The 57,671-nt window shown below is 45.8% G+C and carries 50 protein-coding genes, 1 tRNA gene, 1 other RNA gene and 2 pseudogenes (2 of these 54 cut by a window edge); 45 read left to right on the top strand and 9 right to left on the bottom strand.

All coding sequences use genetic code 11. The annotated features are described in order from the left end of the window. On the top strand, nt 1-800 hold the 3' portion of the coding sequence (locus MHI15_RS27740) for an acyltransferase (protein WP_341165146.1). Its footprint begins 358 nt before the window's first position; only the last 800 of its 1,158 coding nucleotides appear in the window; its start codon lies off the left edge, out of view; the stop codon is at nt 798-800. A gap of 70 nt (nt 801-870) precedes the next feature. Here the strand turns inward: MHI15_RS27740 and gntK are convergent, their stop codons facing one another. Next, entirely contained in the window at nt 871-2,400 is a 1,530-nt protein-coding gene (gene gntK / locus MHI15_RS27745) for a gluconokinase (protein WP_341165180.1), read from the bottom strand. 280 nt (nt 2,401-2,680) lie between these two features. Between gntK and MHI15_RS27750 the strand changes: the two genes are divergently transcribed. The 27 genes from MHI15_RS27750 (at nt 2,681) to MHI15_RS27880 (ending at nt 30,451) form a co-directional block, all read left to right on the top strand. Beyond that, a complete protein-coding gene (locus MHI15_RS27750; protein ID WP_341165147.1) occupies nt 2,681-3,898 on the top strand; it encodes an ATP phosphoribosyltransferase regulatory subunit in 1,218 nt (405 codons plus the stop codon). 69 nt (nt 3,899-3,967) lie between these two features. Further along, nucleotides 3,968-4,606 carry an ATP phosphoribosyltransferase gene (gene hisG / locus MHI15_RS27755; protein WP_036687062.1) on the top strand — a complete coding sequence of 213 codons (639 nt, stop codon included), beginning with the start codon at nt 3,968-3,970 and terminating at the stop codon, nt 4,604-4,606. Between the two features lie 38 nt (nt 4,607-4,644). Beyond that, nucleotides 4,645-5,955 (top strand): histidinol dehydrogenase, encoded by a 1,311-nt coding sequence (gene hisD / locus MHI15_RS27760; RefSeq protein WP_076219569.1) that lies wholly within the window; start codon nt 4,645-4,647, stop codon nt 5,953-5,955. Then, nucleotides 5,942-6,550 carry an imidazoleglycerol-phosphate dehydratase HisB gene (hisB, locus tag MHI15_RS27765; protein WP_036687073.1) on the top strand — a complete coding sequence of 203 codons (609 nt, stop codon included), beginning with the start codon at nt 5,942-5,944 and terminating at the stop codon, nt 6,548-6,550. Before hisD ends, hisB begins: the two co-directional genes overlap by 14 nt. Before the next feature lies 1 nt (nt 6,551). Beyond that, nucleotides 6,552-7,175: an imidazole glycerol phosphate synthase subunit HisH gene (gene hisH, locus MHI15_RS27770; RefSeq protein WP_076126837.1), complete on the top strand. Its 624-nt coding sequence runs from the start codon at nt 6,552-6,554 to the stop codon at nt 7,173-7,175. Between the two features lie 42 nt (nt 7,176-7,217). Continuing rightward, nucleotides 7,218-7,955, top strand: a complete 738-nt coding sequence (hisA, locus tag MHI15_RS27775) for a 1-(5-phosphoribosyl)-5-[(5-phosphoribosylamino)methylideneamino]imidazole-4-carboxamide isomerase (RefSeq protein ID WP_076126839.1) — start codon at nt 7,218-7,220, stop codon at nt 7,953-7,955. 776 nt (nt 7,956-8,731) lie between these two features. Beyond that, nucleotides 8,732-8,902, top strand: a complete 171-nt coding sequence (locus MHI15_RS27780) for a hypothetical protein (protein ID WP_341165148.1) — start codon at nt 8,732-8,734, stop codon at nt 8,900-8,902. 130 nt (nt 8,903-9,032) lie between these two features. Next, nucleotides 9,033-9,791, top strand: coding sequence for an imidazole glycerol phosphate synthase subunit HisF (gene hisF, locus MHI15_RS27785; RefSeq protein ID WP_036687077.1), 759 nt, complete (start codon nt 9,033-9,035; stop codon nt 9,789-9,791). After that, nucleotides 9,788-10,501, top strand: a complete 714-nt coding sequence (hisIE, locus tag MHI15_RS27790; protein WP_076307320.1) for a bifunctional phosphoribosyl-AMP cyclohydrolase/phosphoribosyl-ATP diphosphatase HisIE — start codon at nt 9,788-9,790, stop codon at nt 10,499-10,501. Before hisF ends, hisIE begins: the two co-directional genes overlap by 4 nt. Nucleotides 10,502-10,515: 14 nt before the next feature. Next, nucleotides 10,516-11,343: a histidinol-phosphatase HisJ gene (gene hisJ / locus MHI15_RS27795; RefSeq protein ID WP_076307319.1), complete on the top strand. Its 828-nt coding sequence runs from the start codon at nt 10,516-10,518 to the stop codon at nt 11,341-11,343. A gap of 26 nt (nt 11,344-11,369) precedes the next feature. Next, complete coding sequence (locus tag MHI15_RS27800; protein ID WP_036687083.1) at nt 11,370-12,320, top strand: ribose-phosphate diphosphokinase; 951 nt, start codon at nt 11,370-11,372, stop codon at nt 12,318-12,320. A 232-nt stretch (nt 12,321-12,552) separates the two neighbouring features. Next, nucleotides 12,553-14,292, top strand: coding sequence for a tetratricopeptide repeat protein (locus MHI15_RS27805; RefSeq protein WP_076277720.1), 1,740 nt, complete (start codon nt 12,553-12,555; stop codon nt 14,290-14,292). Nucleotides 14,293-14,442: 150 nt separating this feature from the next. Continuing rightward, complete coding sequence (trxB, locus tag MHI15_RS27810) at nt 14,443-15,396, top strand: thioredoxin-disulfide reductase (protein ID WP_036687084.1); 954 nt, start codon at nt 14,443-14,445, stop codon at nt 15,394-15,396. Nucleotides 15,397-15,747: 351 nt separating this feature from the next. Next, nucleotides 15,748-17,175: a glucuronate isomerase gene (gene uxaC, locus MHI15_RS27815; RefSeq protein ID WP_076192647.1), complete on the top strand. Its 1,428-nt coding sequence runs from the start codon at nt 15,748-15,750 to the stop codon at nt 17,173-17,175. Nucleotides 17,176-17,232: 57 nt separating this feature from the next. Beyond that, the gene (locus MHI15_RS27820) at nt 17,233-18,237 is read left to right on the top strand and encodes a LacI family DNA-binding transcriptional regulator (protein ID WP_076105201.1); all 1,005 of its coding nucleotides are present in this window, start codon (nt 17,233-17,235) and stop codon (nt 18,235-18,237) included. Nucleotides 18,238-18,394: 157 nt separating this feature from the next. Further along, entirely contained in the window at nt 18,395-19,864 is a 1,470-nt protein-coding gene (locus MHI15_RS27825) for a tagaturonate reductase (protein WP_076303373.1), read from the top strand. Nucleotides 19,865-19,897: 33 nt separating this feature from the next. After that, on the top strand, nt 19,898-21,388 hold the full coding sequence (locus MHI15_RS27830) for a UxaA family hydrolase (protein ID WP_076192672.1): 1,491 nt from the start codon (nt 19,898-19,900) through the stop codon (nt 21,386-21,388). Between the two features lie 207 nt (nt 21,389-21,595). Next, a complete protein-coding gene (locus tag MHI15_RS27835) occupies nt 21,596-21,820 on the top strand; it encodes a DUF1858 domain-containing protein (protein ID WP_076280344.1) in 225 nt (74 codons plus the stop codon). 15 nt (nt 21,821-21,835) lie between these two features. Beyond that, entirely contained in the window at nt 21,836-23,095 is a 1,260-nt protein-coding gene (locus MHI15_RS27840; protein WP_076186864.1) for a DUF438 domain-containing protein, read from the top strand. Between the two features lie 209 nt (nt 23,096-23,304). Next, nucleotides 23,305-24,255 (top strand): ROK family glucokinase, encoded by a 951-nt coding sequence (locus tag MHI15_RS27845; protein ID WP_036687097.1) that lies wholly within the window; start codon nt 23,305-23,307, stop codon nt 24,253-24,255. A 46-nt stretch (nt 24,256-24,301) separates the two neighbouring features. Next, complete coding sequence (rapZ, locus tag MHI15_RS27850) at nt 24,302-25,201, top strand: RNase adapter RapZ (RefSeq protein WP_076126855.1); 900 nt, start codon at nt 24,302-24,304, stop codon at nt 25,199-25,201. A 54-nt stretch (nt 25,202-25,255) separates the two neighbouring features. Next, on the top strand, nt 25,256-26,203 hold the full coding sequence (locus MHI15_RS27855; RefSeq protein WP_169744815.1) for a gluconeogenesis factor YvcK family protein: 948 nt from the start codon (nt 25,256-25,258) through the stop codon (nt 26,201-26,203). Nucleotides 26,204-26,248: 45 nt separating this feature from the next. Continuing rightward, nucleotides 26,249-27,178, top strand: a complete 930-nt coding sequence (gene whiA, locus MHI15_RS27860; protein WP_036687104.1) for a DNA-binding protein WhiA — start codon at nt 26,249-26,251, stop codon at nt 27,176-27,178. Between the two features lie 97 nt (nt 27,179-27,275). Further along, nucleotides 27,276-27,545, top strand: coding sequence for an HPr family phosphocarrier protein (locus MHI15_RS27865; protein ID WP_036687106.1), 270 nt, complete (start codon nt 27,276-27,278; stop codon nt 27,543-27,545). Nucleotides 27,546-27,715: 170 nt separating this feature from the next. Beyond that, nucleotides 27,716-28,471, top strand: a complete 756-nt coding sequence (locus tag MHI15_RS27870; protein WP_076126857.1) for an SIMPL domain-containing protein — start codon at nt 27,716-27,718, stop codon at nt 28,469-28,471. Between the two features lie 126 nt (nt 28,472-28,597). Further along, complete coding sequence (locus MHI15_RS27875) at nt 28,598-29,701, top strand: PdaC/SigV domain-containing protein (RefSeq protein ID WP_341165149.1); 1,104 nt, start codon at nt 28,598-28,600, stop codon at nt 29,699-29,701. A 111-nt stretch (nt 29,702-29,812) separates the two neighbouring features. After that, nucleotides 29,813-30,451, top strand: coding sequence for a GDSL-type esterase/lipase family protein (locus MHI15_RS27880; RefSeq protein WP_341165150.1), 639 nt, complete (start codon nt 29,813-29,815; stop codon nt 30,449-30,451). Nucleotides 30,452-30,540: 89 nt separating this feature from the next. On the opposite strand, the gene clpP is transcribed toward MHI15_RS27880, so the two are convergent. Further along, nucleotides 30,541-31,137: an ATP-dependent Clp endopeptidase proteolytic subunit ClpP gene (gene clpP, locus MHI15_RS27885; RefSeq protein ID WP_036687113.1), complete on the bottom strand. Its 597-nt coding sequence runs from the start codon at nt 31,135-31,137 to the stop codon at nt 30,541-30,543. A gap of 193 nt (nt 31,138-31,330) precedes the next feature. Further along, nucleotides 31,331-31,405 (bottom strand) — tRNA-Arg (locus MHI15_RS27890). Nucleotides 31,406-31,673: 268 nt separating this feature from the next. Between MHI15_RS27890 and MHI15_RS27895 the strand changes: the two genes are divergently transcribed. The 14 genes and pseudogenes from MHI15_RS27895 (at nt 31,674) to MHI15_RS27965 (ending at nt 50,043) form a co-directional block, all read left to right on the top strand. Next, on the top strand, nt 31,674-32,726 hold the full coding sequence (locus MHI15_RS27895; RefSeq protein WP_076126862.1) for a sugar-binding transcriptional regulator: 1,053 nt from the start codon (nt 31,674-31,676) through the stop codon (nt 32,724-32,726). A gap of 113 nt (nt 32,727-32,839) precedes the next feature. Continuing rightward, nucleotides 32,840-33,850, top strand: coding sequence for a type I glyceraldehyde-3-phosphate dehydrogenase (gene gap / locus MHI15_RS27900; RefSeq protein WP_036687120.1), 1,011 nt, complete (start codon nt 32,840-32,842; stop codon nt 33,848-33,850). A gap of 116 nt (nt 33,851-33,966) precedes the next feature. Continuing rightward, on the top strand, nt 33,967-35,148 hold the full coding sequence (locus MHI15_RS27905; protein ID WP_036687122.1) for a phosphoglycerate kinase: 1,182 nt from the start codon (nt 33,967-33,969) through the stop codon (nt 35,146-35,148). Between the two features lie 26 nt (nt 35,149-35,174). Then, nucleotides 35,175-35,927, top strand: coding sequence for a triose-phosphate isomerase (gene tpiA, locus MHI15_RS27910; RefSeq protein WP_036687124.1), 753 nt, complete (start codon nt 35,175-35,177; stop codon nt 35,925-35,927). Between the two features lies 1 nt (nt 35,928). After that, a complete protein-coding gene (gpmI, locus tag MHI15_RS27915; RefSeq protein WP_076305439.1) occupies nt 35,929-37,473 on the top strand; it encodes a 2,3-bisphosphoglycerate-independent phosphoglycerate mutase in 1,545 nt (514 codons plus the stop codon). Between the two features lie 73 nt (nt 37,474-37,546). Further along, on the top strand, nt 37,547-38,833 hold the full coding sequence (gene eno / locus MHI15_RS27920) for a phosphopyruvate hydratase (RefSeq protein WP_036687130.1): 1,287 nt from the start codon (nt 37,547-37,549) through the stop codon (nt 38,831-38,833). Between the two features lie 231 nt (nt 38,834-39,064). Next, a complete protein-coding gene (gene secG, locus MHI15_RS27925) occupies nt 39,065-39,298 on the top strand; it encodes a preprotein translocase subunit SecG (protein ID WP_076126868.1) in 234 nt (77 codons plus the stop codon). A 354-nt stretch (nt 39,299-39,652) separates the two neighbouring features. Next, nucleotides 39,653-42,363: pseudogene (gene rnr, locus MHI15_RS27930) on the top strand (ribonuclease R). A gap of 906 nt (nt 42,364-43,269) precedes the next feature. Continuing rightward, nucleotides 43,270-43,734: pseudogene (gene smpB, locus MHI15_RS27940) on the top strand (SsrA-binding protein SmpB). A gap of 200 nt (nt 43,735-43,934) precedes the next feature. Continuing rightward, nucleotides 43,935-44,295: a transfer-messenger RNA gene (gene ssrA, locus MHI15_RS27945) on the top strand. 614 nt (nt 44,296-44,909) lie between these two features. Then, complete coding sequence (locus tag MHI15_RS27950) at nt 44,910-46,547, top strand: S-layer homology domain-containing protein (RefSeq protein ID WP_341165152.1); 1,638 nt, start codon at nt 44,910-44,912, stop codon at nt 46,545-46,547. Nucleotides 46,548-46,920: 373 nt separating this feature from the next. Continuing rightward, entirely contained in the window at nt 46,921-47,103 is a 183-nt protein-coding gene (locus MHI15_RS27955) for a hypothetical protein (RefSeq protein WP_139329976.1), read from the top strand. Between the two features lie 284 nt (nt 47,104-47,387). Beyond that, nucleotides 47,388-48,695 carry an aminoacetone oxidase family FAD-binding enzyme gene (locus MHI15_RS27960; protein WP_081387271.1) on the top strand — a complete coding sequence of 436 codons (1,308 nt, stop codon included), beginning with the start codon at nt 47,388-47,390 and terminating at the stop codon, nt 48,693-48,695. A gap of 31 nt (nt 48,696-48,726) precedes the next feature. Further along, nucleotides 48,727-50,043, top strand: a complete 1,317-nt coding sequence (locus MHI15_RS27965) for a BaiN/RdsA family NAD(P)/FAD-dependent oxidoreductase (protein ID WP_076279924.1) — start codon at nt 48,727-48,729, stop codon at nt 50,041-50,043. A 204-nt stretch (nt 50,044-50,247) separates the two neighbouring features. On the opposite strand, the gene MHI15_RS27970 is transcribed toward MHI15_RS27965, so the two are convergent. Together MHI15_RS27970 and MHI15_RS27975 are read right to left on the bottom strand one after the other, a co-directional pair. Continuing rightward, nucleotides 50,248-50,694, bottom strand: coding sequence for a YdeI/OmpD-associated family protein (locus MHI15_RS27970; RefSeq protein ID WP_076279925.1), 447 nt, complete (start codon nt 50,692-50,694; stop codon nt 50,248-50,250). A gap of 51 nt (nt 50,695-50,745) precedes the next feature. Then, nucleotides 50,746-51,216: a DinB family protein gene (locus MHI15_RS27975; protein ID WP_175620008.1), complete on the bottom strand. Its 471-nt coding sequence runs from the start codon at nt 51,214-51,216 to the stop codon at nt 50,746-50,748. A gap of 283 nt (nt 51,217-51,499) precedes the next feature. Here MHI15_RS27975 and MHI15_RS27980 point away from each other — a divergent pair, with 283 nt between their 5' ends. Next, nucleotides 51,500-51,697, top strand: coding sequence for a helix-turn-helix domain-containing protein (locus MHI15_RS27980; RefSeq protein WP_076126901.1), 198 nt, complete (start codon nt 51,500-51,502; stop codon nt 51,695-51,697). Nucleotides 51,698-51,779: 82 nt separating this feature from the next. Here MHI15_RS27980 and MHI15_RS27985 read toward each other — a convergent pair whose 3' ends face one another. Further along, complete coding sequence (locus MHI15_RS27985; protein WP_175617392.1) at nt 51,780-51,956, bottom strand: hypothetical protein; 177 nt, start codon at nt 51,954-51,956, stop codon at nt 51,780-51,782. A gap of 344 nt (nt 51,957-52,300) precedes the next feature. On the opposite strand from MHI15_RS27985, the gene MHI15_RS27990 reads away from it, so the two are divergent. Further along, nucleotides 52,301-54,454 (top strand): pectate lyase family protein, encoded by a 2,154-nt coding sequence (locus MHI15_RS27990; protein WP_076279927.1) that lies wholly within the window; start codon nt 52,301-52,303, stop codon nt 54,452-54,454. A 143-nt stretch (nt 54,455-54,597) separates the two neighbouring features. On the opposite strand, the gene MHI15_RS27995 is transcribed toward MHI15_RS27990, so the two are convergent. The 3 genes from MHI15_RS27995 to MHI15_RS28005 all read right to left on the bottom strand — a co-directional run bounded on the left by MHI15_RS27995 (nt 54,598) and on the right by MHI15_RS28005 (nt 57,059). Further along, nucleotides 54,598-54,819, bottom strand: coding sequence for a helix-turn-helix domain-containing protein (locus MHI15_RS27995; protein ID WP_076126905.1), 222 nt, complete (start codon nt 54,817-54,819; stop codon nt 54,598-54,600). A 142-nt stretch (nt 54,820-54,961) separates the two neighbouring features. Then, the gene (locus MHI15_RS28000; protein WP_076279928.1) at nt 54,962-55,759 is read right to left on the bottom strand and encodes a WYL domain-containing protein; all 798 of its coding nucleotides are present in this window, start codon (nt 55,757-55,759) and stop codon (nt 54,962-54,964) included. Further along, nucleotides 55,746-57,059, bottom strand: a complete 1,314-nt coding sequence (locus tag MHI15_RS28005) for a helix-turn-helix transcriptional regulator (RefSeq protein WP_076279929.1) — start codon at nt 57,057-57,059, stop codon at nt 55,746-55,748. The genes MHI15_RS28000 and MHI15_RS28005 overlap by 14 nt, the downstream gene beginning before the upstream one ends. A 229-nt stretch (nt 57,060-57,288) precedes the next feature. Between MHI15_RS28005 and MHI15_RS28010 the strand changes: the two genes are divergently transcribed. After that, on the top strand, nt 57,289-57,671 hold the 5' portion of the coding sequence (locus MHI15_RS28010; RefSeq protein ID WP_076126909.1) for a nucleotidyltransferase domain-containing protein. The gene runs 409 nt beyond the window's last position; only the first 383 of its 792 coding nucleotides appear in the window; its start codon is at nt 57,289-57,291; the stop codon falls past the right edge of the window.

Genomic DNA, 57,671 nt, shown 5'->3' on the forward strand with positions numbered 1-57,671 from the left:
CTTCTAAGCTATGGAAGTATTTATGGACAGGAACGGCATATACGCATCTGTATTATATTATTATCATTATTCAGTTTTACGTGTTATTTCCGCTCATTTTGTGGTGTTTGCAAAAGGTTCGTCATCTGGCGGCTTGGGCGCCGCTGATCGGGTTATTACTACAGTGGGGTTTTGTGTTGCTGAATAAATACATGACCAATCACGGGTATTGGCAGTTATCCAAGGGGAGTCTGGCGATCACTTATTTCTCGTATTTCCTGCTGGGTGCTGGGATTGCAGTGTATTACTCTTCTTTGAAAAAATGGTTAGTGCCTTCACGTGAAGGCTGGCGCGCCGGTAAAGGTCCGGTTTGGATTACGTTGTGGTTGTTATGGATTGTAGCAGGGGGTGTTCATGTTGAGCTATGGTTTAATAATTACACGAAAAAAACTGTCATCAACAGCTTATGGTATGAGGGTTTCTCTAATCTACATGCGCTGCTCTCTTGTGTGGTGCTGTTGCAAATCTCCTTCTTGCTCTATGGAGCGGGTCGTAGCTTGCTGACAAGACTTTTGGTATCCGTAGGAGCATGCTCCTTCGGGATTTATTTATTGCACCCTATGCTGCTGTATTTCTATAGAAAATTACCGTTTCACGGGGGTTCTCTTGCGTACATCGCAGCGATTGTAGGAGGATGGCTTGTTGCGCTGCTGGTTTCATGGCTGGCAGTGGCTCTCGTCTTCCGGTATGTGCCTGCGTCTTGGATTATTTTCGGATCAGGCGCACAAAAGAAAGCAAAAACAGGCTCCATAAGCGCATAGTCTACTGCTAGGTAATATAAAAGCGCCGGTCTCCCGTATATGCGGGTTGACCGGCGCTTTTATTTTTTGTCTATTCTCCAGCTTGTTCCCGCTGAAACTCCGCAATAGCTTGATACTGGCTTTCCAGACTACGGTAGACGGAAATATAAATCGGCAGCAGCTGCTTGTACACTTTGGTATGTTCATCAATCGGATCATGCTGGTAAGTTGAACCGATCATGTCGAATACAACATCGAAGGAGTCCACGCGGCCCGTTGCGTAAAGACCAAGCACTACTGCTCCGAGGCAGGAGCTTTCAATACTCTCCGGAATGATGACCTCTTGATCAAAAATATCAGACATCATCTGCCGCCAGACTGAGGAACGGGCGAAGCCGCCTGTAGCCAGAATTTTGCTAGGACGCCCGATTTGCTCTTCCATAGCCAGCAGAACCATATACATATTGAAGATTACGCCTTCTAGTACCGAGCGAATCATATGCTCCTTATGGTGATTCATAGAAAGGCCGAAGAAGGAGCCACGAGCATCAGGATTCCACAGCGGTGCCCGTTCACCAGTTAAGTAAGGATGGAATAGAAGACCACCGCTACCTGCCGGAACTTGTTCCGCGATGCGCGTTAGAACCTCGTAAGGGTCAATGCCAAGACGTTTGGCGGTTTCGACTTCAGAAGCAGCGAACTCATCCCGTACCCAGCGGAACAGCATACCGCCGTTATTAACGGGCCCTCCGATCACCCAATGTTTTGGGGTTAAGTTATAACAGAAGGTCCGTCCTTTAGGGTCGGTAAGCGGGTGATCCACTACGGTGCGAATCGCTCCGCTTGTTCCAATCGTTGCGGCCACTACACCGGGTTTAATCGCGCCTACGCCAAGGTTGGACAAGACGCCATCACTGGCTCCTACGACAAAAGGTGTAGTCGGGAGCAGTAACAGCTCCTCTGCTAGACCGGGAAGCAGGCCTTGCATGATCTCTGTGGTGGGAACAAGCCGTGAGAGTTGATCTGGTGAAATATGGGCTATCTCCAGGGCCTCTTTATCCCACTCCAAAAGTTCAAGGTTGAGCATGCCTGTAGAAGAGGCAATGGAATGATCGATGATGTATTCGCCGAACAGCCGAGCGAATATATATTCTTTTATAGAAATGAATTTATAGGTTTGTTGAAACAACTGAGGCTGCTCTTCCCGAAGCCACATTAGCTTGGTAATCGGTGACATAGGATGAATAGGCGTTCCTGTGCGCAAATACAACTCATGTCCGTTGAACTCGTTCTTCAGGCGAAGTGCAGATCCGGCACTACGGTTGTCAGCCCAAGTGATGCAGGCAGTAAGTGGTTTACCCAGCTGATCAATTGCAATGACACTGTGCATGGCTGAACTGAAGGAGACGAATAGGATCTTATCTGGAGATACGGCGCTTTGCCGCATGACATTAGAGAGGGTATGAAACACTGCACGTAGGATTTGCTCTGGGTCCTGCTCCGCTATAGAAGGGGAGGGTTGATGCAAGGGATAACCCATATTCGCTTGTGCAACTATGGCTCCATTCTCCTCGAAGAGAACTGCCTTTGTACTTGTAGTACCAATATCAACGCCAATCATATAGGATTTAGTCAAGCGTTAGCCCTTCTTTCTAGTTGAAAGTATATTTTTAGAACACCAATTACAAAATTATGAAGTACAATCGTATTAGCTCATTATAGTATTCGATAAGCGGGGAGGCAAAAATAAAGAAAATGCCAAACGCTCGACTAAGGGTTTGATTGACGAAAAAGCAGTGAACATGATACGATATTGAAAATACTTTAATTTGCTACCACTTTACCATAGTAAAGTAAACATAAACAGTATCTAATGATAACTGACGAGGTGAACAATGAAGATGTCCAAACCAAAGGGATTTGAGAAGCCGTCTGGCGTTCGGGACTATCTGCCCCATGCCGTAACGAAATTGCGCAAAATTGAGAATGATGTACTGCATTGCATGAGTCGCTGGGGATATCAGCAAATGATGACTCCAACGTTGGAATATTACGATACAGTTGGCGTGGCTAGCTCTACGTCGGACCAGAAGCTCTATAAATTACTTAACAATCGTGGTCAGGCTTTGGTGCTTCGATCAGAAATGACTGCCCCGGTTGCCCGTGTTGTTGCCTCTCTATTGAAGGATGAGCCACTGCCATTGCGTCTGTCATATCACGCGAATGTATTCCGTGCCATTGAGGAAGAAGCGGGGCGGGAAGCGGAGTTCTTCCAGACAGGTGTAGAGCTGGTAGGTGATGATTCACCTGAGGCCGATGCGGAGGTAGTGGCGCTTGCTATTTCTTCGCTGCAAGCCGCGGGTGTGAAGTCTTTTAAGATCGCTATGGGGCATGTAGGCTTTCTGAATGGGTTATTTCAAGAGGTACTTCCTGAACTGCCCGAGGCTCAAGAGGAGCTGAAAAGTCATTTGCTGGGCCGTGACTATGTTTCTTTCCGGGAGACTTTACAGCGGCTGGATCTTACAGAAGCGCAGAAGAACGAACTGGATGGGCTGCTGCGTCTGCGCGGAGGCAAGGAGATTTGTGGACAGGCGCTAGAGCTGAGCAATCATCCGCTCGCGCGTCATTCGATTGATCATTTGTGCAAGGTGTGGGAGGTGCTGGTCTCTTACGGCGTATCACAGCATGTACTGATTGATCTGACGATGATCGGGGACTTTTCCTATTATACAGGCATGACTTTTGAAGGTTATGCAGCGGAGTTAGGATTTCCGGTATGCAGTGGTGGTAGATACGACAATCTGCTGCAACAGTTTGGGCGTCCGATCCCATCCACAGGATTTTCCTTAAAAACGAATCGCATCCTGGATGGTGTAACTGGAGTGGTCGAAGAGGAAGAGCTGCCTATTTTGATCCAATATGATGCGATTCGCAGAAAAGAAGGCTTGGAAGAGGCAACACGCCTGCGGTCAGAGGGTCATGCAGTCGTTACTAGACTTGCTGCAGGTCCAGAAGAGCTTGAAACGGTGAAGCGTTTGGATACGGACACGGTTGAAGCAGAGGGTGTACGGTACGGTGAGATCTATACATTCGTATCTTTTGTAAGTGAGCATGGCTGAGGATATCGTTAGTACAAAAAGCGATTAACATAAATTTTGCATGGAGATGGAAAAGGAGGCAACTTAACAATGGCACAGATATTGAAGGTGGCTATGCCAAAAGGCCGGATTTACGAAAAGGCTGCTGAGCTGTTCCGCCAGGCAGGTCTTCCGATTCCACCGGACGGTGAGGCATCACGCAAGCTTGTTATTCCGCTGCCTGAGGCAGGGATGGAGTTTATATTGGCGAAACCAGTAGATGTACCTACATATGTAGAATATGGCGTGGCGGATATTGGGATCGTGGGCAAGGATGTTTTGCTGGAGGAAGATCGTGATGTATACGAGCTGCTTGATCTTGGCATTGCCCGCTGCCGGATGTCGATCATCGGATTGCCGAACTGGCAGCCGGGAATTCAGCAGCGTGTAGCGACGAAATATCCGAATGTAGCTTCAAGGTATTTTAGGGAGCAGGGGCAACAGGTCGAGGTAGTGAAGCTAAATGGATCCATCGAGCTTGCACCACTGATTGGTCTGGCCGATCGTATTGTGGATATGGTAGAGACCGGGCAAACGCTGCGGGACAACGGATTAATCGAAATGAAGAGTATATTCGAAATTACAAGCCGCCTGGTGGCAAATCGTGTGAGCTATCGGATGAAAAATGAAGAGATACAGCAACTGTGTGACCGACTACAGGCAGTTATAGGGCAACCTAATTTGCGGTAGGCGGCAACAGATGTTAGGGGTAAAGGGAGGAACCAGCGATGAAGGTTGTGTCGAGCAAGGACTTTAAGCTAGAGCGGGAAGTGGAGTATGGTACGCCAGAGCAAAATCAGGCGGTAAAGGAAATTGTGGCCGCCATTAAAAAAGAAGGAGACACAGCGCTTCTTCGCTATACGGAGCAATTTGACCGGGTTGCACTTACGCCGAATCAACTGCGGGTAACGCCGGAAGAGCTTCAGGCAGCGTATGGCCGAGTAGAGCAATCTTTCGTATCTGCTATTCAAGCAGCTGCAGCCAATATCCGGGCGTTCCATGCCAGACAGAAACGGAATTCATGGATGGATTTGCAGCCGGATGGCACGATTCTGGGGCAGATTATTCGTCCGCTGAAGCGGGTAGGGGTATATGTACCTGGTGGCAAAGCAGCTTATCCCTCCTCGGTGCTGATGAACGTGATCCCAGCACAGATCGCGGGTGTGCCGGAGATCGTCATGGTGACTCCGCCATCCACCGGCGGCAAGGAAGGGATTGACCCTTATATCCTGGTTGCTGCCGCAGAAGCAGGTGTGAATGAAATCTACCGTGTGGGCGGAGCACAGGCGGTAGCTGCTTTGGCTTTTGGTACGGAGAGCATAGCGCCGGTAGATAAAATATGTGGGCCTGGCAACATATACGTTGCGCTGGCTAAACGCGAGGTATATGGCGCCGTGGATATCGACAGTATCGCGGGTCCAAGCGAAATTGTCGTGCTGGCAGATGAGACCGCTGAGCCGGCTTATGTCGCAGCGGATCTGCTCTCGCAGGCCGAGCATGACGAGATGGCCTCGGCGATTCTGGTCACGCCATCGCAGAGCCTGGCGGATAACGTGGCGGCCGAAGTGGAGCGTCAGCTGCAAGAGCTGCCGCGTCAGGCGATCGCCCGTTCTTCGGTAGAGAATTACGGCGCGATCATTGTTGTGGAATCTATGGAGGAAGGGATCTCCGTAGTGAATAGACTGGCACCAGAGCATCTGGAGATTGTTGTCGAAGATCCTATGGGCCTCGTAGGCAGCATTGAGAATGCTGGAGCCATCTTCCTGGGAGCGTATAGCTCCGAGCCCGTGGGTGATTATTTTGCCGGGCCAAATCATATTATCCCAACCAATGGGACCGCACGTTTCTCGTCACCAGTGGATGTGGATGATTTTATTAAAAAATCAAGTCTGATCTATTACAGTAAGGAAGCACTCTTGCGTGATGGGAAGACCATTATAGAGCTGGCACGTCGCGAAGGCTTAGAAGGCCACGCACGAGCCATTGAGATTCGAATCAAGAACGAAGGAAAAGGTGGAGACGGATATGGAGAACAATAATGAACAAGCCCTGCGCCAAGCTGGATTAAGCCGTAAAACAAACGAGACGGATATAAAGTTGTCTCTTAATGTAGATGGAAGTGGAGTTTCAGAGCTGGAGACGGATGTTCCTTTTCTGAATCATATGTTGGATCTGTTCACGAAGCACGGCCAGTTTGACCTGTCTGTACAGGCGCGTGGAGACATCGAGATTGATGACCACCACACGGTTGAAGACATTGGGATCTGCCTAGGGCAGGCACTGCACGAAGCACTGGGTGATAAAAAAGGAATCAAACGTTATGCGAGTGTTTTTGTACCGATGGATGAGGCGTTGGCGCAGGTTGTGATCGATATCAGCAATCGCCCGCACTTTGAATATCGTGCAACCTATCCTTCACAGCAGGTGGGCAGCTTTTCGACGGAGCTTGTTCAGGAGTTCCTGTGGAAGTTTGCGCTCGAAGCACGGATTACGTTACATGTTATCGTACACTACGGTTCTAACACTCATCACATGATTGAGGCTGTATTCAAAGCGCTTGGACGGGCGCTGGATGAGGCAACTTTGATTGATCCCCGTGTGAAGGGTGTGCCTTCTACGAAGGGAGTGCTGTAGGATGACTGTTGCAATCGTCGATTATGGCATGGGCAACCTGCACAGTGTGAGTAAGGCGGTAGAACGTCTCGGTTATGAGTGTGTAGTGACGGGTGATGCCGAGCAAATTCTCGCTGCTGATAGTGTCATTCTGCCAGGTGTCGGTGCATTTGGCGATGCGATGGGGCATTTGCGGGAGAATGGTTTGGATCTTGTCGTCAAACAGGTAGCCGCTGGAGAGCAGCCTCTGCTTGGGATCTGTCTTGGCATGCAGCTGTTGTTTAGCACCGGTGAAGAGCATGGCAGCCATGAGGGGCTAGATATTCTCTCGGGTTCAGTGGTGCGGTTCGCTCCTAGAGATGGCTATAAGGTGCCGCATATGGGGTGGAACAAGCTCAGCTTTAGACAGCCGGAGAATCCGCTTTTTGTTGGCCTTGAGGAGGGGCATGTGTATTTTGTCCACTCTTATCACGCGCTTGTAGCAAAAGAGAGTGATCTGCTGGCTGTCACGGATTATGGTTACCCAGTCACGGCTATTGTCGGGCAAGATAATGTGTTCGGTATGCAGTTCCATCCGGAAAAAAGCGGAGAGCTGGGAATCAAGCTGTTGGGTAATTTTTTGAAGATTAAGAGAGAGCGGGCGTAAGCCACGCTATAAATATAACGGAACGAAAGTGGGGAGCGCCAAATGTCTTCTTTTATTGTATATCCGGCGATTGATATTCGGGATGGAAAATGCGTCAGGCTGCAGCAGGGGGATTACAATCAGGAAACGATATACAATGATAGTCCACTAAAGGTGGCAAAATCATGGGAAGAGCAAGGTGGAAAGTTCATTCATTTGGTGGACTTAGATGGTGCGAAAGCGGGTCATCCTGTGAACGATGCGATTATCGGTGCTATTGCTGCTAATGCTAACGTTCCTGTGCAGGTGGGCGGTGGTCTTCGCAATCTTGCGGACGTAGAGAAATTGCTCGGACTTGGCGTTAGCCGCGTCATTATCGGTACTGCTGCGATTAATGATCATGCTTTTACCGAAGAGGTACTGGCAAAATACGGCGATAAAGTCGCGATCGGCATTGATGCACGTAACGGTTATGTTGCGACACACGGCTGGCTGAACACCTCTGAAGTACGTGCTGAAGCTCTTGCCAAGGAATTGGCGGCAAAAGGAGCCGAGACATTCATTTACACCGACATCTCCCGCGACGGGATGATGCAGGGACCGAACGTGGACGGTATCCTGTCCATGGCGCAGGCCAGCGGTAAAACTGTGATCGCGTCCGGCGGAGTCACCAGTCTTGATGATCTGTTGCGTCTGAACGTGCACAGCGGCAGCGGTGTAGGCGGAGCTATTGTTGGCAAGGCGTTATATACGGGCAATATTGATCTTTCTGGAGCTTTGCGAGCGCTTGGGCAGAAATAGCGTTGGGCGAGCGCGCTAATTGATGAGCGGATGAACAAAAAGACGACATGAGCTAGCCAAGGAATAGTGGATCAATGAAACAGACAGAACCAACAGTGGGTTAAAGAAATAGACTTAACAGTAACGTAGTGAACACAAATCACTAAATCACCAAACTAATTAATAAACGAGCGAATGAACAAAAAGACAATAGATGAACTAGTAAATGAGCAGTGGGTTAAAGAAATAGACGTGACAGTAAATGAGTAACTAATGATAATTAAATGAACGCCCAGAGAAGCAAACTAGCAAAAGTTAAACGAACAAACCAGCAAACCAGCAAAAGGGCTTAATAACAAAGCAACAAACCAACAAAAGAGCTAAAACAAACCAGCTGGCCAATAAAGCAACAAACCCAACTAGCTAATGTGTTTTCACTTTGCAAAAATCTCATCTCATTACGAATGGCGTAACGACTTGAGCGCTGTTTCAACGAGGGATCCGGTGAAATTTTAATACCTGTGAAAATGGAGGTTACCCGCTAGCTAAAACCCGCTGCACAATCTGCTACAATAGGCGTAATGAGGCGGCGGGAAGGGTATTTTTCCTCGGATGATGATTTAAGTGTACTTTATACAGCTATTTTTCACATTTAGAGCTGATTAGCTAATTTAGTTGTATTTCGTGCAGCTATAACTCAGAGATGAGTTGCTTTATAAGCTTATCCCCAGATTTAGTTGTACGAAATGCAGTTAAAAGAGTAGCTTGCAAAAAGGTTGATAAAATAACTGCACGTTGTGCAACTAAATACTCGTGGGCTTGCAGGTGGCGTGAGCCCTTCCGACCACATAAGGGCCAAAACCGCGGAACATGAAGGTGTTATGGGTCAAGGAAGCGGCTACGAAGGGGTTAGCGATCATAGCACATGTTCAGCCGTGTGGGCTATGGTTCAGCCGGATGGACTATGATCCGCCATGCCTTCAATCGAGGTTTCCAAAGGGCAGGGGCCTTTGGGCTCCCCCTGGGCTAAGAGGGCTTTAGGGGGACGGACACACTTTAGGTGCTTGAAACGCTTTTTAAAGAAAGGGGGATTTCATAATGTTAGCAAAACGTATCATCCCCTGTCTTGACGTTAAGGATGGACGGGTAGTCAAAGGCGTTAACTTTGTGAATCTGCGTGATGCTGGAGATCCGGTAGAGCTAGCGGCGCTGTATGACCGCGAGGGCGCAGATGAGCTTGTGTTTCTCGATATATCGGCTTCCGTAGAAGGTAGAGCAACGATGATCGAGGTTGTGCGGCAGACCGCTGGTGAGATTGCCATTCCTTTTACAGTGGGTGGAGGGATCTCTACAACTGATGATATGAAAAGGATTCTTCGTGCAGGCGCAGACAAAATCGGCATTAATACGGCAGCCATCACTAATCCTCAGTTAATTTTGGACGGTGCTCGCCGATTTGGCTCCCAGTGTATTGTAGTAGCGATAGATGCTAAATATAATGAGGCTTTTGGTGAATGGGAAGTGTACACTCATGGCGGGCGTAAGCCCACCGGCATCCGTGCTCTGGCTTGGGCTAAAGAAGCTGAGAAGCTGGGCGCAGGTGAGATTTTGCTCACTAGCATGGATGCAGATGGCACAAAAGACGGCTTCGACCTGAAGCTAACCTCGGCAGTATGCGATTTGCTCAGTATTCCTGTGATTGCTTCTGGCGGCGCTGGGAAGAAGGAGCATTTTTACGATGTATTTACGGAAGGGAAAGCCGATGCGGGACTTGCGGCGACCATTTTTCACTATAAAGAGATTGCAATTAATGATTTAAAGGCAGATTTGAAGCAAAAAGGGGTAGAAATCCGATGAGCGAAACACAAAACAATACCACATTAAGCCAAAAAGAAGCTCTGGCAGGCATTCTCTGGAATGAAGCGGGTCTGGTGCCTGCCGTTGTTCAGGATGCTAGCAGTTTAGAGGTACTGATGGTTGCTTATATGAACTCCGAATCGTTACAGCTCTCACTGGAGAGTGGCCAGACTTGGTTTTGGAGCCGCTCGCGCAGCGAACTTTGGCATAAAGGCGGAACCTCAGGCAACACACAAGCTATTACCTCCATATCCTATGATTGTGATAGCGACACACTACTCGTGAAGGTTGTTCCTGAAGGACCAGCTTGCCATACTGGAGCTACGTCATGCTTTTTCCGTGAGATTCCTTTGAATAACCCAACAACGGATGCTTCGAAATCAGTGTCTAGTCTGACGGATGGTGAGCGTTTTGCTGTTCTTGGTGAGCTGGAGCGTGTGATTGCTGAACGGGAAGTGGAACGCCCGGAAGGCGCGTATACCACTTATCTGTTTGATAAAGGCGTGGATAAGATCCTCAAAAAGGTAGGCGAGGAAGCTTCCGAGACCATAATTGCCGCCAAAAATAAAGATAACGCCGAGCTGCGCCTTGAGGTCAGTGATCTGATCTATCATCTGTTGGTATTGCTGCAAGAGCGCAAGCTTCCACTGGATGAGATTATGGAAGAGTTGAGTACCCGTCACGAACGCCCACGCCGGGATCAGTACTAAGGGAGGACTGAGTGATGCATATTGATTACCACACGCATCATGAACGCTGTGGCCATGCCGTGGGTAAGCTTGAGGAGTATGTACAGCGCGGGATAGAGCTTGGACTTCAGCAGCTGGGATTATCCGACCACTTGCCGCTCATCCACGTAGATCCCGCCAGCTATTATCCAGAAATGGCTATGCCAATGGCTGAGCTGCCTCGTTATGTGGAGGAATGTCTAACCTTAAAGGAGCGTTACCGTGGAGTCATAGATCTGCGGGTGGGGCTGGAAGCCGATTATATCGAAGGCTATGAAGAGCAAATTCGCGAGATTTTGTCGCCGTATCCATGGGATTATCTTATAGGTTCTGTACATTTTCTTGGGGAGTGGGATATTACGGATCACCGCCAGGTTCATGGTTGGGAAAGCAGAGATGCGCTAGAGGTGTATCGTCTTTATTACGATGCGGTAAAGAAGTCGGCGTTATCGGGATTATATGATATTATAGGACATATGGATGTTATTAAACGGTTCGGTTATGGTCCACAAACACCGGAGGGCAAGGCTGAGGTGAGGGCGCTAGAGCTAGAGACCTTAAAGGTTATAGCGGATAGCGGAATCGCCATGGAGCTGAATGCTTCCGGACTTACGAAGCCTTGCGCTGAGATGTTCCCGGCGGAGCATCTGCTACAGGAGGCCCTAAAGCTCGGCATACCGCTGACATTAGGCTCTGATGCACATGATCCTACCAAGCTGGGGGACGGGCTGCAAGAGGCGCGTAGTATGCTTTGGCACACTGGTTTTCGTGAGCTGGCTATATTTGAGGGACGCCGCCGTACCACTGTTCAGTTCAAACTATAATAATTTATAATCCGCAGGAGGGTATTATGCATCATCAACAATTACGTATTTTTTCCGGTTCGTCGAATCCAAAGTTAGCGGCTGATATTGCGGAGCGACTTGGTGTTGAATTGGGGCAGATAAAGCTGACCCGCTTCATGAGCGGCGAGATTTACGTGCATTACGAAGAAAGCATCCGGAACTGCGACGTATTTTTGGTGCAATCCCTTTCGCATCCCATTAATGAGATGTTCGTGGAGCTGCTGGTGATGATAGATGCTGCCAAACGGGCTTCAGCTCGTACAGTGAACATTATTGTGCCGTATTATGGATATGCTCGGCAGGAGCGGAAGTCCGCACCCCGTGAGCCGATCTCGGCTAAGATGGTGGCTGATGTGCTGACGACCGCTGGAGCAACCCGCGTAATCACCATCGATTTGCACGCAGCGGCGATTCAAGGCTTTTTCAACATTCCGGTCGATCATCTGACTGCACTCGATTTGATCAGCAGCCATTTGAAAGCCAAGGCAATGTCTGATCTGGTCATTGTTTCCCCGGATGCAGGGCGTGCGTCTATGGCTGAGAAGCTGGCGAATAAGCTGGATTCACCTTTTGCCATTATGATCAAGAAGCGCCCAGCCCATAATGAATCGGTAATCACTCATGTCATTGGTGATGTCGAGGGACGGACACCTATCATTATTGAGGATCTGATCGATACTGGGACGACCATTGTGAATGTGGTAGAAGGTCTGAAGGAGAGAGGTGCGAAGGACAGTATTGTCTGCGCGACGCACGGATTATTCTCAGGGCCCGCGCTACAGCGGCTTGACCATCCTTCTATTCAGGAAGTGGTTACGACAGATTCTATTGCACTACCTGATGACCATTCAAGTCGGTTTACAGTATTATCTGTTGCACCGATGCTTGCTCAGGCCACACACATCATCCTCGAGGGTGGTTCGATCGATAAGCTATTTAGAGACGCGGGAATTTAATTCCCCGTCTTTTTTATTTTTTGTCAAAAAAGATGTTGTAAGCAGAGTGGTAGAGTCTTTCTCAACTTGAGATTCTCGCTGTCACATGTGGTATACTGTGTGGAGATACCCGCGCCCAATAAGGGAACGGAATAGCGATTAAGGATGGAGCTCCGGCATACCCCATAGGGCGCCGCCCTCCTATTTTTCGTTAGTATAAGGAAGCTTCTTATAAGGGAGGTGCCTTGCTTCCATGATTGAGAGAACTTCAGAGTATGAACTGGGGAATGATAATGTGATTCCTGTAACTCTGAATGCCAATTTTTTCTTTGAAAGAGCCGTTCGGTCCTTGGATCGCTTTCAATATGATAAGGCATTAAAGAATTTTCGCAAAGCTGTAGAGTACGAGCCGGAGAATCCGGTCAATCATTGCAACGTGGCTGGCGTATTATCAGAAATGGGTAATTATGAAGCGTCCAACGACATTTTAACCCATGTACTGGAGAATATTGATCCGGCAATGACGGAATGTTATTTCTATATGGCTAACAACTTCGCCAATATGGAAAGCTATGAGGAGGCAGAACGCTCACTCGTCACTTATCTCGAAGAAGATGTGAACGGTGAATTTCTGGCCGAATCGGAAGAATTGATGGAGCTGCTGCAATATGAGCTGGACCGTCCTGCTCCACTTATCCGGATTAGAAGCCGGGAAGGTGTAATAGAGCATGAGCGAGCCCGAGCACTGTTGGAGGAGGGCAAGTTTACACAAGCCGTCACTTTGCTTGAAGAGATTGTGAGCAATACGCCTGACTTCCTGGCGGCACATAACAACCTAGCCCTAGCGTATTTTTATATGGGTCGTTTTACCAAAGCTAAGGAATGTATTATGCGGGTGCTGGAGCTGGATTCCGGGAATTTGCATGCACTCTGTAACTTAGCGATCTTCCTTCAGTATGAAGGTGACCGCGGGCAACTGGATGGATTGTTACACCTTCTGGAGACCACCATTCCGTTTCATCAGGAGCATCTGTTCAAAATGGCCACCACCATGGGGATTCTGGGACGCCATAGAACCGCCTATGGCCATTTTAGACGTCTGTTGAAGGATGAAGAGGTCGGTGGCGACGCCAGTCTCTATCATTACTGTGCGGCAGCTGCCAGCAATAGTGGCCTGTATACAGAAGCCCAACGCTGCTGGCAGAAGGCGGCTAAGCTCGATCCGGAATCGGCTGTGCCGAGATTTTTTCTGGCTCAGCTGCAGCAGGCGCAGGGGGAAGGTAAAACGCTGTCGCTGGTCAGCTACAACTATCAGCTTCCTTTTCAGGAGCAGCTGAAGCTGTGGAAGGACAACAAGGGCAGCTTTACCGAAGAGGTGCGGAACAATCCGCTGCTTCGCTCTTCCTTCTTCTGGGCGCTCCGCTACGGGGATGCCAATACGAAGCTTCAGGTTACAGAAGCTCTGCGGTGGATCGAAGATGAAGAGATGTCCGAAATTCTGCAAGGACTTCTAAAGCAGCAGCCCTTGCAGGAAGAAAAGCTGCAAGAAGCGGCACTTCTTAGTCTGCAGCGGCTGATTGGAAGTGTTCCTGAAGAGAATGTGCTTCAGGAAGTCAAAGAAACCTCTTCCCCGCGTCTGAAGGGACTGCCGGAATGGAGAGAGGATTGGCAGAAAGTTATCGACCAGACCCTTAGTATGATGGATCGAAGATATGATGCAATCCACAAAAAAGATGCTGAATTACTGTGGAAGCAATTTCTGAGCAGCCTTTATCCGGATGTTCCGTTTATCCGTCATGCGAATGGCTGGTGTGCTGCCTTAGAATATCTAATTGCTAAAACGCATAACCTGCCGGTCACCTACCGTGAAGTAGCCCAGCGTTACAATGTTTCCGTTTCTATGGTCAGTCGTTATGCTCGGCGCATAGATGAGGAATGTAGTTTCGAGGGAAGTGTGAGCGACAGCCTTCCGCCATTTACCGAGAATATCTAAATCGATCATGTAGTATTTCGTAGAAACGGAGCCCTTTTTATATGTCTTGCGTAACGCTAATGTTCCTTATAGGGGCACCGAAGGCGGCTATGCTTGCCAAAAAAGGGCCCGTTTCTTCTAAATAAACCCTATTGTGAGGAGGCCACTGTTATGTACAAAACGATTGTAATCGGAACAGGCCCAGCCGGGCTTACTGCTGCAATTTATTTGGCACGTGCCAACCTAAACCCACTTGTGATTGAAGGTATGCAACCAGGTGGACAACTGACAACGACAACAGAAGTCGAGAACTTCCCAGGCTTTCCTGAAGGAATTCTAGGCCCGGATTTAATGGACAACATGCGCAAGCAGGCTGAACGTTTTGGGGCTGAATTTAAGAATGGTTGGGTGGATTCAGTTGATTTTTCACAGCGTCCATTTAAAGTGACTGTAGATGGATTGGGAGTATTAGAGGCGGAGTCAGTGATCATCTCAACCGGTGCATCTGCCAGATATTTAGGAATCCCCGGGGAGCAGGAGAATGTGGGCCGTGGGGTCAGCACTTGTGCTACTTGTGACGGATTCTTTTTCCGTGGCAAAAAGATTATTGTCGTCGGTGGTGGAGATTCTGCGATGGAAGAAGCCAGCTTTTTAACCCGATTCGCTTCCAATGTAACATTGGTTCACCGTCGTGATGAGCTTAGGGCTTCGAAGATTATGCAGGCTCGCGCACGGGATAACAGTAAGGTATCGTGGGCTCTTAACCGTACACCGCTTGAGGTTACAACCGACGAGTCTGGCGTTAAGGGGCTGACGGTTCGCAACAATGAGACGGGAATTGATGAACTCATCGAAGCGGACGGAGTGTTTGTCGCGATCGGGCACACGCCGAACACCGGATTTTTAGGGGGGCAAATTACGACCGATACCAACGGCTACATTGTGGTCAACCCTGGAACGACAGAAACGAACATCCCGGGCGTATTCGCTTGTGGCGACGTGCAGGATACCCGTTATCGTCAGGCAATTTCTGCAGCGGGATCCGGCTGTATGGCAGCAATGGATGCTGAGAAGTACCTAGAGGGTACGATGGTGCATGACTGGAGCGAAACACTGGATAGTTAATTTTGCGAGAAATCTTAGTCCGATGACATATAAGCAGGTAATCCTTTTTCTAAAGGGTTGCCTGCTTTTTTCAATATTGGCAGGGCCGTGTCCAGATATTAAATATGTTGTTTATTTATTACCGCTCGGAAGTTAAAATAACTGTAACAATGTCTTTATAAAAAGACTTGCGCATTTTAAAAATACGTTTACAATGAAGATATAATGTTAACGTGAACAATTTACACAAACCCTATTATAAGCAATAATTTTAAGTTTAAAATATTTATTAAGAAATCGACCGATTGAATAAATGTTCACGTTAAACTTTGTGTAACTCCCATTCGAACTTAAAGGAGAGCAGCAAACCTCATGAGTAAAAAATTCATGGATGAGAACTTCCTATTGTCGAGCGAGACCGCAATTAAGCTGTTTCATCATCATGCGAAAGACATGCCCATTATCGATTATCATTGCCACCTCAGCCCAAAAGAAATTTATGAGAACAAAACGTTCAACAATATCACCGAAGCTTGGCTGTATGGCGACCATTATAAATGGAGAGTGATGCGCGCTAACGGTATAGAAGAGAAATTCATTACTGGCGATGCCAGTGATTATGATAAATTTTTAGCCTGGGCTAGAACGGTTCCGATGATTATCGGGAATCCGCTATACCATTGGACGCATCTGGAGCTGCAACGTTTCTTCGGTGTATATGAGTTGCTGAATGAAGCTAACGCACCAAAAATTTGGGATGAAGTGAATAGACAGTTACAGGGTGAAGGATACGGAGCAAGAGATTTGATCATTAAATCGAAGGTGACTACGGTTTGTACTACCGATGATCCTGTAGATAATCTGGAATATCATGAGAAAATCAGTAATCTGAGTGGGTTCAATGCTAGCGTTGTGCCGGGATTCAGACCAGACAAAGCGCTTGAAATCAACCGTCCTACCTTCCAGCCTTGGGTAGCTCAGCTAAGCGAAGTTTCGGGAATGGCTGTTAAGAATTACGGACAGTTTCTTGCAGCATTGGAGAGCAGAGTGAGATTCTTCCACGCCAGAGCCGGCCGTGTATCTGACCATGCTTTGGATGCGGTAATGTTTGAGCCTACTACCTTGGAGGAAGCTACAGCTATATTCGCTAAAGCACTTTATGAAGGCACTGTAAGTGAGAGTGAAGAAAAGAAATATAAAGGATTCACGCTAGTATTCCTCGGCAAATTGTATAACGAGCTGGATTGGGCGATGCAATTCCATATTCATGCGCTACGGAATAACAACAGCGTAATGTTCGGACGTCTCGGACCTGATACGGGTTATGATTCTATCAATGACGGCGTGATTGCTAAGCCTTTGGCGGGTCTGCTCGATGCGCTGGATCGTGAGAATGCGCTGCCTAAGACCATTTTGTACTCATTGAACCCTAATGACAATCATGTTATTGCCAGTCTAATGGGTAGCTTCCAGGGCGGCGGTATTCCAGGGAAGATTCAATTCGGAACCGCATGGTGGTACAACGATAATAAAGACGGCATGCTGGAACAGATGAAGACACTTGCTAATCTAGGCGTACTTAGCCAATTTGTTGGGATGTTAACAGACTCCAGAAGCTTTTTATCGTATACCAGACATGAGTACTTTAGAAGAATCTTGTGTGATCTAGTAGGCTCTTGGGTAGAAGCTGGAGAAGCCCCGGATGATATGGAGTTACTGGGCAGTATGATTGAGAACATCTGTTACAATAACGCTGATCATTATTTTAATTTCTCGAAACAGGCATTGGTGACTAGGTAATCGTTATGATATCCTTACATGGAAGAGCCAAACCCGTTTAATAAGGAAGGTTGACCCATGGCACCTACAATCAAGGATATCGCCAAATTGGCGAATGTATCGCATACAACTGTATCGAGAGCACTTAACAATAGTCCACTAATTAAAGAGGTCACACGTAAAAAAATTGCCGAGATCGCTGCGCAAGTGGGTTACGTCCCTAATTACAATGCCAAAAGCCTTGTGATGCAGCGATCCTATACCATTGGTCTGTTCTTCACGAGTATTGCCAACGGCACAACTTCTGGTTTCTTCTCTGATACGATTCGTGGTGTAAATAGGGTCATAGATGTAGAGTACAATCTGTTCATCCGTGGGATCGACGATTATGCGGATTACTCCTCTATTCATCGCAAACGTTTTGATGGAATTATTCTAATGAGCCAGAGTGAAGCAGATAATAAATTCATTTACCATGTTGTCCAGCAAGGCATTCCAATCGTTGTGCTGAACCGGGAAATTGATGACCGTTCCATTATCAACATCATCTCGAACGACCGGGAAGGTGCTTATAATGCAGGCAAATACCTGATCGAAAACGGGCATCAAGACATTGCAATTATTGAAGGTGTCGAGGGCTTTAAATCCACACAGGAACGCAGAGATGGCTTTATAAAAGCTTTGATTGACCATAATATCCCTGTTCGTAATGACTACATGATAAGCGGTAGTTATGATATGCAAAGTGGATATGAGGCGATGGGCAAGCTGCTGGATCTCGAGAAGCCACCGACTGCTGTATTTTGCTCCAATGATGATATGGCGATCGGGGCTATGAAAGGCGTGTTTGAGCGAGGGCTGCAGGTGCCAAATGATATCTCTGTTGTTGGTTTTGACGACATTGGGTTTTCACTTTTTGCCAATCCTTCACTCACCACGGTCAAACGTCCTATTGAGAAGATTAGTGAGCAAGGCGCTCGCCAGCTGTTAAGCTTGGTCAAGGAACCCTCAGAAAAAGACGGGCGGATCTCGATCGAGACAGAGCTTATTGCCAGAGAATCAGTCAGGAAGTTGCAGAAGTAGAGGCTGCGCATAGCAGCCTGATCCTTTACCTTCGTAAAGGATTGCTATCTAAAATTTTCACGTGTTCATATATTTAATGAATTAGTAATATAAATATGATTTTATATAGTTTATTTAATAAGTTTATCGTGTGCATTTACTATTAGGAGGCGTTAATATGAAAAGATTAAATAGTGATAATTGGACAGCTTACAAGCAGTATCCTGAGAAGGTTCTACAATTTGGCGAAGGCAATTTCATGCGCGCCTTTGTAGATTGGCAGATTCATACCATGAATCAAAAAACGGATTTCAATGGTGGAGTGGTTGTTGTACAGCCATTGGCTAACGGACTGGCAGAAATGCTGAATGATCAGGATGGGCTGTATACCCTTTATCTGCAAGGCATTAAAGACGGAGCGGCTGTAAAAGAACACGAGGTAATTAATTGTATTACGCGGACGCTTAATCCCTATTCACAGCATGAGGAGTATATGAAGCTGGCTGAGAACCCTGAGCTGCGCTTTATCGTGTCTAATACTACTGAAGCGGGAATTGCTTTTGAAGCTGGCGACAAGTTAACCGATACGCCGCAGAGTAGTTTCCCAGGCAAGCTGACGGCCTTATTGTACAAACGTTATCAAACTTTTAATGGGGAGGCTTCTAAAGGTTTTATCATCATTCCATGCGAGCTGATTGACCGGAATGGTGATGAACTCAAAAAGGTTATTTTGAAATATGCTGAGCTGTGGAATCTTGGAGAAGGTTTTGTGAACTGGTTGAATGAAGCTAATACCTTCTGCTGCAGTCTGGTGGACCGCATTGTTCCCGGTTATCCAAGAGACAGCATTGCCGAGATTACAGAAGAGCTGGGTTATGAGGATAAGCTGGTCGTTGTCGGCGAGCAATTCCATCTTTGGGTGATTGAAGGGCCACAGTGGATTAAAAAGGAGTTCCCGGCTGAACTAGCAGGTCTTAATGTGCTGGTGGTGGATGACATGGCCCCTTATCGCACTCGTAAAGTGAGAATTTTAAACGGAGCTCATACAGCTATGACACCAGTAGCGTATTTGTACGGTATTGATACGGTTGCTGAAGCCATTGAGCACGAAGAGGTTGGGGCGTACGTGAAGTCCTTAATCTATGATGAGATTATTCCAACGCTGGATCTGCCGGCAGAGGAATTGAATTCTTTTGCAGACGCGGTATTAGAAAGATTCCTGAACCCTTATGTGCAGCATTACTTGATGAGCATTTCCCTTAATTCTATATCGAAGTTTAAGACAAGAGATCTGCCTTCTTTACTGCAATATGTAGAGGCCAAAGGACAATTGCCTGAAAAGCTTGTCTTCTCATTGAGCGCATTAATTGCCTTCTATAGAGGACGCAGAGGGGAAGAAAACATTCAACTGGCTGATGATGCGGATATTTTGGAATGGTTCGCCTCCTTATGGGGAGGATGGGATGGCACAGACACCGGGCTGCGCGCACTGGCCGTCGAAGTACTTGCCGCAACCAATCGCTGGGGCTGTGACCTGAATGAAGTGTCTGGACTTACTGACAAGGTGACAGAAGGACTGATTGCGATTGAGAAAAATGGCATGAAGCAAGCCTTAAAAGCGTTCGTGAAGAGACCGGCACACAACTAATACCCTGGAGGTGACAATGATATGATCAAGACGATGAAAGAAGTATTGCAGATTAATGAGGCTGATAATGTCGCTGTTGCACTAAAAGACTATAAAGCAGGCGACACCATTGTGATTGGTTCAAAAGAGATTAAAATTACTGAAGATATCGCTAGAGGCCATAAAATTGCACTATCCAGCATTAGCGAAGGTGAAAATGTATTGAAATATGGTTATCCCATTGGTCATGCTATAGCGTCTATCGCGCCGGGGCAGTGGGTGCATACCCATAACACTAAGACAAACCTAACAGGGGTAGAGGAATATACCTTTGAGCAGAAGCTGACGCCGAATCCTTTTGCAGCGGAGAATTTGACCTTTAAGGGCTATCGCCGCTTTGATGGATCTGTAGGTATCCGCAATGAGCTGTGGATCGTCCCTACTGTTGGTTGTGTGAATGGAGTGGCGGAGCAGATCATCAATATTTTCAAAGCAGAGGTTGGAGATATCGCACCTTTCGATAACGTGCTCGTGCTTAAGCATAACTACGGTTGCTCCCAGCTGGGCGATGATCATGACAATACACGTACGATTCTGGCTAACGCGGTTAAACACCCGAATGCGGGCGGCGTGCTTGTGCTCGGATTGGGCTGTGAGAATAACAATTTGCATATTTTTAAAGACATGCTGGGCAGCTATGATGAGGATCGTGTGCGTTTCCTTGTCTCCCAGGAGGTTGGGAATGAGATTGAAGAAGGCGTGAAGCTGCTGAAGGAAATCTACAATAATGTACAAGGTGATCAACGGGAAGAGGTATCACTCTCCGAGCTGAAGATCGGTCTGAAATGTGGAGGCTCCGACGGGTTATCCGGTATTACTGCGAATCCGCTCCTTGGACGTCTGTCTGATTATATGGCTGCTCAAGGCGGGACCACTGTACTGACAGAAGTGCCTGAAATGTTTGGCGCCGAAAAAATTCTAATGGAACGTGCTGCGGACGAAAATATTTTCAACAAAATTGTCGATCTCATTAATGACTTTAAGCAGTATTTTATGGACTATAAACAGCCGGTATATGAAAATCCTTCTCCAGGGAATAAAGCCGGAGGAATTACTACGCTTGAGGATAAATCATTGGGTTGTACTCAAAAATCCGGGAACGCTACAGTTATGGATGTCCTCAAGTACGGGGAGCTTATCACTAATAAAGGCTTAAATCTCCTTAACGCACCTGGCAATGATCTTGTGGCTTCCTCTGCACTGGCTGCTGCTGGCTGCCAATTGGTGATCTTTACGACCGGGCGGGGAACACCATTTGGTACATTCGTGCCTACGATGAAAGTATCTACCAATACCCCATTGTATGAAGGCAAACGTCATTGGATCGATTTTAATGCAGGTGTGTTGGTGGAAGATGGTTCTCCAGATGAGGTCCTGCGCAGCTTCATAAACTATATTATTGCGGTGGCCAGCGGTGAATGGGTTAATAATGAAAAGAATAATTTCCGTGAGATCTCCATATTCAAAACAGGAGTAACGCTATAATAAATCATTAATTAATGACAAATCAGGCTGTCTCTTATGCTTTTTAAGCGTAGGGGGCAGTTTTTTTAGGTTCACAGCAGACATAATCCGTCTTAAAAAGAACGATAATTGCTTTCTTTTGAATTAGTGATTGCAATCACAATGGTCCTGTATGGCCTGTGATAATCTTTTATTGAGAATAGTTCTCACATAAAGGAGAAGAGTCAAATGGAAAAAGTGCTGAGTTTGGATGAATCTATATTCGAGATGGTATCACGGCATCCGGAGGTCATCGAGATTATGGTAGAGCTGGGCTTTAAGGATATTGCCAAGCCTGGCATGCTGCAGACTGCTGGCCGTTTCATGACCTTATCCAAAGGAATTAAGCTGAAAAAAATGGATCTCGAGCACGTGAAGCAAACTTTTGAACGTCATGGTTTCGAGATTATTTAATAAAGGAGTGTTAATATGAGCGAACTGATTAACAACCGTGAAGTTGATGTGCCGGAACAGACTCGTCGCCAGGCTATGCTTAAGGAGATTATTAAAGAGCTGCATGCAGGCAAAAGTGTAGAAGAGGTTAAGGCGCGATTCGCCGAAGCTGTGGGTGATGTTACCGTAGCGGAGATTTCCGCGATGGAGCATTCATTAATGACCGAAGAAGGAATTCCGGTATCCGAGGTCCAACGTCTTTGTTCGGTGCATACAGCCATCTTTAAAGGCTCTATTGAGCAGATTCACCGCTCGTCCCAGCCCGAGGAGCAGCCAGGCCATCCAGTACACACCTTCAAATTGGAGAATCGTGAGATCGAAAGACTTGTTAACTTCCGCATGGATCTGCACGCAACAAAGTTTCAAAAGAATGATAGTGAGGAACTGATCTTCAAATTGTTGGAGGATCTTAGCTTGCTGCTGGATCTTGATAAACACTATAGCCGAAAAGAAAATCTGCTGTTCCCATACCTCGAAAAATACGGCATTTATGGCCCAACCAAGGTAATGTGGGGAGTGGATGATAATATCCGCCGTATGATTAAAGAGGCAAAAGCAGCGCTCAGCACTTATAGCGGAAACGCAGCAGAAATAGGCGTTCAGCTTGAGGAGATCATCAAGGAAGTTAATGAAATGATCTTTAAGGAAGAAAATATTCTATTGCCTATGGCCCTGGACAAACTGACGGAAGATGAATGGGTCAAAATCGCCCGGGAGAGCGATGAGATCGGGTTCTGCCTAACCGCACCGGAGCAGGAGTGGATCCCTGAGCGGGCCGCTGAGCCGGACGGCGCAGTGCTGGAAGAAACAGAAGGAGCTACGCCGCAAGGCGGGTTCATCCGTTTTGAGACAGGGTTGTTGTCACTTCATCAGCTGGAGACCGTACTCAACCATCTTCCTGTAGATCTAACCTTCATTGATGAGAATGATGTTGTCCGATATTTTTCACATGGGAAGGAACGTATCTTTGCCCGAACTAAAGCGGTTATCGGCCGTACAGTACAGAACTGTCATCCCCCGCAAAGTGTTCATGTGGTAGAGAAGCTTTTGGAAGACTTTAAGGCAGGCCGTAAGGATGCTGAAGACTTCTGGATCAATATCAAGGATAAGTTTATCTACATCCGTTACTTCGCTGTACGAGACGAGTCAGGCCAATATATGGGCACGCTAGAGTTCACACAGAATATCGCTCCAATCCGAGCATTAGAGGGCCAAAAGCGCATTTTATCAGAATAAATCGGTGCGTTGGGTTATTTTCCAGATAATAATATAGGTACAAGACTCTCTTACTTAGGCGTAAGGGGGTCTTTTTAGAATATAATAGAGTATACTCTTAAAATAAGGAATTCCCGGGTGTGTTGTCTTTCCTTGACCACAGAGAGGGCTTCTATTATAGTTGGTACTTAGGATTAACTATTTTAGTATAAAAAAAGGTGGCTTGTTACATGTCTGAGAATATCTACGTTGGCGTGGATTTGGGTGGAACTGCAATTAAGGTTGGAATCTGTAATGCTGAAGGTACCCTGCTACATACTTATGAGGGACCTACAGGAACTGCAGAGGGTGTCGATACTGTTATCGATAATATCGAGAAGTATGTACGCCAAATTGTGGAGGATTCCCCGTACTCTTGGGATCAGCTTGCAGGTGTAGGAGCGGGTGTAGCCGGGTTCACAAATATTCGTGAAGGAATCATCATCCTTGCGCCTAACATAGGATTTAGAGATGTGCCGATCCGTTCCATTTTGGAAGATCGTTGGAACAAGCCTGTCAAAATAGACAATGATGCGAATGTGGCTGCACTGGGCGAAGCTTGGAGCGGTGCGGGACGTGGCGTTGATAACTGTGTCTGCTATACGCTTGGAACAGGTGTCGGTGGCGGAATCATTATTAATGGAAAGATTTATCAAGGCTTTGCGGGATTAGCTGGTGAGCTTGGTCATATCACAGTAGTGCCGGATCTGGAAGCTATTCAATGCGGCTGTGGCAACATGGGCTGTCTGGAAACCGTTTCCTCCGCTACAGGTATTATCCGCATGGCTAATGATGCAGTAGCTCGTGGCGATCGTACTTCCCTCTCTATGGTAGAGAAGATTGCTGCGAAAGAAGTCTTTGATGCGGCTAAGGCTGGCGATGAAGTAGCTATCCGTATAGTGAATCGTGCAGCGTACTATCTGGGTAAATCCATGGCTTCTGTTGCGGCTGTGCTTAACCCTGAAGTATTTATCGTTGGCGGCGGTGTGTCTAAGGCTGGAGATATTCTATTTGATGAGGTTCGTCGTGTGTTTGCGAAATTGACACCGGCTCCGCTTCAAACTGGTGTTTCGATTATTCCAGCTGAGCTAGGCAATGACGCAGGTATTGTTGGGGCTGCCGGCCTTTTGCTGCGTTCTTAAAAGACGGGAAGTATTCATATACTAAATCTAGGGAGGGGACGCTTTTATGACCGAATTGGACAATACCCCAACGGCTGGAGCCACCCTGATTATTATTACGGGAATGTCAGGTGCGGGGAAGACAATTGCTGTACAGAGTCTGGAAGACCTAGGGTTCTTCTGTGTCGATAATTTACCACCGGTGCTGATTCCCAAGTTCGCAGAGCTAATTGAACAGTCGAAGGGTAAGATTGCCAAGGTAGCCCTTGTAATTGACCTGCGTGGTCGAGAATTCTTCACTGCTTTGTCTGAGTCTCTTGCCTATATCAAGGATGAGTCAACCATTGGCTGTGAGATCTTGTTTTTGGATGCTACAGATTCAGTACTTGTTCAGCGTTACAAGGAAAGTCGACGTCATCATCCATTAGCACCTAAGGGGCTGCCGCTTGATGGTATCAAGCTAGAACGTAAAATGCTTGAAGAATTGAAAAATTCAGCTACGTTATGTTTAGATACCAGCAGTATGAAGCCCGTGCAGCTTAAGGAGAAGATCGTTTCACGGTTTTCGCATCTAGGAAAAAGTACGCTTTCCGTCAATATTACATCCTTCGGATTTAAGTACGGTATCCCTATTGATGCAGATCTTGTCTTCGATGTCCGCTTCTTGCCTAACCCACATTATGTGGACCATCTGCGGCCTAAAACCGGCCAGGACAGTGAAGTCTACGATTATGTAATGAAGTGGCCTGAAACACAGGTGTTCCTGACCAAACTGCTCGATATGCTTCATTTTCTAATTCCGCAATATCGTAAGGAAGGTAAGTCCCAGATTATCATTGGCATTGGCTGTACGGGAGGTAAACACCGTTCCGTAGCCATATCCGAGTATTTGGGTAAAATGCTGGGCGTTAGCGAGACGGAATCCGTAACCGTTAGTCATCGGGATTCCGAGCGTGATCGGCACTAGAGAGAAGGGGTCATAGTGGCTGAAGAACAAAGACAGCGTCCACGTATCGTCGTTATGGGCGGTGGCACGGGGTTATCTGTTATGCTTCGTGGTTTAAAAGAGAAGCCATTAGATATTACTGCTATTGTTACCGTTGCCGATGATGGGGGAAGCTCAGGTATTTTGCGCAGTGAACTGCAAATGCCTCCTCCTGGGGACATCCGCAACGTATTGACAGCTATGGCTGATGTTGAGCCGCTCATGGCAGAGATTATGAGATACCGTTTCAACACGGGTGAGGGACTAGCTGGTCATAGTCTCGGCAACTTGATTCTTGCTGCGCTCACGGATATATCCGGCGATTTCGTTACAGCTGTACGGGAGCTCAGTCGATTATTCGCTGTTCGCGGCCGGGTATTGCCTGCGGCCGGTGAGGCTGTAATCCTGCATGCAGAAATGTCGGACGGCACGATTATCACGGGGGAGTCCAAAATCCCTGAAGCTGGCGGGATCATCAGACGAGTGTCCTTGGAGCCGCCAGATGTAGAACCGTTGCCCGAAGCGCTTGAGGCGATTCGGAATGCAGATGCGATCCTGCTGGGTCCTGGCAGTCTGTATACGAGCATTCTTCCCAACCTGCTTGTTCCGAAACTGGCAGAAGCGGTTGTATCTTCGAATGCTATCAAAATTTTCGTCTGCAACGTAATGACTCAGCCGGGTGAAACGGATAACTATACCGTCAGCGATCATCTTCAAGCTGTATATGATCATATCGGGATCGATTTATTCGATTATGTTATTGTTAATGACGGTGAGATTCCGGAACAGGTCCAGACGAAGTACGCCGAGAAGGGCGCGCGCCCGGTGCAGCTTGATAAAGAAGCGCTGGATGGCAATGGATACAAGGTTATAGCCGATAAACTGGTTTTATTCCGAACTTATTTGAGACATGATACCGATAAGCTTAGTCATCACATTTATCAGCTTGTGCAGGATTGGATAAACAGAAACCCTAGGGTATAACTTATAGATGAGAACGAAGTACTTATCAAGAAAGAGGTGAGACCCTTGTCTTTTGCGGCCCTTACCAAAAAAGAGCTGACGATGGTGGAGAGTGAACCCTGCTGCGAGAAGGCGGAAATGTCAGCGCTTATCCGTATGAATGGATCTGTGCAGCTTTCAAGCAAAAAGGTTATTCTCGACATTTCGACGGAGAACGCCGCGATTGCAAGGCGGGTATATTCTTTACTTAAGAAATATTACCAGGTCCATATTGAGCTACTCGTGCGTAAAAAAATGCGTTTGAAGAAAAATAACGTCTATATCGTCAGAATCCCAAACCGTGTACAAGAGATCCTAAAGGATCTTAGAATTGTGTCGGAAGGATTTATTTTTACCGATGGTATTGATGATGAGATTGTTGGGAATAACTGCTGCAAGCGTGCTTATTTGCGCGGTGCCTTTCTGGCTGGCGGATCGGTTAATAATCCGGAAGGCTCCTCCTACCATTTGGAGATTTCCTCGATGTATGAGGAACATTGTAAAGCATTAGTGGATCTGGCTGGGGAATTCCACCTAAACGCACGCTGTATTGAACGTAAAAAAGGGTTCATTCTTTACATTAAAGAAGGCGAGAAGATCATTGAATTCTTAAGTTTGATTGGAGCGCATCAGGCGCTGTTCAAATTTGAGGATGTAAGAATTATGCGCGATATGCGTAATTCCGTGAATCGGATCGTGAACTGCGAGACCGCAAATCTCAACAAAACAATAAGTGCTGCGGTGCGGCAGATTGAGAATATCAAGCTGTTGCAGCGAGAAATGGGACTGGAGAATTTGCCGGATAAACTGCGTGAAGTAGCAGAAATTCGAATGGCGCATCCAGATATCAACCTCAAGGAGGTTGGTGAAATGCTCAAAGGTACAGTCAGTAAGTCGGGAGTAAATCATCGGCTTCGTAAGATTGATGAGCTGGCGGACAAGGTTCGAGGCGGCTAATTACTTTTTTTCTAGTGTGGTTTACGTTATAATGATATAATAATATAAAATTAATGTGAAACTTTTGGGGAGAACTCAATTAGGGGGTAAGCGTTTCATGACAAAGCACCCGGTAGTTGTTCGGTTGAAGACAGGGCTTCATGCCCGACCGGCAGCATTGTTTGTGCAAGAAGCTAACAAGTTTTCGTCGGAGATTTTCGTGGAAAAAGATGATAAAAAAGTAAATGCTAAAAGTATTATGGGGATTATGAGCCTCGCTATCAGTTCCGGCACGGAGATTTACATTAGCGCGGACGGTGCGGATGCCGATCAAGCTGTAAACGCTTTGACAAGTCTGGTCAGCAAAGAAGAGCTTGAGAACCAATAATAGGAAGACAACATCGTTTCTGCTAGGAAGACTTTATTTATCGCATGACCAAAAGCCCTTCGGGGCTTTTTTTTAATACCAAAAAATAGATGGAGAACGTGCAACATTTACCAAAATGACTCGTCTAGAGGATAATAACAAAACACAAGAAATGAAAGGGGCTGGCAAATATGAAAGGTTTATTGAAGAAAATTGGTTCAGTGATGATCGTAGGGAGTTTGTTAATTGGAGGGATCAGCATGAGTGGTGTTTTCCAAGGTCCTGCAAAGGCTTATGCAGATGAAGTGCAGAAAAATGTCGTTAGTGTAGTAGGTAAAGGCGAATTGTCCCTCAAGCCGGATATTGTATACTTGTCCATCGGTGTGGATACTACGGCCACAACTGCGCAAGAAGCGCAGAAGACCAATGCCGCTAAAATTCAGAAGATTATGACTTTACTGAAGAATACTTGGAAAATTGCAGATAAAGATATTCAAAGCACGCAGTTTTATGTGCAACCCAATTATAGTTACAGCGAAAAAGAAGGACAGCAAGTGAAGGGGTACAACGCTAATCATACGCTGTTAGTGTCTTATAGAGATCTGACCAAGGTTGGTGAATTGCTGGACGCTGCATCTGCGGCAGGGGCGAATAATATCGGAAATGCACGTTTTTCTGTGGAAGATACTTCTGCATTTGAAGCTCAGGTGATTGAAAAAGCGATGGCGAATGCAGATGTTAAAGCAGGGGCTATTGCTAAGGCAGCTAAACGCAGCTTGGGTCAAGTGATCACGGTCAGCCAAAATGATGGCGATATCACTCCGGTTTATTTTGAACAGAATCTAAAAATGAATATGGCTGCAGCAGATGCTGGTGCAAGCACATCCGTGCAACCCGGAGTAGTTAAAGTTACAACTCAGCTGAGCGTAATGTATGAATTGAAATAGTATCAGAACAAGGTGAATGCAGAGAGGAGAGGTGATCTTCCACTAGTAATAGTGGGGGGCGCCTCTTTTTTTGTGTAAGTTCTCTACGATTCTGTTTAATAAATTGGAAAGGAGAGGAAAAATAAGATGATGAATATTATTTCAAAAGAATCAGCACGCAAATGGGGCATAGGTCTGATGTCAGCAGGTTTATTGTTTGGTGGAGGTCTGCTGCCCAGCGAAACGGGTTATGCAGCAGTTAGTAAAACGGAGAATAAAACTATTGAATCGCGTATCGTTTTAAAGGCAAACGGGATAAATTCGTTACAGGAAGGTATTTTGAAGGAAGGACAGGCCTGGATTCCCCTAACTTTTATGCGAGATGTGTTGGGATTACCGCTTGTGTATGATAAGAAGGAAAATGCGTACATGATTGGAAAAGGATCGGCCAAGGCCAAGTTGATGTTATCCAGCTACGGTACTTCTGTGTGGGTGAACAACTATTTCATTCGAGAGTATGAAGGAAAGTTAATTAATAATCGCCTCTATGTTCCATCAGGATTGTTAAATGATTATATGGGTTATAAGGTAGATTGGAGTCGGGCCGCCAGTAGGCTGAATGTGGTGAACAGACCGCAGAACGCGCTGACGGTAACCACGGAAACTTATGCTAAAGATCGGGCAGAAGCTTTTATTCAGCTTGATTATCCGAAGATCAGTGGATTGGGCAACTCCAGTGCGCAACAAGCTATTAATAATACTTTGAAGGAAAGTGTTATGAAATTCGCGGCGGGTGCAGAACAGGATATCTCCGATCGAGATGGAGCAGAGCCCAAATACACCTATGATTCAGGTTATGTAGTGACCTACAATCAGAATGGTGTGATCAGCATAGTGATGCATCAGTATAGTGATACGGGCGGCGCCCATGGAATGACTAACCGTGAAGCCTTCACCTTCTCGCTTAAGGATGGTAAACGTCTACTGTTGGGCGACCTGTTTGGAGCTAATCCAAACTACAAAAAACAGCTGAATGCAAAGCTGAGCAGGCTACTGAAGGCAGAGGATAGTTATTTGGGAGGATTCAACGGATTGAATACGGAGAAATATTTCTATCTGAAGGACGACAAGGTTGTTCTGTTCTTCCAATTATATGAGTACACAGCGTATGCTGCAGGCTTCCCTGAGTATACTTTTAGTTTCAAAGAGCTTTTGCCGGATGGCAGTAGCCCGTTTGCTGGCATAAAATAAATGGAAATGCTTCGTCTCCGCTAATGTCGGCACAAGACATCTCCCCCTTACCAGAGTTATCTCTTGTTCATATGCTAAAGGGAGTAACTAGTTTATGAACGGGGGAGAGCTATGGGCTACCAATATACTGCAATTGGCGATTCCTTGACGACTGGATTTGGTGCTCTGCCAGGTAACGGTTTTGTTCCGGTGTACCGTAGAATGGCAGAAGGGAGACTGCGGACTACTGTAGCCTCTACGAATTTAGGCGTGAACGGAATGACTACTTCAGAGCTGGAGCAGCGGCTGCGCGGAAATTCCATGATGCGTGAGGCCGTTCGAGAAGCCGATATCATCACTGTGTCTATCGGTGGTAATGATTTGATTCACGCGGCCAAATCAGCAGCAAGACAGCAAGGCAACTTATCCGCAGAGCTGCGCAGATCGCTTCAGGAATGCAAACAAAATTTCTCTGCAATTATGAATATCCTTATACAATTGAAGGCGAGGACGCGTAGACCTTTTATCATTAGAATTGTGGGATTATATAACCCCTATCCTCAGGTGGTTGGTGCGACAGAGTGGGTCAGGCAGTTTAATCAATACGCAGTACAGTACAGTAGCCGAGTATGTGGATTTGCTTCGATTTACAGTGAGTTCGCAGGAAATGAGAGAGGGCTGTTATCCATTGATCATTTGCATCCGAATGGCCGGGGTTATCGCGTAATTGCCGAGAAACTGGATGCGCTAGGTTATGGCGGGCTGGCTTAATTGGATTTAGGTCTTCTATAAAATATAAAGAGGCTGTGCTCTAACCATAACGGATAGAGCACAGCCTCTTTATATTTTTACTTTATAGCTTACACACCGCTAGGCAATGTCTTCTCGATTACTTTATCTACGATACCGTATTCAGCCGCGTCTGCAGCAGTCATGAAGTAGTCGCGATCTGTATCCTTCTCAATACGTTCTAGAGGTTGACCCGTACGTTCTGCTAGAATACGGTTCAGCTTATCGCGCAATTTGAGGATGCGGCGGGCACGGATTTCAATGTCCGTTGCTTGACCTTGAGCACCACCCAGAGGCTGGTGGATCATGATCTCGCTGTTAGGCAGTGCAAAGCGTTTGCCTTTGGCGCCAGCGTTTAGCAGGAAAGCTCCCATGGAAGCTGCCATACCCACACAGATGGTGGAAACGTCTGGTTTAATGTACTGCATTGTATCAAAAATAGCCATACCTGCAGTAATGGAACCGCCTGGGCTATTCACGTAAAGGTGAATGTCCTTGTCAGGATCTTCGGCAGCCAAGAACAGCATTTGTGCGATGATAGAATTGGCTACCACGTCATTAACCTCCGTTCCAAGGAAAATGATGCGGTCCTTCAGCAGGCGGGAATAGATGTCATAAGCGCGCTCGCCGCGGTTGCTCTGTTCTACTACCATAGGAATATAACTCACGTGGAAAACCTCCTTGATATTGGTTCTTTAAATGTATTCATTTTTACTCTTGCCGTATTACCCACATGATAAACAAATTCAAACAAAAAGTCAAAGAAAGTCAAACTTATATTCAAAAAAAAGAGCCGACAAGCGGCTCTTTGGTTAAGTAGTAGTATAGGCACTACTAAATTATGTGCAAAAATGAAATTAATGGCGCGCCCGCCAAGAATCGAACTTGGATCTCAGGCTTCGGAGGCCTACGTCATATCCATTGGACCACGGGCGCAACAAAAATGATTATAATACAATTTTTACACAATTGCAATGTAATATTAATACTGGACAAGCGCTCTAGGGACAGGCATCGGGCGCTATATCTTTTTCTGACCTTATTAATGTATAAGAAGACAAGCGCTTGAGAATTCTACTCTCGGAAGACTTGCGCTTCGAGCAATATTTGGTTAGAATATGGGTGGGACTTAAAAAGTTTACCCGGGACGTTTTGAGACCATGAACAAGGGAATAGAGGAAGACGAAGTTGCAGGAGTGAAAGTATGCGTAATTTATTAGATATCCAAAAGCAGCTTCTGCCTGATCTCATGGAAACCCTTAAGAGACGGTACACGATTCTTCATCAGATCATGCTGTCCGATATTATTGGGCGCAGAACGCTAGCCGCTTCGCTAGATATGACTGAGCGGGTACTGCGTGCCGAGACGGATCTTCTGAAATCGCAAGGGCTTATTGAGATCGAGAGTGTTGGCATGCGCATTAGCGCTGCTGGACGTAGACTGCTTGATTTGCTAGAGCCGGTTGTTAAGAGCCTATTTGGTCTGGATGAGCTGGAAGAGAAAATTCGAGCAACGTATGGTCTGGATAAAGTTATTGTAGTACCGGGTGATTGTGAGTCATCGCCGTTCACCAAACGAGAGCTTGGCCGAGCGGGTGCGAAAGCGCTGCTGAGTATACTTCGCGCAGATGATACAGTTGCCGTCACAGGTGGATCGACGCTTGCCGATATGGCTGATCAACTGGCACCGCCGTTGTCCCTTTCCTATAAGAACGCTTGGTTTGTTCCGGCGCGTGGAGGATTAGGAGAGAGTATGGAGATTCAAGCCAACACGATTGCCTCAACAATGGCAAAGCGGGTTGGAGCCAACTACCGGTTGTTGCATGTCCCTGATTTGCTTAGCGGGGATGCATACCAATCGCTGGCACTTGACTCTAATATTGGAGAGATTGTACAAACCATCCGTAGTTCGCGTATTATTGTACATGGGATTGGGGATGCCATTGAAATGACCCGCCGCCGCAAACTGGACGAGGCTACAGTCTCGGAAATCCAGGGTGAAGGGGCAGTGGCCGAATCTTTTGGCTATTATTTCAATGAAGAGGGTCAGGTTGTCCATACCATGCTTACGATGGGTCTACGTCTAGAAGATATTATTCGGACAGAGAAAGTCATCGGTATTGCAGGAGGCAAACCCAAGGCCAAAGCCATTCATGCCATGCTGCGTTTCGGGCAGGAGAATATTCTCGTCACGGACGAGGCTGCTGCAGTAGAAATAGGCAAGGAAATTGACAATCAACTACAGCTATCTTCGTAGTTTTTAGATTGCAGGCAATAACATACTTCTTGCATCATACTTAACATTGTTGTCATGACAGACCTCACCGTCTGTTTTGAATAAATAAAACGAATTCTAGGAGGAACTATTCAATGAGTGTAAAAGTTGGAATTAACGGTTTTGGACGTATTGGACGCCTTGCTTTCCGCCGTATTCAAAATGTAGAAGGTATCGAAGTGGTAGCAATCAACGACTTGACTGACGCTAAGATGCTTGCTCATTTGCTTAAATATGATACAACTCAAGGTAAATTCCAAGGTGATGTTGAAGTGCATGATGGCTTCTTCAAAGTCAATGGTAAAGAAGTTAAGGTTCTTGCTAACCGCAACCCTGAAGAATTGCCATGGGGCGACCTAGGCGTTGATATCGTACTTGAGTGCACAGGTTTCTTCACAACTAAAGAAGCAGCTGAAAAACACTTGAAAGGTGGAGCTAAGAAAGTAGTTATCTCCGCTCCAGCTACTGGCGACATGAAAACGGTCGTTTACAACGTTAACGATGACATTCTTGATGGTACTGAGACTGTTATTTCCGGCGCATCTTGCACAACTAACTGCCTAGCTCCTATGGCAAAAGTACTGAACGACAAGTTCGGTATCGTTGAAGGCTTGATGACTACAATTCATGCTTACACTGGCGACCAAAACACTTTGGATGCTCCACATGCTAAAGGTGACTTCAGACGCGCTCGTGCAGCAGCTGAGAACATCATTCCTAACACTACTGGTGCTGCTAAAGCAATCGGTCTGGTTATTCCAGAACTTAAAGGTAAATTGGATGGTGCAGCTCAACGTGTTCCAGTTGCAACTGGTTCCCTGACTGAACTTGTAACTGTTCTTGATAAGAGCGTTACTGTTGAAGAAATCAACGCAGCAATGAAAGCAGCTTCCGATCCAGACACTTATGGTTACACTGAAGATGAAATCGTATCTTCCGACATCAAAGGTATGACTTTCGGATCCCTGTTCGATGCTACACAAACTAAAGTATTGACTGTTGGCGACAAACAACTGGTTAAAACTGTTGCTTGGTATGACAATGAAATGTCCTACACTGCACAATTGGTTCGTACTTTGGAGAAATTCGCTAAAATCGCTAAGTAATTGACTTGATATAAGCAACATCTATAGAGCGGAAACAGAAATTCCTTGTTTCCGCTCTTTCTAAATGTATTTCTTGTTTCCTGCTAGAAACAATTTTGGGTGTGGAGGAATTAATCATGAACAAAAAAAGCGTCCGTGATGTAGAAGTAAAGGGTAAGCGCGTATTTGTACGCGTGGATTTCAACGTACCTGTAGAAGACGGTAAAATTACTGATGATACTCGTATTCGCGAAACACTTCCAACCATTAAATATTTGATCGAGAACGGTGCAAAGATCATTCTTGCGAGTCATATGGGTCGTCCTAAAGGCGAATTCGTAGATTCCATGCGTTTGACTACTGCTGCTGAACGTCTGTCCGAGCTCCTTGGCAAACCAGTAGCTAAAGCTGACGAAGCAATTGGCGAAGCTGTAAAAGCAAAAATCGCTGAGCTAGGCGAAGGCGACGTACTTGTACTTGAGAATGTTCGCTTCTACCCAGGTGAAGAGAAAAACGATCCTGAACTGGCTAAACAATTCGCTGAATTGGCTGATTTGTTTGTTAATGATGCGTTTGGTGCGGCTCACCGTGCACATGCATCGACAGAAGGTATCGCTCATTTCTTACCAGCTGTATCCGGTCTTTTGATGGAGAAAGAATTGTCCGTTCTTGGTAAAGCTCTTTCTAACCCAGAACGTCCTTTCACTGCGATCATCGGTGGTTCGAAAGTTAAAGACAAGATTGATGTTATTGATAACTTGTTGTCTTTGGCTGATAACGTCCTGATCGGCGGTGGATTGTCTTATACATTCACTAAAGCACAAGGCTTTGAAATCGGTAAATCACTAGTAGACAACGACAAACTTGACGTTGCTCTTGGATTCATCGAAAAAGCAAAAGCACTTGGTAAAAACTTCATGCTTCCTGTTGATGTTGTTGTTGCTGATAAATTTGGTGCTGACGCTAACACTAAGATCGTTGATTACAATGAAATCCCAGAAGGTTGGGAAGGACTTGATATCGGACCTAAGACTCGTGAACTTTATGCCGATATTATCAAGAACTCCAAGCTGGTTGTCTGGAATGGACCTATGGGCGTATTCGAAATCGATAAATTCGCTGAAGGTACACTTGCAGTAGCAAAAGCTTGTGCAACTACTGAAGGTTACACTGTTATTGGTGGCGGAGATTCCGCAGCAGCAGCAGAGAAATTCCACCTGGCTGATCAAATGGATCATATCTCCACTGGTGGCGGTGCATCCCTTGAGTTCATGGAAGGCAAGGCGCTTCCTGGCGTAGAAGCACTGAACGATAAGTAAGACCTAAGAAGGAGGCAACATAAGTCATGAGAACACCTATTATTGCAGGTAACTGGAAAATGTTCAAAACAGTTCCTGAAGCAGAAAGCTTTATTGCTGAAATTAAAGGCAAAGCAGAAGTAGAAGGCGTTGAGACTGTAATCTGCGCTCCATTTACTAACCTGCCTGCACTTGTAGCAGCTGCAAAAGGTACTAACATCAAGATTGGTGCACAAAACCTACACTTTGAAGATAACGGTGCTTACACAGGCGAGATCAGTGGTGTAATGCTAAGTGATCTTGGTGTGGACTATGTTATCATTGGCCACTCTGAGCGTCGTGCTTATTTTGGCGAAACGGATGAAATCGTGAATAAGAAAATGCATGCTGCATTCCGTCACGGAATTACTCCTATCGTATGTGTTGGCGAAAAGCTCGAAGAGCGTGAAGCTGATCAAACTAAAGCAGTATGTAAAGTACAAACTGAAGCTGCATTCCAAGGTCTTAGTGCCGAGCAAGCAGCAAAAGTTGTTATTGCATACGAACCTATCTGGGCTATTGGCACAGGTAAATCTTCCACTTCCCAAGATGCTAATGAAGTTATTGCTTACATCCGCAGTCTTGTAAAAGATCTGTATGATGCAGCAACAGCTGAAGCTGTTCGTATTCAATACGGCGGCAGCGTGAAGCCTGAGAATGTAACTGAGTACATGGGCCAAAGCGACATCGATGGTGCGCTTGTTGGCGGTGCCAGCTTACAACCGGATTCCTTCGTTCAATTGGTTGAGGGGGCGAAGTAAGATGTCAGCTCCAAAACCCGTAGCTTTGATCATCATGGATGGTTTTGGTTTGCGTGGAACGACAGAAGGTAATGCCGTTGCTCAAGCCAACAAACCTAACTATGACCGTTACCTGAAACAATATCCTAACACTACACTCACTGCTTGCGGTGAAGCTGTAGGCCTTCCGGAAGGGCAAATGGGCAACTCCGAAGTAGGGCATTTGAATATTGGTGCAGGCCGGATCGTTTATCAGGATTTGACTCGTATCGATAAATCGATTCGCGAGGGTGAGTTCTTCGATAACGAAACCCTGGTTAGCGCAGTTAGAAATGCTAAGAACACTGGCAAAAAGCTTCACCTTTATGCGCTTGTATCCGACGGAGGGGTACATAGCCATATTAACCACCTGTTTGCTATGCTTGACCTGGCTAAAAAAGAAGATATGCATGAAGTGTATATCCATGCTTTTATGGACGGTCGTGACGTAGCTCCTGATAGTGGGAAGAAGTTTGTCCAAGATCTAGTAGCTAAAATCGAAGAGGTTGGCGTGGGTACAATTGCAACGGTGTCCGGACGTTATTACGCAATGGATCGTGATAAACGTTGGGAACGTGTAGAGAAAGCCTACCGTGCTATGGTTTATGGTGAAGGCCCTAAATACACGGATGCTGTGCAAGCCATCACTTCATCTTATGAAAACTCGGTATTTGATGAATTCGTTGAACCTAGTGTAATTGTAAACAGTGAAGGCAAACCTGTAACGGCAGTAGAGAGCGGCGATTCCGTCGTATTCCTCAACTTCCGTCCTGACCGTGCTATTCAATTGTCACAAGTGTTCACGAATCAAGATTTCCGCGGTTTCGATCGTGGTCCTTTGTTCCCGCAAAACCTGCACTTCGTATGCCTAACTACTTTCAGCGAAACGGTACAAGGTTATGTAGCCTATTCACCGAAGAACCTGGATAACACATTGGGTGAAGTGCTTGTTCAACAAAACAAGAAGCAACTGCGCATCGCGGAAACTGAGAAATATCCGCATGTAACCTTCTTCTTCAGCGGTGGACGTGACGAGGAGCTTCCTGGTGAAACTCGGATCTTAATCAACTCTCCTAAAGTGGCAACCTATGATCTTCAACCTGAGATGAGCGCATACGAAGTGGCTGCAGCCTGCGTAGCGGAAATCGAAGCGGAAAGACAGGATGCTATCATTCTTAACTTTGCCAATCCTGATATGGTTGGACACTCCGGCATGCTGGAACCAACAATCAAGGCTGTAGAAGTGACGGATGAGTGTGTAGGTAAAGTAGTGGATGCGGTTGTTGCCAAAGGTGGCGTTGCCATTATTATCGCTGACCATGGTAATGCAGATATGGTATTTGACGAGAACGGTCGCCCGTTCACAGCTCATACAACCAATCCTGTTCCGTTCATCGTGACTACTGAGAATGTTGTATTGCGTGAATCCGGTATTCTTGCAGACGTAGCACCAACAATCCTAGATTTGATGGGACTTCCGCAACCTGCGGAAATGACCGGACAATCCATGATTGCTAGCCGTAAGTAAGGTAAGGTATAACGCCTTTGATTTTAAGCTATACAAGTAAGACCAAAACAATGTTAAAAGGAGATTAACTTACATGACTATTATTTCTGATGTATATGCTCGCGAAGTCCTTGACTCCCGTGGTAACCCTACTGTAGAGGTTGACGTTTATCTGGAATCCGGTGCTAAAGGCCGCGCTATCGTTCCTTCCGGCGCTTCCACTGGTGCTCACGAAGCTGTAGAACTTCGTGATGGCGACAAATCCCGTTACATGGGTAAAGGCGTTCTGAAAGCTGTTGAGAACGTAAATGAAATCATCGCTCCAGAAGTTATCGGTATGGACGCTCTTGACCAAGTGGGCATCGACAAATTGATGATTACTTTGGACGGAACTCCTAACAAAGGTAAATTGGGCGCTAACGCAATCCTAGCTGTATCCATGGCAGTAGCTCGTGCAGCTGCAGCAGCTTTGGATATTCCTTTGTACGTATACCTGGGCGGATTCAACGCTAAAACTCTACCAGTACCAATGATGAACATCATCAATGGTGGTGAGCATGCGGACAACAACATCGACGTTCAAGAGTTCATGGTTCTTCCTGTAGGAGCTCCAAGCTTCAAAGAAGCTCTTCGCACAGGTGCTGAAATTTTCCACAACTTGAAATCCGTACTTCAATCCAAAGGCCTGAACACAGCTGTAGGTGACGAAGGTGGTTTCGCACCGAACCTTGGTTCGAATGAAGAAGCAATCACTACAATCATCGAAGCTATTGAAAAAGCTGGTTACAAACCAGGTGTTGACGTATTCTTGGGTATGGACGTTGCTTCCACTGAGTTCTACAAAGACGGTAAATACACCCTTGCTGGCGAAGGTAAATCTTATACTTCCGCTGAGTATGTTGACCTTCTTGCTTCATGGGTTGAAAAATATCCTATCATCACAATCGAAGACGGTATGTCCGAAGACGACTGGGATGGCTGGAAATTGCTTACTGAAAAATTGGGCGACAAAGTCCAATTGGTTGGTGACGACTTGTTCGTAACTAACACTGAGCGTCTTGCAACAGGTATCGAAAAAGGTATCGGTAACTCCATCTTGGTTAAGGTTAACCAAATTGGTACATTGACTGAAACTTTTGATGCTATCGAAATGGCTAAACGTGCTGGTTACACAGCAGTTATCTCCCACCGTTCCGGTGAATCCGAAGATAGCACAATCGCTGATATCGCTGTTGCGACTAATGCTGGTCAAATCAAAACAGGTGCTCCTTCCCGTACAGACCGTGTTGCTAAATACAACCAATTGCTTCGCATCGAAGATGAGTTGGGTGAATTGGCTCAATACAACGGCCTGAAATCCTTCTACAACCTTAAAAGATAATCTGCTTTTATAGCAGACTTCGAAGACCCGCCGTTATGGCGGGTCTTTTTTATGATTTGAAGAAGATAGACTTTAATAGGTTTATCCTTATCTTGCAAGAAAAGCTACGACTTAACAGTCTAAGCTGTTGTATTACCGACAGCGCTATGATAAAATAAGAATACTGTTTATGTATCGTGATAACCTAAATTACCATAGATAGTGATGCTTAGGCGTAGGAGGTGGAAGTGAATGGATATCTTTTTGAAAGTTGTGCTCCTGATTTTTTCCGTCGGTCTTATTGCGGTCGTTCTTCTGCAAAAGGGGAAAAGCGCGGGTCTTTCCGGTGCCATCTCTGGCGGTGCTGAGCATCTCTTTGGTAAAACAAAAGCTCGTGGTATGGAGCTTGTACTACAACGTGTAACTGTTGGACTTGCTGCTGGTTTCTTCATCATGGCGATTCTAGCTGCTATTCTAATCGACTAAAAGATCTACCGTAAGCCCTCGCTCTGTTCTAAATGGAATAGAGCGGCGGCTTTTTTGTTATATTAAAAGGAGTTAAAAAGCACCTAAGGGTGCTTTTCTTTTCATATTCGCAAAGAAAAAGGCTGGATCGATAGGAAGTAAATCTGAAATTGGCATGGATGTATTTCAGCAGTTAAAGGAAATTTTGTACTGTGTTAACCTTTGGATGACAGTAACAGGGATGCGCAGGATTGATTTCGTGTATACTAGGGTATGAAGTAGTAAAGGTAAAATTTACTTGGCATTACTGCAGGGCAGGACAAGATATACATATTTGCCAGCGGCTTGAAGCCGCGGAGGGCTGGGGTGACGAACATGATAACACAAGAAATATTACTCGATTTCATGCGGGAAACTGCATATAAACCAATGACTTATGAAGAGCTGGTGAGTCATTTTGCTCTAGAGGATAGTGAAGGGTTTAAAAAGTTCGAGGAGCTGCTGATTGAATTAGAGCAGGATGGAAGAATTGTATTGACCCGTACTGCACGTTATGGCGTGCCAGAACGGATGGATTTGCTGCGTGGACGTTTACAAGCACATGCGAAGGGTTTTGCTTTTTTAATCCCGGATGATCGTGATCATCCTGACGTATATATCCATGCAAATGATCTTAAGGGAGCTATGAATGGCGATATCGTTCTGATTCGTATTACCTCTAAAAGTCCGTCCGGCGGACGTATGGAAGGCGAAGTAGTACGTATTGTAAAACGTGGCGTGTTGCAGACGGTAGGTGTTTTTCAAAACCTGGAGACCTATGGTTTTGTGCTGCCTGATGATAAGCGGATTAATCGTGATATTTTTATTCCGAAGCAATCCTTTAAAGGGGCTGTAGATGGTCAAAAGGTCGTTGTGCGTATTGTGAGTTATCCGGAAGGCCGAGCAGCGGCAGAGGGTGAAATTATTGAAATTCTCGGACATAAGGATGATCCGGGTGTTGATATTCTTTCCATTATCCGCAAACATCAATTGCCTGAAGCATTTCCAGCTGAAGTGATGGATGAAGCCGATAGTGCTCCTGATTCAATTACAGAAGAGGAGATTGCGGAGCAAGGAAGACGCGACCTGCGCGGACTGAACATTGTTACGATTGATGGCGAAGATGCTAAGGATTTGGATGATGCGGTAAACGTACAGCGCTTGGAGAATGGACATTACAAGCTGGGCGTCCATATAGCAGACGTAGGTTATTATGTGCGTGAAGGCTCTGAGCTGGATAAAGAAGCCTATGACCGCGGTTGTAGTGTGTATTTGGTAGACCGGGTTATTCCGATGTTGCCGCACCGTCTATCGAACGGGATTTGCAGCTTGAATCCACAGGTAGACCGGTTAACAATGTCCTGTGAAATGGAATTTAACGAGCAAATGAAGGTTGTGAAGCACGATGTCTTTACGAGCGTGATTCGTACCAAAGAGAGAATGACTTACTCCAATGTTCGTAAAATTCTCGAAGATGAAGATCCAGAGCTGCTGGAACGTTATAGTCCACTAATTGATGATTTCCGCCTCATGAAAGAATTGGCGATGAAGCTGCGCGATGCGCGGATGCGCCGGGGTGCGGTTGATTTTGATTTTGAAGAGAGCAAAATCATCGTCGACGAGAACGGCAAGGCTGTAGATATCGTGAAGCGTGAACGTTCTGTAGCGGAGCAGATTATCGAGGAGTTTATGCTGGCGGCAAATGAAACGGTTGCTGAGCATTTCCACTGGTTGAAGGTTCCGTTCCTTTACCGGATTCACGAAGATCCAGACCCAGAGAAGCTGCAGAATTTCATGGCTTTTGCGGCCAATTTCGGATATCACGTCAAGGGCCGTGGCAATTCGGTTCATCCACGTGCTTTGCAGGATCTGTTGGAGCAAATCCAAGGCACAAAGGAACAGACGGTCATCAGTACGATGATGCTGCGTTCCATGAAGCAGGCAAAGTATGATGCGGAGAGCACGGGCCATTTCGGACTGGCTGCGGAATACTATTCTCACTTTACTTCTCCAATTCGCCGGTACCCCGATCTGGTCATTCACCGCGTAATGCGTGAAGTGATTGAGAATGGAGGGGCACTGACCCAGAAACGGCATGATTATTTGTCTAGCCGGATGCCTGACATTGCTCAGCAGTCCTCGGAACGCGAGCGTGTGGCGGTAGAAGCTGAACGCGATACGGAGCAACTGAAGAAAGCAGAATACATGCAGGATAAAGTAGGCGAGGAATTCGAGGCTATGGTCAGCAGTGTGACCAGCTTCGGAATGTTCATCGAGCTGGATAATACCGTCGAAGGTCTTATTCGTCTCAGTGCAATGAGCGACGATTATTATCACTTCGACGAAGGTCATATGGCGCTTATTGGCGAGCGCACATCGCGTGTGTTCCGCATTGGTGACGAGGTGAAGATCCGAGTCGCCAAAGTAAATATGGATGACCACACGATCGATTTCGAGTTGGTCGACATGAAGCCACGCGCGCCAGGCGAGCACCGCGGCGGTGGCTTTGCAGGGCGGCCGCGGAAGGCAGAGGCGGCCGTTCGGGTGGCGGCTTCATTAAGCCGGCCGGGGGTAAAGGCGCCGCGGGCAAGGAACTGCCCGGCGGTAAGCGAAACCCGGCGGCGCTGCTGCAGGGCGCGGGCAAGGGCAAGCCGGGCGCAGGTGTGCGCGCCGGTGAAGGGCCGCGCAAGCGGCGATTGGCACAGCAGGCGGCCGCAGTAAGCGGAAGCGCGGGCGCGAGGCCGGCGAGGATGCGAGCCGGGTGGTTGCTGCGCCGGGCGCAGGAAGCGCGGAGAGGCGAAGCTGGCGGCAACGCAGGCGCGCCGCGTGAGCGCAGCGGCGGGCAGGCCGCGGCGGAGACACGGCGGTGCGGTGGTGGACGCGGCATCAGCTTCGGCTTTGGCTCCGGCAAAGGCGGATACGGCGCTCCGTCCGACTCCTCCAGCGGCGAAGCGCGGGGCGTGGACGGCAGCACGAAGTTCCGCAGCCGCGAGGATCGCGGGAGTAACTTTGGCGGTGGAGAAGGTCGTAACGGCACTCCTGAGTAAAGGCCGCCGCAAAGGAAAACCAAAGGCGGCGTGTTCATCGGCCAGTCCGTGACACCAGGCAACGTAGAGACGTCTCAGGCAAGTCACTTCTAAACGAAGTGACAATATTGGAGAGCGCTCCAGAAGGAGCACCACGTAAGCGTAAAAAGAAATAAATGACGGTTACGCGTTGCGTAACTCTATAACGATACTTAAGCACCGTCCCTCCGGGCGGTGCTTTTTAACTAATCATCAACTTGGTTAATTGCACTATGTGCAGTTAAATTTAGGTTATGTAGTAAAAGTGGTAGTTAGTTGCATTTTGTACATCTAAATCTGATGAGTTACCTCTAATTGGTCTGATTTCACTTTTAGCTGCAGAAACTGCAACTAATTAGTTTTTGGCGGTGATAAGGCTTAAATAGTTGCTGAAATACATTTATATAGAAAAACGTAGGTGATAGCAAGTGAATAGGTAGAGGATAGGATAGGTAGAGGATAGGCACAGTATAGGTAAGTGGCACTATTTGAATAGGCGTCGAATAGATGTATATCAAGTAGGGGGAAGCGGATGATGAGAACAAATAGGTAATAAGTAATTGAGGTAGATGGATATAGATATGTGGAGATTAGTGGATAACTATCTGTTAATTAAGGCGCACAAGTAAAAAAGGGTAACATCGCTATTTGCTGAAAAAACTCCAGATCAACTCAGCTTAATGCTTTTGTAACAAATGCTAGATATTGGGTAATGTTACTGACAACTATATGACAAATTAGGTGAGGTATATTTGGTGGAAGGTTCCTTGCGCTCACACTAGATTCCATTTGTTACAATATAGATCAGACGTTCGATGGCTGTGTCGTTTAGATTAGACGGGCATGAAGATTTCTTTAACCTTGAATATGATTCAAGGAGTGATTCTCATGGGTAAAAAAGCAGACGGTATTTTCGCCCAGAACAAGCTTCCCATGATTATTTTATCGAGGATATGAAGCTGGCTTGGTGCTGACGGGTACAGAGATCAGTCGCTGCGTAATGGCCGCGCTAATATTGGAGATGCTTTTGCTACGATCCGCAATGGTGAGATTCAGATTCGCAACATGCATATCAGCCCTTTTGAACAAGGTAACCGTGCCAATCCTACTGATCCCACACACGCACACGTAAATTGTTAATGCATAAGGAGCAAATTCATAAACTGCTGGGCTTGTCCAAGCGAGATGGGTTTACGATTGTGCCACTTAAGATTTATGCCGGAATATGCGAAGCTGCTGATTGGTCTTGGTAAAGGTAAAAAAAGAGTATGACAAACGTGACTCGGCTGCCAAGCGAGATGCTCAACTGTTATCCAGCGTGTACTGCGTGATAAGCAAAAGATCGCCAGATAATCTGGGAGAACTAGACGATTCAAATGAGTTCCAGTTTCAACCTTCAATTCCTTTAACCCACGTGTTAAAGTGTTGATAAATGTGCTCTGCTGGTGGCTTAAGTTAGTTATTGCTTCGTTACAGTTTTCTTGAATAAGAAGCTGTAAGGTGGATCTCTCTTGCTTGGAAGATCCGCTTGATCCGAAAGCGCCCTTTTAATGAGGGCCGTTCTTGAATTCGACAGGGGTAGTTCGAGCATGAGTAGCGAGTAGTGAGGACGCGTCCGCTTCATCAACGCTAAAGCCTATTAAACGGCAAACAACAAAACAACTGCGCTTTCGCAGCCCTAAGAAACTGTGCGTGCTTCTACTCTGCATCGCCCATGTGACAGGGATAGGGGCTAACAAATAGTGGGATACGCTGTCTCATCTCCGCCTGCGGTGAGCTGAAAGACAATCAGGCTGACCCAACGTATAGCGGTTACGGGGCGATACTCGGGTGACATCAAAACTGTGACTACACTCGTAGAAGCTTATGTGCCGTTATCTTCGGACAGGGATTCGACTCCCCTCGGCTCCATATGGAGTTTTAGAAAAAGCGACCTTAATTGGTCGCTTTTTTGTGTAAATAAAAAAAGGAGAATTTGCGGTTGGTTACATTTTCTATCTCTCATGAAATTGAAAAGCATACTAGCGTTGGTTAGCTTGTGTGACAATCCTTACAGCAGAAGTAGCAACCATCATAATTTAATTTGTTTGTATCTTTTTTGACTCGTTGAATAGCAGATTGACAATTATTTTCGTAACCAATTAAAATTCGATTTGTTGAGTTGGGAATATAGGAACAGTCTTCTGTATGAACCTCATGATTACCTTGTTATCAGTATATTTGTTGTAGTAATAAAGAATTTGGACACTTGTAGTTCCCTCTAATAACACATAAAGGTTTTAGGCTTAGATCGTATTAAAAGTTACCTACTTCTGATGTTATCTTGATGTATACCTCTATTTGGTAAGTTCTATTAATATATTAGCAAAATTATCAATGAAAAACAAGAACATTTGTTCTATTTTTTATAGAGGTTTCTATGTTGTTCCTGCTGTTTTAAATCTAGCAAATAGGAAAGGAGCTAATTATTGTAGATTTGAAAGGGGGATGAGGAATGGGAGCTTGTCGTATATGAAGGTACGGCGACCTTGAACGGAGATCCATTCGCAAGTGGCGCAACGGTTTTTGCCGAAGGTGACTATACGCTTGTGGTGACGGATGAGGCGGGTAACGTCACAATGATTTCTTTCACAATTGATCGAACAAACCCGATTATAACCGGTCTAACTGTAGGAATAAGCAACTACACCAGTCCGTTGACGATTGGATTTAATGAAGGTACCGCTACATTAAACGGTCAGCCCTTCACAACCGGAACGAGAGTTATATCTTCTGGCAACTACACGCTAGTCGTCATCGATGAAGCAGGAAATCAGACGATTGCCACGTTTACGCTGAACATCTCGACTCCTGAATCCGGTTCAGGTTCAAGCTCAGACCCAAGTACAAGCTCAAGTACAAGCCCAATTCCAAGCTTAGGGCTAGAGATCGAGATCAATGGAGTTAAACAGAAGGATTTAGCCAAAGAAACAACTGCTGTTATGAACGGAAAGAAAGTGACAACGGTAACCATCGACGAGAAGAAATTATCGCGTTACCTCGATTCCTTACCCGATAAGCCAGTCATTAACATACCGGTCCATAATGATTCAGATCGTGTTCTTCTGCTCTTAAACGGTCAGCTTATCACAACACTGAATGACCGAAACGCAGTTATTCTAATTCAAACGGAGCTTGGTTCCTATCTTCTAGCTGCCAACCGGATCGATTGGAGTCTTGTCACGAAGCGTTTCGGTTCGGAGGATGCACTGCGAAACATGGTGATTCAAGTCGAGATTACCAATGTACCAGAAAGCGATATCGTGCAACTTGCTAATAGTATAGGGAAGGCAAGACTCTTGTCGCCGCCGATTGATTTCAACATCACAGCAGCACATGGCGGTAAGACGATTGAGCTCAACAAGTTTCTTAGCTATGTCGAGCGGACGATTGTCATTCCCAATTCAGCAGATGATCACAATAAAAATATAACGGGGATTACGATGACGAAGGATGGAAACATCGTGCCGGTACCTACCCGAATGATGAGGGAGAACGGCAAGACCTTTGCTGTCATTTATAGCCTGACAAATAGCGTCTATGCCGTTATAGAGAATGACAAAACCTTTGCGGATATTCAGAATCATTGGGCGAAGTATGATATCGAACAAGTAGCGTCCAAGCTGATCGTCCAAGGTGTCACTGAATCGAGCTTTCAACCGAACAAGCAAATTACCCGAGCTGAGTTCACGGCGATGTTGGTCCGGGCTCTCGGATTACACACGGTTGATCAGCCTACTAGCTTTACTGACGTCAACAGCGGGCAATGGTATTACGAAACGGTCTCCATTGCGGAAGGCTACGGGTTAGTTACGGCAAGTAACAACAGCCAGTACACTCCCAACGAGAAGCTAAGCCGAGAAGAAGCAATGGTGTTGCTGGGGAAAGCCATGAGGCTTGCTGGGATGGATACAGCGATTTCCGATAGCGAAGCCGCTCAACAGCTTAGCACATTCAAAGACCATCATTTGCTCGACTTGTCTGCAAGAGCGGCAGCTGCACTTAACGTTAAATACGGAATTATCATAGGCAATCAAGGACAGCTTACGCCGAACAATGTCATTACACGTGCCGAAGCTACCGTCATTTTACAACGCTTGCTCGAAGCGGCCAAACTGAGTTCGTAACAGCAAGAACCTTCAACCACAAGCTAAGTGGTTGAAGGTTCTTTTTTGTGTATATTTAGAGGAACTCGTCATGCATTACCTCGTGATCACCCATTACAAACTCCTGCTCAGCCGTTATTTGCCCCTTCTAGATTTGATCGTACTTGCGAAGTTTGTAATTAACCGCTTCGAACGCTTCGTCTAGGTCTTGTTGTCGTTGCAACTCTTTTTTATGCTACTCAAGGATCGCCTTTCTTTATAGGAGAGTTTGTTTTCCTTGAATGGCTAAATCAGTGTAATAAAGATGCTTCCAAAGGCAAAGTTACGGATATGTCTACCGCAAGCTCTTATGCAGTGAATCTAATTAAAGATGAAGCAGAAGCTAGTATTATCAATGGGAAGAAGAATGGCGTATTTGATCCGCTGGGCAATGCCACACGCGCATCGATACGCTGACCAAGGAATGATCTTAAACTATGCTACCTCGCCGAACATCCGAATCATCACACGGCGGCGAATTGTGGATTTGTACAGCCATGGCTCGGCTCCATATGGAGTACTATTGAAGACACCATGAAAGGTGTCTTTTTTCATATTTTCAGAATATGATCTGGACTATGCGTGGCGGTTCAAAAAAATGAGTATCTTGCTAGATCCAGTATCTTTCGTATGTGGAATTAAAGATTGCAGTGAAGAAGGTGTGAAGGAAAATTTAAGGTTCTATATAGGGATAAAAAAGGCAAACCTAGGATAGGAAGAGTTAATAGGGAGATATAAATGAAAACCAGTATACTTATGCTATAATTTAATAAAGTGACTCTGTGTTTTAGAAAAATTGGATAAAGGATGCATTGACCAACCATGTATGAGAATCAGACTTATATGCACCACAAGCTGTTTATTATCGGCGCAGGTGCTGCCGGACTAATGGCCGCCGTTACTGCGCGTGATATGGGTATCGATACTGCCATTCTGGAGGGTAACGACCGGATTGGAAAGAAGATATTAATGACAGGTGATGGCCGCTGTAACATTACGAATGAATCCACTGCGACGGGTACGGATGAAGCAATTGCTTTATCGCACAAGTATCACAGTAATCAGGCCGGATTTCCACTTGCGGTATTGCGGCAATTTGGCATCCGTCAGACTATAGATTTTTTCTCCTTTCTCGGGCTTCCACTTACAAGATTGAAGGAGGGCTTGATGTATCCAATGTCGCTGCAGGCAGCAGCGGTGCTGGATATTTTCCAGCTTGCGCTGGAGGATCGGAATGTTCCGGTATACCTCAATAACAAAGTGTTGGATGTTACTGTTTCGAAGAATCATCCGCGCTTCAAGATAAAATGCCAAACGGAGACAGAGGAGGAGGTTGTTTATACTAGCGACTATCTACTTCTATCTGCGGGTGGCCTTGCCGGTCCAAATGCGGGAAAAGAACCTCCTGGGTATACACTTGCCGAACGTCTGGGGCACACCCTGATTGAGCCTTTGCCGGCCATTGTGCAATTGAAGCTGCAATATCCGAATATGAGGGCACTGTCCACTATCAAATCTCAGGGACAAGCCCATATCATTGTGAACGGTAAAGTCATCTGCAGTGAACAGGGTGAAATTGCCTTCACGGATTATGGTATTACCGGCCCGCCAATTCTTCAGCTAAGCAGGAAGGCTGCGTATCATCTTGCAAGAGGAGAACAGGTAACATTGTCGGTTGATCTGATGCCGGGCCGCACGGAGGAAGAGTTAGTTGAGTTTTTAGAAAGGCTCTGGGAGACCTTTGGACACCGGACGGTTGCGGATTCTCTCGTTGGCATCTTTAACAAGAAGCTTGTTACGGTCCTACTCAAGGAGACCGGCTTAGATCAGCAACCACAGCTGCTTTGCCAGGCTCTGTCGTTGAAAACTAAGGGGAAATTTTATCAAATCTTGAAGCGTTGGGAATTTAAAGTGACGGATACCAATGGCTTTACGAATGCGCAAGTGACAGCCGGCGGCATTGATACGTCGGAACTCATCGAAGGAACGCTGGAATCCAAGCTGGTGCCTGGGCTGTATTTGGCTGGCGAAGTGATGGATGTCGACGGAGATTTCGGCGGCTATAACCTGCAATGGGCCTGGAGTTCCGGATATGTGGCCGCCATGGCGCTAGCTAAGTCAATTCAATAAATTTATTAGGAAAAGGGATGCATCAATTAACATGTATAAGGATCAGACTTCTAAGCACCACGAGCTGTTCATTATCGGTGGGGGTGCTGCAGGTCTAATGGCTGCAGTTACAGCGAGGGATCAAGGTATTGATACAGCAATTATTGAAAGCAATGACCGGCTTGGGAAGAAAATAATAACGACGGGTAACGGGCGTTGCAACATTACGAACCAATCCACCGCCACCGGTACGGATGAAGCGGCCGCTTTATCACGCAAGTATCACAGTAATCAGGAAGGATTCCCAATACATGTATTGCGGCAATTCGGTGTCCGCCAAACGATCGAATTTTTCTCCTCACTCGGGCTTCCTTTTGTAAGCTTGGAGAATGGCCGGATGTATCCGATGTCGCTGCAGGCGGCTTCGGTGCCGGGTGTATTTAAGCTGGCGCTGGAGGATCGGAATGTTCCCGTATATTATAAACATAAAGTGTTGGATGTTACCGTTTCGGCGGGACATCCGCGGTTCGCGATAACCTGCCAGACGGAGACAGAGGAACAGGTTGTGTATACCAGCGACTATCTTTTTCTATGTGCAGGCGGCCTTACCGCTCCCAAAACGGGAACGGACGGATCCGGTTATACGCTTGTCCAACGCCTGGGGCACACCCTGATCAACCCGGTGCCAGGCATTGTACAATTGAAGCTGGATTATCCGTATTTGAAGGAACTATCGGGCATCAAATTTGAGGGAGAGGCCCATGTTATCGTAAACAATGAAGTCATCCGCACTGAGTCTGGTGAGATTCTTTTTACGGACTATGGTATCTCGGGCCCGCCCATACTTCAGCTCAGCAGAAAGGCTGCGTATAATCTCGGAATAGGAGAATCGGTGACATTGTCGGTTGATTTAATGCCGGAGCGGACGGAGGAAGAGTTAATTGATTTTCTGGAGATCCACTGGGGGATCTTCGGACACCGGACGGTTGCCGATTCTTTTGTGGGCATCGTCAGCAAGAAACTGATTCCAGTTCTGCTGAAGGAGGCTGGAATTGATCAACAGCCGCACTTGCTTTGTATGGATTTATCATGGAAAACCAAGAAAATATTTTATCGAATCTTGAAGCATTGGGAATTTAAAGTGACCGATACCAATAGCTTCACGAATGCACAAACAACAGCCGGTGGCATCGATACGACGGAGCTAACCGAAGGAACGTTAGAATCTAAGTTAGTCCCTGGGCTGTATTTGGCAGGTGAAGTGATGGATGTGGATGGAGATTGCGGCGGCTATAACCTGCAATGGGCTTGGAGCTCCGGCTACGCCGCTGCTATGGCGCTTGCTAATCGACGTGCCAGCACCACGTAAGGGGGCAGAGGGTTGCTGACTCTTAAACGATCATCTATTACTATGGCAGAGGTTTGCTGTAACAAGTCTGGTTTTAGTAATGTGAAAGCGATGAGGATTGTTTCTCATCGCTTTTTTTGTGATTTTTTAAAGTTTTGTGCTCATTTTATTCGTTGCTTAACTCTGATGTCTTTATTTTACCTCAACTTTATTGTCGTCCCTTTATTAATCCTTAAGTTTATCAATTAGAGTTAGTATTCGTCTATTTTTTGTATCTTCCTTTTTAGCAAGCTCAATATAATTAATCTGCTCTCGTTTAATGTAATCAGGCTGGTTTAGAAATGTATTCAGCATGTGGTACTCTTCAAGGTTTGTAGTAATGTAATCAGGCACAATCAGTTTACGATTTTCCTCACATTTCTTAAGTATTATATGTAATGTATCACCGAGCTCTTTTTGTACTGCTCTTCGAATAAATTCGTTATAAACAAAATAATGCCCATTCTTTGACGGCAATAAAGTATGGTCAAATTCGTGCCCGTCAACAGAGATTTGAATAGGTACTTTACCATTAGTATTGAATATCTCCCTTACTGAATAGGGGAAATAGACTACTTTCCATTTCATTTTACCTTCCAGCAGCCTTATCTCACTATCAAATTCATAAACCATACTAAATAACACTCCTCGTGGTAAAGAAGCTGATTTCGGTCACTAATTTTATCATAGCCACTTTGCTGTTTGTAGGTGATTCGAATTCAATATGCTGTTGCAATAACCTATATGATGTTGAACATGCCTTATCTGCATGAGGATAACATCAGTTTTAGTTATTTCTTCGTATAGTACACATGGTTCCAATAATCTGCCGTCAGTAAGTTCAGCAAAAAAATTACGAGCCACACTCAATATCTCCTCTACGTACTCCGTCATTTCTTCCTTAGTAGGGTAGTCAGAGCACTCCTTATCTAAGTCTTCTGTTATATCTTTACCGAAGTCAGGTATCGTGAATTCTTCATCCTTCTGCTGCCTAAACCAAAATTTCATGCTGGTTGTAGCGTGGAATATATGCTTCCAGTATTTATGCTTGGCATTCTTCCAAAAATGATCAGGACATACTTCGATAAGATTCTTCAACATTTCTACGGTTGGATCAAACTGTCTTCTTAAAACAGCCACCATCTTATCACTCATGTTCATCAACTCACTTCTCGAAATTTAGAATCTTAACTTTATTCTTGTCCTAAACAACCAAAACCTTCCATTTTGTGATGGTTCATTTGGAAAATTTGTGAAACATACTCAATCACAAACCCAACTGTTACGGGATTTTCCGTTCTTTGAACATCTTGATGATGAATAATTAGCTGAAATTGCTAAGGTATGTGGCGAGCGTACTTATATAAAAGGAGAGTCCATCTTTTTTGAGGGTGAAGAGGGAGAGGAGCACTATCTGGTTCTATCTGGAGTTGCTCACGTGTTGTTGCGTCTAACAGAACAGCACGGAGTGCCCTCTGATAAAGGTGTTCTAATCGATTTGAAATTAACGCATCAACACCTGGCGGATATGACAGGAACGGCGCGTGAGACCGTGACAAAATCATTGCTTGGATTACAGGATGAGCAGTTGATACGTATTGATCAGAGGAAAATACATTATGATGCGGCTCCATAGGTAGTAAAAGAAAAGACACCTTGAAGGGTGTCTTTTTACGTTATTGCAGCTTGAAAAAAAGATGCCAACATTATCCCCGACTTTAATGAAAGTTCCCGGTTTCATTTTCCGTGAATTTGCCGTCGCTGTCATGCTGGGATTGCTTGCGGCGATCATTACGGGCTTGTTGCTGCTGTTGGGCTTCCAGGCTGTTTACGGGCGTGGCTTCCAAATCTTTTACAGTGTTGATCAGATTCTTGTCTGGTTTACTTGCGCTCAATTGAAAATTCCTCCTTGATTACCTAATGGTTGTGAATTTTATTATGTGCTGGCTACTGTGTGGCTATTCGTGTTGTATGATCACAATCCATTCGCTGTCCTATAATCATTAGCTCAGAACACGGTTAGATAGGGGAGATATGAGTAAATGATTGTTTCGGAACCTTTTTTAGTTTTGATATGTTGAACGTGTTCTGGTTCCAGAATTTGTATTATTTTCGAAGGGATACAGGGGTTAGATGCAGGATCTCTTTCTAAATATTTAGGAGGTGAAAAGAGAAACTTCATTTTTTTGCAAGCGGTTACAAGGATATCTGCAACAAATTAAAATCGGGAGGAAATAAAATGAAAAAAAGAGTTGCAAAGGTAACCAGTATTGTTGTGTTGTTTTCTCTTGCTCTTTCTTTAATAGTAGGTGGATGGACAAATACGGTGGTGCATGCTGCTGGTCTTGCGGTAACAGGCAGTGGAGGCTGGAATGAAACGGCATACGTGGAATGGTCACCTGTAAGCAATGCGACAGGGTATAACGTTTATGTTAAATTGGCAAGTGCAGCGGATTCTGGGTATCAACAAATTAATAATGAGTTAATCCGCAAATATCCTTCCTACTGGAGAGCGGATGCTGTAGGGCTTGCAGCCGGAAATTATGTGATGAAAGTTGAAGCTACGTTGTCAGGGGGTGGGACGGTAAGTGCGGTTTCAAATCCGCTATCCGTAACGTCATATGACCGTTCTGGGTTTGCTTTTTCGACTAGTTCGCAATATGGTACAGGATCAGGGGCTTATAATGAGAATGGAACCCTCAAGAATGGTGCTCAAGTGCTGTATATAACATCTCAGAATGCGCAAACCGTAACCCTTGGTGTAAAAATCAACAGCTCCGGCGCTGTACAAACAGGGGTTGGCCTGGGCGGTATTTTGGCACTGAGACAAAAAGGCTATGATACCACTCCACTTGCGATCCGAATTATCGGGAAAGTTACAGCTGCTGATCTGAGTGGACAGCTTAACAGCAGTGGGTATCTTGAAGTCAAAGGTAAAAACAATTATTCGGAAATGAATATTACTATTGAAGGTATCGGAAATGATGCTTACGCATACGGTTGGGGAATGCTTCTAAGATATGTAGGTAATGTGGAAGTAAGAAACCTGGGTGTAATGTTATTCCCCGACGATGGCATTTCAATGGATTCTGGCAATATGAATGTCTGGGTGCATAATAATGATATTTTTTATGGAGCTGCTGGAGGCGATGCAGACCAAGCCAAGGGCGACGGTTCCACAGACCTTAAAAATGGATCCAACTATATTACAATCTCTTACAACCATTACTGGGATTCCGGAAAATCTTCGCTAGTTGGTTTGAGTGAGCCGGCTGAATTTTTTGTTACCTTCCACCACAACTGGTTTGACCATTCGGACTCCCGTCATCCGCGGATTAGAGTGGCATCCGTCCATATCTATAACAACTTTTTCGATGGTATCTCCAAATACGGTGTGGGTGTTACTACAGGTGCTTCAGCTTTTGTAGAATCTAATTATTTTAGACATGCTAAGTTTCCAATGATGATCTCCTTACAAGGTACAGATGCTTTAGGGGAGGGCACATTCTCAGGCGAAAATGGAGGTGTGATTAAAGCCTATAACAATCTTATTGTAGAGGCTTCAAGTCTCATCTATGCGAATTCAAACACAGGGACAGCTCCTGCTAATGTTACCTCATTTGATGCTTACTTAGCTTCGTCAAGAAATGAAACCGTCCCAAGCTCATACAAAGCATTAAAAGGCGGAACAGCCTATAACAACTTCGACACGAGCGTAAATACAGGAGTGAACGTATCTAATATTGATAACGTAAGCAATGTTGAACAGATTGTTATGGCAAAAGCCGGACGTCTGAATGGCGGAGACTTCACATGGGAATTTAATGATTCAGTGGATGACGTTTCGTATGCGTTGAATACAGCGCTGATGTCTGCAATCAGAAGCTACACAACGGGACTTGTCTCTGTAGGGGGGAATTCAAACCCAACGAATCCGACTCCGACTCCATCAGTAACACCTACGCCAACAGTAACTCCTGTGCCAACAGCGACCCCAGCTCCAACAGCAACTCCTGTACCAACGGCGACTCCAGCACCGACAACAACGCCAGTGCCGACAGCGGGAGCAACCGTTCACAACTTTACTGTGGATGGAACAACAAGCAGCTTCTTCAATATCCAAGGCAATCTCTCAACAAGTAAGGGAACTGTGGCCTATCAGGGTTTAACCCTAACCCAATGTCTAAAAATCGAGAGTGCAACTAGCATTCAATTCACTGCTGCTAAAGCTTCAACGCTAACCCTAGTGTTCAACACAGAGGGAACGAAAATCAAAGTGGATGGAACAAGTTATCCTATAACCAATGGCATTGCCACTGTCTCTCTAGCCGCAGGTGCACATACCATTACAAAAGATAGTACGGCGAATCTATACTATATGAAGCTGGAATAGGGGAATGGCTGCCTCTACTTTAATATGGAGTATCAGAAAAGCAGAAAAGCGACCTGTAGGGGGCGCTTTTCTTTGCTTTTTCTTATGATCTTATTACTTGAGTTATTGTCGATTCAAAAACTATTAATTTTGTGTTGATTTGATTAATCTTTATCATCAACCAAATCAATAATCTCACGAATATCCTCAATATTTAAAGCTTCTGCAATTTTGCCTATATGACTAAAGTTAATATTCTCCCTTTTTCCATTAGCTAACTCACTTAATGCGGCATGTCGGACATCGGATATTCTGGATAATTCTCGTAGGGAAATCTTATGTTTTTTGGTCAATTCTGAAATTTTCACTATAACTCTCTTTCCCACTTCTAATCCCCTCACTAACTCTCAGTTTTTAAGAAAGCTGCTGTAAGTAAAGTAAAAGACATCTTAACCGTGTCCTTTACTTTACTATATAAGCACGTTTCAGCACTTCAGGATAGTTGACCAGCTTATACTAATTCTTCGGTTATTCCCCATACCGGTCAATCGCCATAGCTGCGGATTTCAGCATGCGCCGCTTAAGATGCTCACCCTCGACGATTTTTACGCGGAGGCCAAGAAAACGGATTTTGGACAATAGGAATTCGCTATCGTCTCTCATGTAGATGACTTTGATTCGATAGATACCCGAATTTTCATCAAAGGACACGGATTTATCAAAACAGGAAAAGGCGTACAGAATTCGTGATAGCTCAGCATTAAAGGTGGGGATGACTTGAATACATGTACATTCCTTCTGATCCTCTAATAATCGTATTATCCTTGCTTTTAAATCATTAATCCGTTTGGCAGGGAAGGGAGCTGCTTCAACAGAAATAATGTTTTTTAGTTTAGTGGACATAAGAGAACGTTGCCGGGTGCTGTACCATTGCAGATACCACTCCCGCTTATACATGTTGTATTCCAGCTTATGAGGGAACCCGGTTTGGTCAGTTCGTTGGCCTCCATGCTTAATATGGAAAGTAATAAGGATCGCTTGATTCTGCATGATTATACGGCGGAGTGTACGAAGCATTGGATGATAGACCTGCCGCTCTTTGCTTTTAGCTTTCTCCATAATAATTTGCCGCACTTCTGTGGACGCTTCTGCCTCCAATATGGCGTTCAATTTACTTAAGGTATCCAGTGTAAAAGCTGCTTCTGAGGCCGGGTGCATTAACATGGTTTTCAGCCAGGAACGTTCCTGGGAGGTCAGCGCTAATGAACCCACTTCGTCGAGGCGTGAAATGATTTGGAAGTTAAATATTTTCTCAAATGGATTCATAATAGCTGTGAATCTCCTTCCACTCCGCGATAAATTGCTTACGCAGCCAAGGGGGTTCTAATACCTCGCAGCTTGAACCAAAGCTTCGTAACCACGGCTTAATTTCATAAATACCATTCACTGTGATCTCATAAAGGAATGTAGAATCGGACTCTTCCGTAATTTCTCCCCACTGTCCCTGCGCTTCAACCCGCTCACGAATAAAATTAACACCCGGGCGATTGGGGTTATAAAATCTTGCCACCACTTTAATCGCACGGGTGGTATCTATAACCCAGCTGTTTGTCATCTGTTCTTCTAGATTGCTGAGTTTCAGAGCAAACTCTGCTTCTTCCACAGTGTCGCCCTCCTCAATTTGAGTAAGGCCCTCCATTCGGAATTTCATGATGCCCATACGTGAATTATGTCCGATTAAATACCAGCGCCCATATTGATGGTCATAGATGACGCGGAGCGGAAGAACAGTTTCTGTGACGCCCCTTGTTTCCCGCTCAAAGAGAGGATTGGTATTCTGAGAGGCGTAGTTTTTGCCCTTTTTAGGGGATAGATATAGAAACTTGATTTTTTTTCGCTGCTGAATCGCTGCAAATATCGTATATAGGTGTGCCTCATCAAGAATACGTGAATGATAATTATATTTGTATCTATGGGTTTCCGTAGCTTCGAGGGTATAACCCCGCTTCCGCAGGACCTTTTTTAAGGTGTCGCGCAGCAGATAACCTTGCACAGACGGAGTCTGCGTGTTGGCGATGACATCAACATAGTCGTAAAGATCCAAGAGCTGATCGCCGGATAATTGATCAATCAGATCGTTAGCAGCCTTGTATCGATAAGGGCGGCCTTCGTTTACACGAAGAATAACGCCAACTTCCTCAAGGTATTTCAGATCTCCACGGATGGTTTTCTCATCGGGCATTGGATAATCGGTTGGCATTTGCTCACTGCACACATCCTGTAGATCTTTAGCCGTTAGCTCCTGAGTCTGGAGCGCAGTTAATAGTAGAGTAAGCCGGATGCTCTCCGTTTCCTTAAGCGACTTCGCCCGGAACAAGAACAGGAGCAGCGGGTCGGCAGATTCATAGTAGTTATAGCGGAGCCACTCAGAGAGTTCTGTTCCTTGTTCTGTAGGCAGATCCTGTTGTAAGACGGTCACCATGCCCTTCAGGTTGCGCAGCGTTTTGTCATAGGTATGTACAGAAATGCCGAGACGATCGGCGAATTGTTGTCTGCTGTAAGCTCCCCCCGCTAAAGAGAGCATGCGAAGAAATTGAATCTCCTTGTCAAAACTTTCCCGGGCCATTTGTATCCCTCCAGCCTGTAGCGAATCCATAAGAAATAGTAGTACTCATTATATTAAGCACCAGAGTTGAATAAAATGGAAGTGTTTTTGGCCGCCGCCATACTTCCGCCCTGTTCGTTACAGGGAAGATGAGCGAAGATAGATCCATGAAGCCAAAGCAATTCTGATGAGGCGTTCGAATAGTAACAAGGGTAGAGAATAGGGAAGTAACCGATCTGGAGGGATGAAGATGGATCCTATAAACAAGCTTATCCGTGAGCAGCTGGAACAGATTGAACAGGAGGAGCAAGTTACAATATTGTATGCCTGCGAATCAGGCAGCCGGGCGTGGGGATTCCCATCGCAGGACAGCGATTATGATGTGAGATTTATTTATCTGCATAAACCGGAATGGTATCTATCTATTTTTGATAAGCGGGATGTGATCGAGCGTCCTATTAACAATATGCTTGATATCAATGGCTGGGATTTGCGGAAAGCACTGAATTTATTTCGGAAGTCTAATCCACCGCTGCTGGAGTGGCTGCAATCACCCATTCAATATGCAGAAAAGTACAGTACAGCAGAGAAGCTTAGAAGCATCTCCCCGTACACATTTTCACCGAAGTCTTG

Source organism: Paenibacillus sp. FSL H7-0918 (assembly GCF_038007025.1).
Lineage (GTDB): Bacteria > Bacillota > Bacilli > Paenibacillales > Paenibacillaceae > Paenibacillus_AQ > Paenibacillus_AQ odorifer.

Excerpts from the sequence above, each read along its gene's own strand:
- MHI15_RS27880 (WP_341165150.1), top strand. The coding sequence starts at position 29,813 with ATGGGCTACCAATATACTGCAATTGGCGATTCCTTGACGACTGGATTT.
- MHI15_RS27830 (WP_076192672.1), top strand. The coding sequence starts at position 19,898 with ATGAAAGAAGTATTGCAGATTAATGAGGCTGATAATGTCGCTGTTGCA.
- MHI15_RS27835 (WP_076280344.1), top strand. The coding sequence starts at position 21,596 with ATGGAAAAAGTGCTGAGTTTGGATGAATCTATATTCGAGATGGTATCA.
- MHI15_RS27840 (WP_076186864.1), top strand. The coding sequence starts at position 21,836 with ATGAGCGAACTGATTAACAACCGTGAAGTTGATGTGCCGGAACAGACT.
- hisA (WP_076126839.1), top strand. The coding sequence starts at position 7,218 with ATGTCTTCTTTTATTGTATATCCGGCGATTGATATTCGGGATGGAAAA.
- secG (WP_076126868.1), top strand. The coding sequence starts at position 39,065 with ATGGATATCTTTTTGAAAGTTGTGCTCCTGATTTTTTCCGTCGGTCTT.
- MHI15_RS27875 (WP_341165149.1), top strand. The coding sequence starts at position 28,598 with ATGATGAATATTATTTCAAAAGAATCAGCACGCAAATGGGGCATAGGT.
- MHI15_RS27855 (WP_169744815.1), top strand. The coding sequence starts at position 25,256 with ATGGGCGGTGGCACGGGGTTATCTGTTATGCTTCGTGGTTTAAAAGAG.
- rapZ (WP_076126855.1), top strand. The coding sequence starts at position 24,302 with ATGACCGAATTGGACAATACCCCAACGGCTGGAGCCACCCTGATTATT.
- hisJ (WP_076307319.1), top strand. The coding sequence starts at position 10,516 with ATGCATATTGATTACCACACGCATCATGAACGCTGTGGCCATGCCGTG.
- MHI15_RS27750 (WP_341165147.1), top strand. The coding sequence starts at position 2,681 with ATGTCCAAACCAAAGGGATTTGAGAAGCCGTCTGGCGTTCGGGACTAT.
- MHI15_RS27965 (WP_076279924.1), top strand. The coding sequence starts at position 48,727 with ATGTATAAGGATCAGACTTCTAAGCACCACGAGCTGTTCATTATCGGT.
- hisH (WP_076126837.1), top strand. The coding sequence starts at position 6,552 with ATGACTGTTGCAATCGTCGATTATGGCATGGGCAACCTGCACAGTGTG.
- MHI15_RS27820 (WP_076105201.1), top strand. The coding sequence starts at position 17,233 with ATGGCACCTACAATCAAGGATATCGCCAAATTGGCGAATGTATCGCAT.
- MHI15_RS27825 (WP_076303373.1), top strand. The coding sequence starts at position 18,395 with ATGAAAAGATTAAATAGTGATAATTGGACAGCTTACAAGCAGTATCCT.
- MHI15_RS27990 (WP_076279927.1), top strand. The coding sequence starts at position 52,301 with ATGAAAAAAAGAGTTGCAAAGGTAACCAGTATTGTTGTGTTGTTTTCT.
- gntK (WP_341165180.1), bottom strand. The coding sequence starts at position 2,400 with ATGATTGGCGTTGATATTGGTACTACAAGTACAAAGGCAGTTCTCTTC.
- MHI15_RS27975 (WP_175620008.1), bottom strand. The coding sequence starts at position 51,216 with ATGAGTGATAAGATGGTGGCTGTTTTAAGAAGACAGTTTGATCCAACC.
- MHI15_RS27865 (WP_036687106.1), top strand. The coding sequence starts at position 27,276 with ATGACAAAGCACCCGGTAGTTGTTCGGTTGAAGACAGGGCTTCATGCC.
- MHI15_RS28000 (WP_076279928.1), bottom strand. The coding sequence starts at position 55,759 with ATGAATCCATTTGAGAAAATATTTAACTTCCAAATCATTTCACGCCTC.
- tpiA (WP_036687124.1), top strand. The coding sequence starts at position 35,175 with ATGAGAACACCTATTATTGCAGGTAACTGGAAAATGTTCAAAACAGTT.
- hisB (WP_036687073.1), top strand. The coding sequence starts at position 5,942 with ATGGAGAACAATAATGAACAAGCCCTGCGCCAAGCTGGATTAAGCCGT.
- MHI15_RS27800 (WP_036687083.1), top strand. The coding sequence starts at position 11,370 with ATGCATCATCAACAATTACGTATTTTTTCCGGTTCGTCGAATCCAAAG.
- MHI15_RS27805 (WP_076277720.1), top strand. The coding sequence starts at position 12,553 with ATGATTGAGAGAACTTCAGAGTATGAACTGGGGAATGATAATGTGATT.
- MHI15_RS28005 (WP_076279929.1), bottom strand. The coding sequence starts at position 57,059 with ATGGCCCGGGAAAGTTTTGACAAGGAGATTCAATTTCTTCGCATGCTC.
- MHI15_RS27870 (WP_076126857.1), top strand. The coding sequence starts at position 27,716 with ATGAAAGGTTTATTGAAGAAAATTGGTTCAGTGATGATCGTAGGGAGT.
- hisG (WP_036687062.1), top strand. The coding sequence starts at position 3,968 with ATGGCACAGATATTGAAGGTGGCTATGCCAAAAGGCCGGATTTACGAA.
- hisF (WP_036687077.1), top strand. The coding sequence starts at position 9,033 with ATGTTAGCAAAACGTATCATCCCCTGTCTTGACGTTAAGGATGGACGG.
- hisD (WP_076219569.1), top strand. The coding sequence starts at position 4,645 with ATGAAGGTTGTGTCGAGCAAGGACTTTAAGCTAGAGCGGGAAGTGGAG.
- trxB (WP_036687084.1), top strand. The coding sequence starts at position 14,443 with ATGTACAAAACGATTGTAATCGGAACAGGCCCAGCCGGGCTTACTGCT.
- hisIE (WP_076307320.1), top strand. The coding sequence starts at position 9,788 with ATGAGCGAAACACAAAACAATACCACATTAAGCCAAAAAGAAGCTCTG.
- MHI15_RS27905 (WP_036687122.1), top strand. The coding sequence starts at position 33,967 with ATGAACAAAAAAAGCGTCCGTGATGTAGAAGTAAAGGGTAAGCGCGTA.
- gpmI (WP_076305439.1), top strand. The coding sequence starts at position 35,929 with ATGTCAGCTCCAAAACCCGTAGCTTTGATCATCATGGATGGTTTTGGT.
- MHI15_RS27955 (WP_139329976.1), top strand. The coding sequence starts at position 46,921 with ATGGGAAGAAGAATGGCGTATTTGATCCGCTGGGCAATGCCACACGCG.
- eno (WP_036687130.1), top strand. The coding sequence starts at position 37,547 with ATGACTATTATTTCTGATGTATATGCTCGCGAAGTCCTTGACTCCCGT.
- MHI15_RS27970 (WP_076279925.1), bottom strand. The coding sequence starts at position 50,694 with ATGGTTTATGAATTTGATAGTGAGATAAGGCTGCTGGAAGGTAAAATG.
- uxaC (WP_076192647.1), top strand. The coding sequence starts at position 15,748 with ATGAGTAAAAAATTCATGGATGAGAACTTCCTATTGTCGAGCGAGACC.
- MHI15_RS27895 (WP_076126862.1), top strand. The coding sequence starts at position 31,674 with ATGCGTAATTTATTAGATATCCAAAAGCAGCTTCTGCCTGATCTCATG.
- gap (WP_036687120.1), top strand. The coding sequence starts at position 32,840 with ATGAGTGTAAAAGTTGGAATTAACGGTTTTGGACGTATTGGACGCCTT.
- MHI15_RS27845 (WP_036687097.1), top strand. The coding sequence starts at position 23,305 with ATGTCTGAGAATATCTACGTTGGCGTGGATTTGGGTGGAACTGCAATT.
- MHI15_RS27960 (WP_081387271.1), top strand. The coding sequence starts at position 47,388 with ATGTATGAGAATCAGACTTATATGCACCACAAGCTGTTTATTATCGGC.